We start from the raw sequence: 56,627 nt of genomic DNA, 5'->3' as shown, positions 1-56,627 counted from the left end.
GATTCCGGACCAGAAGGCGCCGGTGCAGACGGCGGTGAGCAGCAGCAGCGGGATCTGCAGGGCAGCCGGCAGGTTCGCGTGGGCGCCGACGATCGCGGCCATCATGGCGGCGAGCTGGTACTGGCCGTCGACGCCGATGTTGAACAGGTTCATCCGGAAGCCGATGGCGACCGCGAGGGCCGCGATGTAGTACATCGAGGCCTGGTTGATGATCAGGACCTGGATGTCCGAGAAGCCGAGCTGCTCGAACATCAGGGTGTACGGCTCGACCGGGCTCTTGCCGGAGGCGACCAGCACGATCGCGCTGAGCACGAAGGCCACGGCGAGCGCGATGACCGGGCCGGCCACCGCGAGGAGCACGCGCTCCTTGTCGAACTTCTTCATCAGCGGGCCTCGTCTTCGCCGGACTCGGGAGACTTGCGGATCTCGGGGGTGTCCGCCGGGGTCTCGGGGGTCTCGTCCTGTTCCAGATGACCGGTCGCGGCGCCGGTCATCGCCGAACCGAGCTGCTCAGGGGTGATGGTGGCCGGGTCGGCGTCGGCGACCAGCTTGCCGTTGTAGATCACGCGGAGGGTGTCGGACAGGCCGATGAGCTCGTCGAGGTCGGCCGAGATCAGCAGCACGGCCAGGCCCTCGCGGCGGGCCTCACGGATGTGGTCCCAGATCGCGGCCTGCGCGCCGACGTCCACACCACGGGTGGGGTGCGCGGCGATCAGGAAGCGCGGCTTGTGGCTCATCTCGCGGCCGACGATCAGCTTCTGCTGGTTGCCGCCGGACAGGGACGCGGCGGTGACGTCGATGCCGGGGGTACGGACGTCGTACTCCGTCACGATCCGCCGGGTGTCCTCCTGGGCCGCCTTCGGGTCCAGCCAGACACCCTTGGCGAGGGGCTTCTCGGTGACGTGGCCGAGGATGCGGTTCTCCCAGAGGGGGGCCTCCAGGAGCAGGCCGTGGCGGTGGCGGTCCTCGGGGATGTAGCCGATGCCCTGCTCGCGGCGCTTGCGGGTGGTCCAGCCGGTCATCTCCTCGTCGGCGAGGGTGATCGTGCCGGAGTCGGCGCCCTTGAGGCCGATGAGCGCGTCGACCAGTTCGGTCTGGCCGTTGCCCTCGACGCCTGCGATGCCCAGGATTTCGCCCGCGTGGATGGTGAACGTGATGTCGTCCAGCAGGGCCTTGCCGCCCGCCGCCTCCAGGCGCAGCTTGTCGACGGTGATGACCGGGCGGTCGGTGACCGTGGACTCGGCGGTCTCCGGCGTCGGCAGCTCGCTGCCGACCATCATCTCGGCCAGCTGCTTCGGAGTGGTCTCGGCGGGCACGGCCGTACCGACTGTCGTGCCGCGGCGGATGACGGTGATCTCGTCGGCGACGGAGAGGACCTCGCCGAGCTTGTGGGAGATGAAGATGACCGACAGGCCCTCGGACTTCAGCTCGCGCAGGTTGTCGAAGAGCGCGTCGACCTCCTGCGGCACCAGGACGGCAGTGGGCTCGTCGAGGATCAGCGTGGTGGCGCCGCGGTAGAGGACCTTGAGGATCTCCACGCGCTGGCGGGCGGCGACGCCGAGCTCCTCGACCAGGCGGTCGGGCTGCACGCCGAGGCCGTAGCGCTCGGAGATCTCCTTGATCTTGCGGCGGGCCTTGGCGCCGATGCCGTACAGCTTCTCGCTGCCCAGCACGACGTTCTCGAGGACGGTGAGGTTGTCGGCGAGCATGAAGTGCTGGTGCACCATGCCGATGCCGCGGACGATGGCGTCGGCCGGCGACGAGAAGGTGACCTGCCGGCCGTCGATGGCGATGGTGCCCTCGTCCGGCTTCTGCATGCCGTAGAGGATCTTCATCAGCGTCGACTTGCCGGCGCCGTTCTCGCCGACGAGGGCGTGGACGGTGCCCTTGCGGACGGTGAGGTGGATGTCGTGGTTGGCCACGACGCCCGGGAAACGCTTGGTGATCCCGGCGAGTTCGACGGCGGTCACCTGACCGTTGACCGCCGCTCCGGCCGGAGGGCTGCTGGACGCGTTGATGGCGCACTCTCCTGGGGACGGGGGTCGTCTACGCGCGTAGCGCCCCTATGGCCTGAAAGGGGCCGACGCACCGCGAACAACGGGGTACGGGGAACGCCCTTGGAAAGCCTCCCCGTACCCCGTCGAGCGGACGTAACCCCGGGGTTACCGCTGCTCAGGGTGTTGCTGCAATCAGCTGGACTTGACCTTGATCTCGCCGCTGATGATCTTCTCCTTGGCCGTCTTGATGGCGTCCTGCAGCTCGGTGTTGTCCGCGAACTTCGGGTTGGAGTTCGACAGGCTCACCTCGCCGGTCTTCAGATCGCCACGAACGATACCGGTCTCGGGCTTGCCGTCCTCGACCGACTTCGCCAGGTTGTACACCGCCTTGGCGACGTCCTTCATCGCCGAGGTCAGGATCGAGTCCTTGTACTTGGCGAGGGCTTCCTGCTTGTACTGGTCGGAGTCGACACCGATCGCCCACACCTTGTTGGCGGCGGCGGCCTCGATGACGCCCTGACCGGACAGACCGGCGGCCGCGTAGACGACGTCGGCCTTCTTCTCGATCTGGCCCTCGGCGGCCGACTTGCCCTTGTCGGGGCTGGAGAAGCCACCCTCCTCCGCGGTCTGCGTGAGGTACTGGGTCAGGACCTTGGCCTGCGGGTTGGTGTCCTTGACGCCCTGCTCGAAGCCGGCCTGGAACTTGTGGATGAGCGGGATGTCCACACCGCCCACGAAGCCGACCGTGTTCGTCTTGGTGCTCTTGGCCGCGGCGACGCCCGCCAGGTACGAAGCCTCCTCCTCCGAGAAGACCAGGTCGGCGACGTTCTTCGCCTCGACGGTGGAGTCGTCCACGATGCCGAAGGTGGTGTCGGGGAACTTCTCCGCGGCGCCCTTGACGGCGGCCGCGTAGGCGTAGCCGACACCGACGACCGGGTTGTAGCCCTGCTTGGCCAGGGAGGCCAGGCGCTGCTCCTTGTCGGCGTCCGTCTCACCCTCGGTGGGCTCGACGTCGGCCGTGTCGTACTGGAACTCCTTCTTCGCCTGCTCCAGGCCCGCGTACGCGGCGTCGTTGAAGGACTGGTCGCCCTTGCCGCCGACGTCGTACGCGATGGCGAGGCCCTTGCTGCCCTTGTCGTCCGACGAGGCGGACGTCGAGGTGCCGCCGCAGGCGGAGAGCGCGAGGGCCAGGGAGGCGGTCGCTGCGCCTGCGACCGTGATCCGGGAAATCCGGCGCATGTGTAGGTGCTCCTTAGTACAAGCGCCGGACGGTACAGCTCGGTACAGCTTCACAGCAACGGCGCTGGCTTCCGCCGCAGATTAACGCGCGTAGACCAGCCTGAAAACCCCTTCTGTCCACCTTGTTATGCGCCCGTGGCCAAGTCCACGCGTGACCTTGACCCGGGGCTTGCCGAAAGCAAAGCGGGAGGGGACGCGGAGGGCCGGGGACAGCGAAGGCCGGGGACAGCGAAGCGGGCGGGCACCCTCGGATGCCCGCCCGCTTCCAGCCGTACAGGTAGTACGACGCTGTACGACGTTGTAGAGCGTCGTACAGCGTCGTCGTCGACCGTGACTACTCGGTCTTGACCTTGATCGAGCCGTCGATGATGCCTTCCTTGGCCTTCGCCACGGCCTCCGTGAGACCCGGGATCTTCGCGAACTCCGGGTTGGACTCGGACAGGCCGACGCCGTTGACCTTCAGGTCGAAGGTCTGGGTGCCGGTCAGCGGCTTGCCGTCCTCGACGGACTTGGCCAGCGCGTAGACCGCGCCGCCGACGTCCTTGAGCGCGGAGGTCAGGATGTAGCCCTTGTACGAAGCCAGGGCGGCCTGCTCGAACTGGTCGGAGTCGACGCCGATCGCCCAGACCTTGGCCTTCGCGGCAGCCTCGATGACGCCCTGACCGGACAGACCCGCCGCCTGGTAGAGGACGTCGGCGTTCTTCTCGATCTGGCCCTCGGCGGCGGCCTTGCCCTTGTCGGGGCTGGAGAAGCCGCCCTCCTCCGCGGTCTGCGTCAGGTACTGCGAGAGGACCTTGACCTTGCCGCCGCTGGTGTCCTGGACGCCCTGCTTGTAGCCGGCCTCGAACTTGTGGATCAGCGGGATGTCCACACCGCCGATGAAGCCGACCGTGTTCGTCTTGGTGGCCTTGGCGGCGGCGACGCCCGCCAGGTAGGAGGCCTGCTCCTCGGCGAACACGAGCGAGGTGACGTTGTCGCCCTCGACCACCGAGTCGACGATGCCGAAGGTGGTGTCCGGGTACTTCTTGGCCACGGCCTCCATCGCGGGGCCGTAGGCGAAGCCGACGCCGATCACCGGGTTGTAGCCCTGCTTGGCCAGGGAGGCCAGGCGCTGCTCCTTGTCGGCGTCCGTCTCGCCCTCGGTGGGCTCGATGTCGGCCGTCTTGTACTTGAACTCCTTCTGGGCCTTCTGCAGACCGGCGTACGCGGCGTCGTTGAAGGACTGGTCGCCCTTGCCGCCGATGTCGTACGCGATGGCGAGACCCTTGGTGTCGCCGCTGCCGTCACTGTCGCCGCCGCTGTCGCTGCTGGTACCACCGCACGCCGTGGCAGCGAGCGCGATCGACGCGACCCCCACCGCGACACGGGTCAGTTTGGATGTCCGACGCATCGTGAAGTCCCCATTCTCCAAGCCCCGCAGTGGGTGCTGAGTTCGGCGCACATTAACGCGCGTAGACACTCCTGGGAACGGGGTTTCGCCCGGCCGTTATCCATTCGTGCCGATGGCCGGTTACGTCCTTGTGAACCACCGGATCGAAAGGCACGCATAGGGCGACAGCACCGGTGGTGCCTTCGCCACGATGGCGCTCAGGACCGCCCGCCATGGGGAAAGACTCCCCCCGCTCGGCGCGGCCCGCAAGCGGAGCGGAGCGTAGGGTGCAACGCCGCGCACGGCCGCGCCACAAAGGGGCGCGGGGCTGTGTCGACATGCGGGTCCGCCACGCGAGCGCGACCAGCCACGACGACGGACCCGCGGCCGCCATCCGGCTGCAAGCCTCTACGGCGACCGGCCCCCGCTTGACCCACGGCGTAGAGCGCGGCGGGTCGGGCAAAGCGCCGAGCACGGCAACGCCACAAAAGGGCACGGGCTGTGCCGAGATGCCGCTCCGCCACGCCGGCGCGACCAGCCACGACAGGCCCAGGCCCGTAGCCGCTATTCGGCTGCAAGCCCCAACGGCGACCGGCCCCGCTTGACCCACGGCGGCGAACGCGGCGGGTCGTGACCAACGCCGTGCACGCCACCCCGCGAAGGGTTACGGCGACTGGGTCACGCCTAACCCGCGGCGTCGAGCAGTGCTGCCGCCGTGAACAGCTCCACGCCCACCTTGATGGCGGACTCGTCCACGTCGAAGTCGCCTTGGTGCAGGTCGCGCCCGATCCGGTCACCGGGGACACGGACCCCCAGCCGGGCCATGGCGCCGGGAACGTGCTCCAGGTACCAGGAGAAGTCCTCCCCGCCGAGGCTCTGCTCGGTGCTCTCGACGGAGTCGGCGCCACGGCGGGCGGTCATGGCGGCGCGCAGCAGCTCGGTCGAGTCCTCGTCGTTGACGACGGGCGGGACGCCGCGGACGTAGTTGATCTCCGACTTGGCGCGGTGCAGATTGGCGACCTCGTCGATGGCGGCGACGACGAGATCGGGCGCCTGCCGCCAGGTGTCGAGGTCCAGGCAGCGCACGGTCCCGGAGAGCTCGGCGTGCTGCGGGATGACGTTGGGCGCGTGGCCGGACTCGATCCGGCCCCAGGTCACGGACAGGCCGCTGCGGGCGTCCGTGCGCCGGGTGACGACAGCGGGCACGTCGGTGACGACCCGGGCGGCGGCGGTGACGAGGTCGGTCGTCAGATGGGGGCGGGCCGTGTGCCCGCCGGGCCCGTCCAGGGCGATTTCCAGCCGGTCGCACGCGGAGGTGATGGGACCCACCCGCAGACCCAGCTTCCCGGCGTCCACCTTGGGGTCGCAGTGCAGGGCGAGGAACCGGCCGACCCCTTCGAGCACCCCGCACTTGATGGCGTCGAGGGCGCCGCCGGGGAGGACCTCCTCGGCGGGCTGGAAGAGGAGGCGGACGGGGCGGGGCAGCTGCCCGCGCCGGTGCAGCTCGGCCAGGACCAGGCCGGTACCCAGCACCACGGTGGTGTGCACGTCGTGCCCGCAGGCGTGCGCCCGGTCCGGCACGGTCGAGCGATACGAGCACTCACTCTTCGTGTCCGGGATGGGCAGGCCGTCGATGTCGGCGCGCAAAGCCAGCATGGGGCGCTCGCCGTCCCACTCCCCGATGTCACAGACGAGCCCGGTTCCGGAGTCGAGTACGCGGGGCCTCAGGCCGGCCTTCTCCAGGCGGCCCTTGATCGCGGCGGTCGTACGGAACTCCTGGTTGCCGAGCTCCGGGTGCATGTGCAAGTCGCGCCGGAACTCGATGAGTTCGGCACGGAGCGCCTCCGGCAAGGTGCCGGGGAGGGCGGCTTCCCCTGGGTGATCGGCCTCGGACTCTGGGGACATCTGTTGGTTCACCCTCTGAAGGGTAGGACGCCGAGGTGGCCAACTGACCCTCGATCAACAAAAGTTCAACCCGTTTGGGGAAGAAAATCTGGCCGCCCGACGCGTAGGTATCGATTTAGGTGGGTAAACTCGCCCAACTCCGTCGAGTCGATCATGAAATCGACGGAGAGTGAGGATCTCCCTCCCTCACGGATACCACGTTCAGCCGCGTCCCGTCGGTTCTGTTCATCTGTCGGAGCCCGGCGTCGGCGTTGCACCGGCCTCCCGGGAGATCGTCACGGCCTGCCCGTACGGCGGTACCGGCGAGGGCGGCCGCGGGCGACGGGGCGGATATTCGTGAACAACGGGGAGGTCAGCGACCCTCTATCGCCCGCCACACAGGACCCAGGTAATCGGAGAGTCCGGTTTCCTCCCGCCGCGCCAGTGCGACGAGGTCAAGTTTCCGGAGGTCACCTTCTCCGGAAGTCATGATCTCCCGCACCTCATCGGCCATCGGCAGCTGCTCCGGGGAGTGCGACGGCACGCCTGAGCCGTCCTCTTCTTCCGACGTGCGGAGGGCGTGGAGGATCAGCACGGCCAGCGCGATATTTCGCACTTCGAGCTGCACGGCATCTCGGAGCCTGGCGACCTCCTGAGCTGTGACCAGGGTGTCGCGTGCATCGGCCGTCATGTGTCTCATGGCGCTCCAGCGTGCCACTGCGACCAGAGCTGGCACGGGACCGGGGCTGCATGGCTTGTCGCGCGCGAATCCCAACGCGCTGATGATGTCGGCGAGTTCCTCACCGACCAGGTGGGCGGGGTCCGGCGCGTGTCACGCAGTTCGTTCCGGCGGACGTCCGCGACAACCGGCTCGCCCGTTCGGCTACGGCCGCGGCAGCCGGCTCGCCCGTTCGGCTACGGCCGCGGCAGCCGGCTCGCCCGTTCGGCTACGGCCGCGGCAGCCGGCTCGCCCGTTCGGCTGCGGTTGTCTCGCTCGCGCTGTCGTCCCGCGATGTCGTGGACACGGATGTGTCCGTGGAGCAGGGCGTTCCCGCCTCCGGGCACTCAGCCGACCAACTGAGTAGGACGGAGTGTGTCTATGCCTCGAATAGGTGGGCTCACGGCGAGCGGACGACGCCGTACCGCGGCCATCGCGGCCCTCGTAGCGGGCTCGACGGTGCTCAGCGGGCCGAACCCCGCCTGGGCAGGCGGCGCACCCACGCCTTCCGCGCCCGTCACACGGATCGACTGGAGCCGGTGCGTTCCCGGGAGCGAGTTCGACTGCGCGACCGTGAAGGTGCCCCTGGACTACAGCAAGCCAGGTGGCCGCACGATCGAACTGGCGGTCGTCAGACGTGCGGCGACCGACCCCGGTCGGCGCATCGGCACCCTCTTCTTCAACCCCGGAGGCCCCGGCGGCCCTGGATCCGTGCAGATGCCACAGAACTACGAGAGCTTCCCGCGCGAGGTGCGGGAGCGGTTCGACATCGTCAGCTGGGACCCCCGCGGTATCGGCAACAGCACCGCCATGAACTGCTTCGCGAGTCCTGAGGAAGCCGCCGAGTGGAACGCGAGCAAACCGGCCGGGTTCCCCGTCGGCGCGAAGGAACGGACGGCCACTTTCGCCGCGTACAGGGACCTGGCCAGGCGTTGCGAGAAGCGTGACCCCGATCTGATGCGGCACGTGTCGACCTCCGACACCGCCCGCGACCTCGACCGGCTCCGCCAGGCCGTGGGTGACGCGCAGCTCACGTACCTGGGGATCTCCTACGGCACGATACTGGCCGCCACGTACGCCAACCTGTTCCCCGACAAGGTCCGCGCCATGGTCCTCGACGGCAACTGGGACCCGCAGGCGTGGACGAACCACGGTTCCGACGACGACCCCCGCCTCCCGAGTTTCCACCGCCTGGGCTCGGACCGCAGCGGGGCGGCGACCCTGGACAAGTTCCTCAGCCTGTGCGGGGCCGCGACCACCGCCCGCTGCGCGTTCTCCGCCGGCAGCTCCGAGGCGACCCGGGCCAAGTACCACCAACTGATGCAGCGGCTGCGGAAGCATCCCGTGGGCACGTGGACCTATGCGGCCACGGTCGACAGCATTATGAACGGCCTCTACGTCGTCCACCCCGGGTGGACGGATCTCGCGGGCAGGTTGCAGGAACTGTGGCAGGGGCGCGTTCCCGAGCCGTCCCCGCTCCCGCCCCCGCCGGCGGTCCCGAATCCGAATCCGTACCTGGGCGAGGAGCAGGCGACCTCTGTGCTCTGCGGCGACAGCCCGAATCCGCGTGATCCCGGTGCCTTCGAGGCCCTGGAGCAGGCCGCGGCCGCCCGTGCGGGAGAAGCGGGACGCCACTGGACCTGGGCCACCGCGGGCTGTACCTACTGGCCGCTCTCCCCCGACCACTACCGCGGCCCGTGGAACACACCGACCGCGCATCCCCTTCTGGTCATCGGCAACGCCTACGACCCCTCCACCCCCGACTCTGCCGCGCGAGCCATGGCCCGGGAACTGGCGGACGCCCGCCTGCTCACCCTCACCGGGGTCGGGCACACCGCGCTGCTCAATCCCAGCAGCTGCATCCAGGCCCACGAAAGCCGCTACCTCATCGACGGCGTCCTCCCGCCGGCCGGGACGACGTGCCGGGAGCAGGACACGCCCCCCTTCACCACGTCCGAGCCGAGCGGCGGCATCGCCACCGGCGGAGGCGGGATGGCCACCGCGGCGTCCTGAACGCACCTGGACGGAAGCACACCGTTCCGCGGCCGCCGCCGGCTGCCGACGGGACCCTGGGCGGGAACCGGAAACCCGGTACGACTGCGGCGTTTCCGGCACACCCCTTCCACCGCTCAATCCGACAAGCTTTTCGTGGGGGCCGTCCCCTTCGCCGTCCGGAGTGCGGTGCAAAGGGCTCTGCCGTCGCCGAAGAACGGCAGGAGGAAAACCACATGCGCGAGGTGCCACCAGGCCAAGGGCCGGTCCAGGCCGGAGAGCCAGAGCAACGCGCCGACGCCCGCACACGACAACGGCCCGACAAGGGCCACACCGGCCATCTGGCGTGCCGTCATGGCCCCGATGGGGACGACCGACGTACGCCACGCACTACGATCGACCGCGATGTGCGTGATGGTCTGAAGGCGCTTGAGCGCGATGGCGTGGGCCGACTCATGCAGCACGAACGACGCCACCAGACCGAGTGTTGCCGTCTTGCAGAACCCCCAAGCAATTTCGGCGGGCACCTCGTCGCCTGAGCGTGCGAACCAGGCAAGTCCCGCGGCGAGAAGAAAGCCAAGGAATGCCAGAAGGGGCCACACCTGGGTGACTACTGCTGCGGCGACCGTACGTATTCTCAGGTCATTGCGGCTGTAGACCCTCGGTCTAGCTTCGGGACATCTCCTTGATGAGGTACTCACGACGGTTCTTCAGCCCCCGGTAGATGAACTGGGTGAATATCAGGACGACGGAGAAAACGAAGAAGAGGACGATCAGCGCTGTCGGATTCGCTACGCCCGCTTCAACGCCGAGTACTCCGCCGGCCTTTTCCTGCGTCTCGAAGAACAATGACCCGAAAAGGGTCTCTCGGCGGATCTCCTTGTCACCGTCCGTTGAGAACATCAGGATGAACAGCGCGGCCACCGCGGTCACCAGCGTGAGCAGGGCGGCTACGACGACGGGCTTCACGACCGACAGTGCCTTGTTCATTTCTTCTCCTCGACTCGCTTGCTTGGATTCCTTCTACCGCGTACCAGACGAAGAGACCGGTAGCGCCGACCAAGCATCCCATCACTGCCCACGGCGGAAGGCTGAGCATGCCCAGGCCGATCGCCGAAAGGGCGAGAATCACAGCCACAACGGAAAGGCCTAGGAACACGGAGAATGGATTGTCCTTCTCCGCCGGAAAGACGATGCTGATGCATGTGGTCAAGACCGCCCCACCCAGGCATCCCAAAAGCGCCTCTCCGCTCTGGGCTACAAGGTCGGGAGCGACGAAGCAGAGCACTCCCAGTCCGGGCACGGCGAACACAGCGAGCAGGACGACTTGCGCCTTGAGCAGGCGTCCGTAGACACGCCAGGCGGATTCGCCGGCGCCGGGCAGCAACCGCAGGGGCTGGGTGGCGGTGAACTGATAAAGGCCGCCGAGAGACAGGACCGTGAGGCCCCACAGCGGACTCACCGAGGGCCGAAGCAGCAGGTAGCCGAACAAGGCGACGGCCATCACCGCACCTGCCACGGTCTGCGAACTGCGCAGCAGACACCAGTCGTACGGACTCAGAAGGCGGTTCGGCGATCTGCTCGCCCACAGGGTCAGGTAGCGGGACTGTCGCACGTGCTGATTCGGGGCGAGCGCGAGGGCGATAGCCATGAGCACTGCCGTGAGGAGCACCGATACGGCGAACGTCGGCAGGGCCCCGTAGCGGTGCCAGGCCCATGAGACGGACGTGACCCACACGTGGTGGGGCCGCTTGGTGAGATAGGCAGTGCTCAGGGCCCCGAAGAACGTCTTCATCTGGACGGAGTAGACCGCGAGCAACGCGAACAGGGCCAGGACGGACAGGACGCTCGAGATACGCCTGAGTCCCACCAGGGCCCACAACCGTGTCAGCAACTGGTAGAGGACGCTCAGAGTCAGGTACGTCAGCGCGACAGGCAGGATCACCGATGCGGTGATGAAGGGAAGGGCGGACGGACCGAGCACCAGCAACGCGCTGACCGCGAGGGAGATGAGCCCGACGCCGGCCACGACTCCTGTCATCGCGGCCTCGTACATCAAGAACGCCGCCGAGCGTTCCCGGTTGGTGACCGGCAGCTGATAGCTCAGCTGGAGCATTCCCTCGGCGTTGATGAAGAGGACTTTCACGAGAAGGAATGCGATCTGCACCCACAGGACGAGGGAGACCGTCGAGGTGTCGAACAACAGGCGCCAGACAGCGCTGTCTCGGCCCACCGGCCTGAGGAACAGATAGGCGGAGACGCACATGACACCCAGGAGCAGGACGGCCGCCGAGACCGCGAACACCCGCACGGAAGCCGAACGCAGAACACCGACTCTGAGCACCCTGCGCCTGAAGAAGACGAGGAGCATGCGCGCCAGGACGGCTGAATGCCGCAGCCTCACGCTCACCGCTCGTCCGATCCGAGGTAGTCGAAGACCATGGCTGCCACCGAACCGTGCTCGGCGATCAGGTCTCGCGTGGGCAGGTCGTACACCACCTGCCCCAGGTCGAGGAACACGATCCGGTCGGCCAGTCGTTCCAGGACGGCGAAGTCATGCGTGCACAGCAGGATGGAGCGGCCCTCGTCGCGGACGTGCCTGAACTCCCTCTCACTGAGGTGGAGCGCTTCGAGATCGATCCCGTTGAGGGTCTCGTCGATCACCGTCAGGGGACGGCGCATGAGCAGCGCGGAGACGAGCTGGGTCTTCTTGCGCATGCCGTGCGAATAGTCCTCGATGAGGTGGTCGTACCGCCCCTCCATCGAGAACTTGCGGAACAGGTCGTGAGCCTCGGCATCGTCCGGTTCGACGCCGAACAGCGTCCCCATCAGGGCGATGTACTCACGGGCGGTGAGGAATTCCGGCAGATAGTCGTTGCTGGACAGATACATGCCCAGGGACTTCGCCTTCGCGGAGGTGTGCTCGTGTCCTCCGATACAGAGGGAACCCGACTGGAGATGCACGAGATCGAAGATGTTCCTGATCAACGTGGACTTGCCGGACCCGTTGGGGCCGACGAGACCGACGATCGTGCCTTCCTCGACCGACAGGGAAACATCGGCGAGAACGTTCACTGTGCCGTCGTAGGAATAGCTGAGATTCTTCACATCCAGCAGGGTCATTCTGCCTTGCTCTTTCACTGAGTCTGCCCAACGGGAGTGCCCAGGCAACCTTGAGCGTTCATGGATAGAGGCTGACTGGGCACTACCGAGAGAGATGCCAGCCGACTAAATGGCAGCAGGCGCTACACGCATTCGAAGCGAACCTTCAGGCCGAAGTTCTTGAATTCCCAGCGGCCGGAGAAGGACTTGTTCTGCTTGACCACGCACCAGACGGCCAGACCGGCAGCGACGGTGGCACCGAGGGCAAGAATTACCGCGACGACGACCAGGAACCAGGCGTCGTAACGGACAAGCGCCTTGTCGAGTTTCGACTGGGCGGATTCGACGGCGCGCGAGGTGATCTGCTGTGCGTAAACAGCGGTATGCGGTGCCAGATCGGTTACGGGCATGTACCTCATCCTTTCGGTTTGATTACACAGGAGAGGTTTTCATCGCCCTGCTGGACCGACCAGTGTCCGAAAGGACACTCTTGGCGAGCGAAGTTCGCGTTTCCTTAGCGCCGCTATGACGGCCGCTTCCGCACACGACGCGATGTCGAGCTTGACGAAAATACTGGCGACATGCTTCTTGGCCGTGCGCTCCGTTACATGGCACCGACGGGCTATGTCCGCGTTCGTCAGGCACTCGCCCAAGGCGACGAGCACGTCGGACTCACGCGGTGTCAGGCGTGTGAGATCTGCGTCGCGCACCCACCGAGGCGCGTCGGCCAGTCCGCAGCAGCCCTCTTCACCTACGTGCTGGGTGCGTCTATCTGATGGCAGGCTCAATGTGGCTCCCCCGTGCCTGTTCACGCTTCGGGGAGCTGGTCGGACCGCCGATAGGCGTCGCCCCCCTGGGCGAATGTGCCCCGGCCGCTCTGGTCAGAGGCTCCGGGGACGAAACCGCGTGAGCGTACCAACCATGATCGCCCGTATCAATTGGTTAGTACTCGGACGCTACGACTGAGTAGCTTGCCCTGGCGCGTGGAGCCCGGCCGTTCGCTCCCTCGACTGCGGCGCCCGGCAGCCCTGGGCGGCCCGTTGACCGGGAACGCCCTGCAACATGCCGGCGAACCCCCGGACTCCCACCCTGCACCCCTCGTAGGGTGCGTCCGTGACTGACGCGCAACCGGAGTTCCTCCGATCCACACGGGCCTCGTACGACGCGATAGCCCTCGCCTACACGGACCGCTTCCCCGACTGGCTGTCCGACAGCCATCCACTGGACCGCTCCCTGATCACCGCCTTCACCGAACTGGCCCGCGAGCACGTCCCGGCCCCCGTCGCCGACCTCGGCAGCGGCCCCGGATACGTCACCGCCCACCTCGACGGGCTCGGCATACCGGTCTTCGGAGTCGACCTCTCGCCGCGGATGGTCGCCCTGGCCCGTGGTGCACATCCCGAACTCCGGTTCCATGTGGGCTCGATGACGTCCCTCGACCTCCCTGCCGACACGTTGGGCGGGATCATCGCGCTGTACTCGGTCATCCACATCCCGACCGAGCATCTGGCGGCCACGTTCGCCGAGTTCCACCGCGTTCTGGTCCCCGGCGGGCACGTACTCCTCGGGTTCCAGTCCGGCAGCCCCGACGGCGACGAGGAGCACCTCCACCTCGCGGAGCGCTTCGGCCAGGAGATCGCGCTCGATTACTACTGGCGCACCCCGGAGGCGGTCGCCGCCCACCTGGCCAAGGCGGACCTGCCGGCCCAGGCCCGCGTGCTGCGGGAGCCGGTCGACGGGGAGGTACGCCCCCGCGCGTTCGTTCTGGCCCGCAAGCAGTCGTGACCTACCTGGCCAGTTCGCACCACACGTATTTGCCCCGGTTGCCGTGCCGGGACAGCGGCTGCCATCCCCACAGGTCGGAGCAGGCCCGGACGAGGGCGAGGCCGCGCCCGTCCTCCAGCTCGGCCGGGTCATCCAACGGCCCTGGCGGTTCCGGCGGTTCCGGATCGGCATCCCAGGCCCCGATCCGCAGCACGCCTGCCGCCCAGCGCACCCGCAGTGCGGCGGGGCCCTTCGTGTGGCGTACGGCGTTGGACACCAGCTCCGTGGCGAGCAGTTCGGCGACATCGACGAGGGTGATCAGGCCGTGCATGGTGAGGATCAGGCGGAGGGTGCGGCGGGAGACGGTGACGGCTCTGAGGTCGTTCGGGATGTAGAGGGAGTACTCCCAGGGCGCGGACTCGGACTCGGTTTCGGGCATGCGTCAGCTCCGGTTCGGTGGTGGGGGGTTGCGGTCGGCGGGCGGTGGCAGTGCCGCAGCCGTCGTGGCAGGACGGAGTGGTGCGCTTCCGGGGCCCCGGGTTCCGCAAAGTGTGCGTCGCGTCACCGACGGTAGGGGTAACTGTTTAGATCCCGCAAGCGGATCACGTAACCTGACCTTCGAACGAGTCGCGTTTGTAGGCGCGTTGAGAGGACCCGTCCGTGGCAAAGAGAACCGAACCGACGGCACGTCAGATGCGCCTGGCGGTCGAGTTGCGCAGACTCCGTGACGCGGCAAGTCTCACATCGCGGGAGGCGGCAGAACTACTGGGAGTGAGCGCTCCGCAGATCAGCCAGATCGAGTCCGGCCTTGCAGGGGTGAGCGAGAAGCGACTACGCCGCCTTGCCGCCAACTACTCATGCACAGATGACGAGCTGATCAACGCTCTGGTGGCCATGGCGACCGGCCGCACGCGGGGTTGGTGGGAGGACTACCGGGGGCTGCTGCCCACACCGTTCCTCGATCTCGCCGAGCTGGAACACCACGCCACGTTCGTACGGGAGGCCCAGTTCCAGTACATCCCCGGCCTGCTCCAAACGGAGGATTACACCCAGGCCGTCTTCGCCTACAGGATCCCGAAGCTGCCGGAAGAGGAGCTTGAGTTGCGCGTCCGGCACCGCATGCAACGCAAGGTGATTCTCGACGGCACATCGTACGAAGCTCTCATCCACGAGGCGGCGCTACGCATCATGGTCGGCGACCGTGCCGCCTCGCGGGCCCAGCTGGCGGAAGTCCTCGAAATCTCCGAAGCGGAACACGTCACCGTACGGGTCATCCCCTTCACCCTGGAGGGGTTCGCCGGCGCCGCGAGCGCCATGCTGCACGCAGGCGGCGCTGTACCCAAGCTGGACACTGTCGTGCGTGACGCCCCCAACGGCGCGGCCTACATCGATTCTGAAGCCCAACTCAGCACGCTTCGAACGCTTTTCCGTAACCTGGAAGCCGCGTCGCTCGATCCCGACAAGTCACGAGACTTGATCAACCGCGTGGCAAAGGAACTGTGATGTCCACTTCTGATGGCTGGCGGAAGTCGTCCTACTCAAGTTTTGGCGACGGAGACTCCTGCGTAGAGATCGCGCACTCCCCCGCACGCATAGCCATACGCGACTCCAAGGACCCGACAGCCGGCACCCTCACCTTCCCGGCCGAGGCCTTCGCCCCTTTCATCGAAGCCCTGAAGGCCCCCTCCACCCCGTGATCACACGGCCGTGACCGCCGACAACCGGTGCACATCCCGCGCCGTCCCCGTGACCCCCGACAAGAACCCCTGCGCCCGAGGCGACGCGTTCTCCGTCAGCCACGCCGGGTCGATGTCGCACACCGCCACCCGGACCTCGGTCCCGGACAGCGCCAGCGGCAAGGTGTGGACGACCGTCGACGGGAAGCTCAGGATCGTACGGCCGATGGGCCCGCGGCGGGCGATCAGCTCCAGCGGCAAATCAGGGCGCACGACCTCCAACCCCGTCTCCACCGCCAGCCGGTGCAGCTTCTCCGCGCTCTCGCGGCGGTGGGCGAAGTAACGCGTGGCGCCGTGCGCCTTGGCCAGGGAGCGGACGGCTTCGAGGTAGCGGTCGCCGTCGACCACGCCCGTTTCGACCAGCGACGTGCCCACCATGTCCGCGCCCTTGGTGATGCGCGGCGGGCCGAAGCGGTCGCGGGTCCACGCGAAGGTGTTGGCGGTGACCGTCACGCCGGCCAGGGTCTCTTCCATCGGCATGGAGGAGAAGATCTCGACCTTGCGGCGCTCGCTCGGCGTCAGACGCTTGCGGGCCGCGGACGACACCGGCGCGAAGACCAGGTCGCGGGGGCCGGGGCGGCCGCCCTTGCGGTGCCAGCGGACCAGGCGCTCGCCGCGGGCGAGTTGGGCGACGAACTCCATGGTCGCCGTGCCGTCGTCGACGACGACGATGTCACGGGCCTTGGTGATGGTCAGCAGGAGTTGTACGTAGCGGGAGAAGGGGTCGCCCAGGACGATCCGGTCGGCACGGCGCAGCAGGCCCGCCAGGCCGCCGATCGTCTGGAAGGGAGCCGCCGGGCCGCCCCGCGCCTCCTCCCAGCGGACCGTGTGCCCCTCCTCGCGCGCCAGTTCGGCCATCCGGCGCAGCTGGCCGCGGGTCATGGGGTCGATCGGGGACAGGACGACGAGGGTGAGTCCCGTGCCGACGGCATGCCGGCGGGCGTGCGCCCACTCCAGCACATTAAGGAGCTGTACCGGGCTCTCGACGAAGGCGAGAGTGTGGGGGCCGGTGTTCCCGGCGCGGGGGCTCATCGACGTACGACCGTCCCGTCGTAAGGCGCTCATGCGGCGCTCGTATTCAGCTCGTGCAGCTCGCGCTGCTCGTGTTCGGGAAGCTCGAAGGGCGCCGAGCCCGAGCGCCCCTGGTCGGGGCACTCGGACATCGGCGCACGTTCGAACTCGGGGCGTTCCGGGTCAGACCGAAACGGGCTCGCCCGCCGCCGCGGCGATCTCCGCCTCGGCGACCACACCGGCGACGCGGCGCAGCTTCTTCATCGGGCCGAGCTCGGAGTCGTAGACCTTCTTGACGCCGTCACCGAGGGAGGCCTCGATGGTGCGGATGTCGCGGACGAGGCGCACCAGGCCCTGCGGCTCGACCGAGGCGGCCTGGTCCGAACCCCACATCGCGCGGTCCAGGGTGATGTGACGCTCGACGAAGACGGCGCCGAGGGCGACCGCGGCCAGCGTGGTCTGCAGGCCCGTCTCGTGGCCGGAGTAGCCGATCGGGACGTTCGGGAACTCCTTCTCCAGCGTGTTGATCACGCGGAGGTTGAGCTCCTCGGCCTTCGCCGGGTACGTCGAGGTGGCGTGGCACATGACGATGTTCTCGGAGCCGAGGACCTCGACCGCGTGGCGGATCTGCTTCGGGGTCGACATGCCGGTGGAGAGGATGACGGCGCGGCCGGTGGCGCGCAGCGCCTTCAGCAGCTCGTCGTCCGTGAGGGACGCGGACGCGACCTTGTGGGCCGGGATGTCGAACTTCTCCAGGAAGGCGACGGCCTCGGTGTCCCACGGGGAGGCGAACCAGTCGATGTTCTTGGACTTGCAGTACTCGTCGATCTGGCGGTACTCGTCCTCACCGAACTCCACGCGGTGGCGGTAGTCGATGTAGGTCATCCGGCCCCAGGGGGTGTCGCGCTCGATGTCCCACTGGTCGCGCGGGGTGCAGATCTCCGGCGTGCGCTTCTGGAACTTCACGGCGTCACAGCCGGCCTCGGCGGCCACGTCGATGAGCTTGAAGGCGTTCTCCAGCTCACCGTTGTGGTTGATGCCGATCTCGCCGCAGATGTAGACGGGCTTGCCGGGGCCGACTTCACGCGAACCGAAGTTGCGCAGGCGGGAGTAGGTGCTCATGGCAGACATGTCCTTACTTGGTGAGGGAATCGAGAGAGGGGCCGAGGATCCAGCTGGCGATCTCTCGGATTGCGCCGTCGCCACCGGGGGTGGTGGTGACCGCGCGTGCGGCGCCGCGCACGACGTCGTGGGCGCTCGCGACCGCCACGGGCCAGCCCACGAGGGCGAAGCACGGGAGGTCGTTGACGTCGTTGCCGACGTAGAGCACGCGCTCAGGCGCGATGCCCTGCTCCTCGCACCACTGCTTGAGTGCGAGGTCCTTCCGGTCGATGCCGTGCATCACGGGAATCTGCAGCTTCCGTGCGCGGGCGGCGACGACCGGGTTCTGCTCCGTGGAGAGGATGAGCATCTTGAGCCCGCTCTTGCGCAGGGCTCCGATGCCGAGGCCGTCTCCGCGGTGCACGGAGACGAACTCCTTTCCATCGGCATCGATCAGCACCCTGTCGTCTGTCTGGGTGCCGTCGAAGTCCAGTACGACCGCGTCGATGTCGTCGGCGGTCGGGAGTGCGCCGGGCCGGTCCGCGTCGAACAGCGGGGCCAGCGCGCGGGCGCGGGCCAGGTCGTGGGGATCGTCGATCTCCAGGACCCGGGCGGGGTCGGTGCGCACGAGTTCGGTGCGGCCGAAGAAGCGGTGCTTGTGCTCGCGGAAGCCGGCGGCGTCCATCGCGTAGGCGGCGCCGGTCTCCAGGAAGTCCTGGGGGCGGTCCTGGCGGCGCGGGCGGAAGGACTTGTCGTGGTTGACGCCGTAGCCGCCGCTGGTGGTGGTGCGGGTGGTGACGGTGTCGGTGCCGCCCTCGGCGGCCTCGCGCTCGGTGCGCAGGGCGGCCGGCTCGTCGTCGCCGTGGCGCCATACGAAGCCGTGGAAGGGCGCGACGGTCAGGGCCGTGTCGGCGCCGTTGGCGACGATCGCCTTGACGACGCCGTCGAGGTCCTCGCGGATGATGAACGGGCTGGTGCACTGCACGAGCAGGACCACGTCCACCGGCGAGCCGTGCAGCGCCTCGTGGGCGTCCATGGCGTGCAGGACGGCGGCCTCGGAGGTGGCGGTGTCGCCGGCGATGGCGGCGGGGCGCAGCACGACCTCGGCGCCGGCCTGGCGGGCGGCGGCCGCGATGCCCTGGTCGTCGGTGGAGACGACGACGTCCGTGACCAGCCGCGAGGCCCGGCACTCACGCACGGCACGCGACACCAGCGGTACGCCGCCGACGGGCATGAGGTTCTTCGCGGGCACGCCCTTGGAGCCGCCGCGCGCGGGGATCACGGCGAGCACCCTGGGCACCGAGGTGCCTTGACCTGCTTCCGGGTTGGACATGGGCTCCACTCCTTGGGCTCCTTGCAAAGGCTTCGGGGCGCGTCCCGGCGCCCCCATCGGGTCGCTCACAGCTCCCCCATCCGCCGGATGACGGGGGCCACGCGCTGCACGCCGTGCCGGTAGGCGCCGCGCGCCGCCCGGCGCACGATCTGCCGGACGGGGCCGGGCTCCCTGTCGTGGGCGGGGGCGCCGGGCAGCGGGCTGCCGTCCGGGCCGAGGTGGTGGCGGGCGAGGATGCCGGGCAGATAGCCGGGCGCGGTGGCCGGTGTGTAGTACGGCGTGAGGGCGGGCAGACCGCCCGGACGTTCCAGCAGCTTGGTGATGCGCTCGCGGGCCGCGTCGAAGGCGGTGTCGTACGAGCCGTCGGCGCAGACGCCCTGCCGGGAGACCCATTCCTCGTCGGGCGTCGGGCTGTGCCCGTCGTCCAGCTGGTCCCAGGAGGCGAGGCAGCCGGAGCCCACGAAGTGGTGGTTGCCGAGCACCTCGCGCACGCCGAGGTCGCTGAGGACGACGGTGGGGATACGGCGGTGCAGCGATTCCAGCGCCGCCGTGGAGCTGATCGTGACCAGCAGGTCGGTGCGGTCGAGGACCTCGCCCATGTTCCCGTACACCAGTTTGAAGTTGGCCGGCGGGTCGAGCCGCTGGACCAGCTTCTGGTACGGCAACTCCTCGATGTGCGTGGTGTGTTCGCCCGGCTTGGAGCGCAGCTTGAGCAGCACCTCGCGCTCGGGGTGCCTGCGGGCGTGCTGGATGAGCCGGTTCAGCAGGTACGTACGGTCCTTGCGGCTGTCCGGCACGGAGGGCTGGGCGGCGAAGACGACCGTGTACGGGTCGTGCTCGCCGGGATAGGGCGCGCCGCCGAGGAACGGCAGGGCGACCTCGGTCACCGCGGAGGAGTCGGCGGCGACTCCGTCGTACACCGCGCGGAAACGCTCGGCGTCCTGGCGGGAGTTGGCGAGGACGAGGTCCGCGCCGTGCCGCAGCAGCAGGCCGTCGGCGAGCTTCTCGTAGACGACACCGACGTAGCCGGTGACGACCACGGGCCGCTCGGGCTGCTCTTCCCAGACCCGCTTGAGGCCGTGCAGCATGGCCTGTACGCCCCCGCCGACGAGGGCGAGGACCAGGACGTCGTACGACTCCTGCGCCATGGTGCGCAGGAACTCGACGGCGCTCACCTCACGGAGGGAGTCGGCGTGGACGCCCACCTCCTGGAGCTGGCGGGCGGTGGGGGTGGCCCGGCCACGCAGGAGGAATCCGTCCAGACGGATGTCCGAATCCTCCTGGGAGATACGGTTCGCGGTGAGCGCGCCCCATTTCCACCGGGTATCGGAATCTGCGAGGACGGCAACTCGTCGGGTCTTCGTCGCACTTGCTGGCACACCGAAGACGCTAGGAAGCCTTTTCGAGGTTCTGCCCAACCAGAATGCAACAGACGGTTAACAGCACATCGACGAACGGCGAATCGAGCCGGGAACGGGCTGTAAAAAAGCCCGGTTCACGGCTTCGCCACACGTCGTTCACCTCGATTCAAGGCGATCGTCAAGACGAATGACGGGCTTCGTCCTAACGTCCATTGCGTGGTCAAGCTCTCCGTCATCGTGCCGTTCTACAACGTGCAGCAATACGCGCCCGACACCCTGAGGAGCCTGCGTGCGAACGCACGCGAGGACTTCGAATTCATTCTCGTCGACGACTGCTCGCGCGACGGGACGCCAGAGATCCTCGCGCGCGCGGAACGCGAGTTGCCAGGCGCGGTACATGTCAGACACGAGAAGAACGGGGGACTGGCGACCGCGCGCAACACCGGTATCGACCGCGCGCGCGGCGAGTACCTGACGTTCCTGGACGGCGACGACTGGCTCGCCCCCGGCTACTACCCCCGGCTGGTCGCCGCGATCGAGGAGTTGGGCTGCGACTTCCTGCGCACCGACCACGTCCAGTGCACGGCACGGGCACGCGCTGTGCACCGGGTGCCGCACGGGCGCCGGAACGTCGTGATGACTCCGCGCGAGGCGATCCTGCCCGCCGACCGTTCCACCTCAGTCGACTATGCGTACGCCTGGGCGGGGATCTACCACCGCCGACTGGTCGACAAGGGGGTGCTGCACTTCACCGACGGGCTCCGCACGGCCGAGGACCGGCCGTGGATCTGGAAGCTGCACCGGGAGGCCGATTCCTTCGCCGCGGTGAGCCTGCTCGGGGTCTTCTACCGGCGTGGTGTCGCCTCGTCACTCACCCAGATCGGTGATGTGCGCCAACTCGATTTCATTCGTGCGTTCGACCAGGTCATCGAGGAAACCGCGCAGGACCGGGATGCGGACAAACTCCTGCCGAAGGCCGTGCGTACTTATTGCGCCATCATTTCCCATCATCTGGGATCCATCGAAAGGTTCGAGCCCGCGGTGGCGAAAAAGCTGAAATCCATGAGTGCCGCGGCCCTGCGCCGCATGCCGCAGAACGTCCTCGACGAGGCGCTGGACTCCATGGACATCCAGCGCGCCACGCGGCTGCGCCGGCTGCGTCGCCGTCCCGCCCCCGCGGGGGTCGCCGCGTGACCACCCAGATCTTCCAGGCGTCCACCCTCTACGGCGTGGCCACCCTCGCCACGGCCCTGGACTCCGGCTGCTTCCGCCCCGCCGACCGGCGCATCCTGCTGGTCTGCAACAACGCCGCCACGCCCGAGACGACGCCCGGCCTCGACGAGATGCCGGGTTTCGAGCGGCTGCGTGAGCGCTTCGACGACGTGCTGTCGTACAACGAGACGATCTTCCCCTTCCACCCCGGTGGCTGGGCGCCGCGGCAGGACGATCTGCCGCTGTGGGAGAGGTTCCTGCGCCACGAGTGGCAACTCGGCGAGGACGACGTCGAGTTGGCGGTGGAGTCGATCCAGGTCCACCCGTCCCTGGGCATCGCGCAGATCTTCACCGGTGCGCCGGTCACCGTCTACGCCGACGGCCTGATGAGCTACGGACCCACCCGTAACAAGATCGACCCGCTGGTCGGCACCCGCGTGGACCGGGTGCTCCACCTCGACCTGGTGCCCGGTCTGAAGCCGCTGCTGCTCACCGAGTTCGGTGTGCCGGCGGAGATCGTGCCGACTCCGGCCATCACCAAGGTGCTGGCGGAACTCGTCGCTTCCGGTGACGCGCTGCCGGAGATCGAGGAACCCGCGCTGCTGCTCGGCCAGTACCTCTCCGCGCTCGGCATCCTCAGCGATGACGAGGAGGAGGACCTGCATGTGCGGATGCTGAAGGGCGCAGTCGGGCTGGGCCACGACAAGGTGGTGTTCAAGCCGCACCCCTCGGCTCCGGCCCGTTTCACCCGCAGCATGGAGAAGGAGGCGGAGAAGCTCGGCGTCGAGCTCACCGTGCTCGACACGCCGGTTCTCGCCGAGGTGCTGTACCAGCGGATGCGGCCCGCGCTGGTGGTGGGCTGCTTCTCGACTGCCCTGCTCACCGCGTCCGCGCTGTACGGCCTGCCGGTCGCGCAGGTGGGCACCGAGCTGCTGCTGGAGCGGCTGACGCCGTACGAGAACAGCAACCGGGTGCCGGTCACGATCGTGCACGCGCTGCTTCCGGAGCTGGGCGACCGTAGCGCGGTCACCGAGCAGCGCCGGAGCATGGACGTCGATGCGCTGGGGGCGCTGGTGCGTGCGGTGGGCTTCGCGATGCAGCCGAAGATCCTGCCGGGGCTGCGCGAGGAGACGGAGCGCTACCTGTCCAAGAACCTGAGCGAGCGGACGCTCCGCTACTTCAAGCGCAAGCGCCTGACATCCCTGGCCTTGCCCGGCGGCCTCCCGGCCCAGCTGTCCTTCATCCCCCGCAACGCCACGGTCCGCCGCGTGGCCCGAAAGGCGCGCAACCTGCGGCGGGCGGTACGCCGCTAGGGCCTGGCCGGCGGCTCGGCGTGTCCCCACCCCCCGCCCTGGGCCCTCGGCCACGGGAGCGCCTTCGGCTGCCGGCCGCGGAAGGACGGCAACGCTGCGAGACGCCCCGCAAGGCGGCGCACGCCGGGCGGCGTCCAACTGATGGCCGGGCGTGGAGACTCTCCGGCTGCCGGTCGCCGAAGGACGACAGCGCTGCGAGACGCCTCGCGCAGGGCTGCGCACGCCGGGCGGCGTCCAACTGATGGCCGGGCGTGGAGACTCTCCGGCTACCCGGTCGCCGAAGGACGACAGCGCTGCGAGACGCCTCGCGCAGGGCTGCGCACGCCGGGCGGCGTCCAACTGATGGCCGGGCGTGGAGACTCTCCGGCTGCCGGCCACGGAAGGACGGCAACGCTGCGGGGCGCCCCGCGCAGGGCTGCGCACGCCGGGCGGCGTCCAACTGATGGCCGGGCGTGAGACTCTCCGGCTGCCGGTCGCGGCAGGGCAGCGGCGCGGAGGGGGGCCACCCGTGAGGCTCGCCGAGCACGAGCGGTGTCCAACTGGACGAGGGTGGCGGCGATGCACGCGGAGCCTCCGGCCGCCGGACGCAAGAGCGCCGTAGCGCGATGGGTGCCCCGTCCCCGCAGGGTGGCGCTACCCGGCGGGTCGGTGCGGGCTGTCCGCCAGCCCGGGCAGGGGTGGGCCGCACGGCCGACACCGTGGCCCGCCGGGGCCGACGCTCAAGCAGCGCGGGCTGCTTTCCGGTTCCCCCGGCCGGCGCAGTCATCCGCCCTGGGGCGGCCGCCGGCAGCGCCAACGGGGTCAGCAGCCCGTCCTTGACGGGGTTTGCGACGCGCTCCTCTTCGGGCAGATGTTCAACTCCCCTCACCCACCCTGGGCCGCCGAGACACGGCACCCCCGCGTCGCCGGAACGACACTCCGTCTATGCGGCGTTTTCACAATCGCGAGGCGTCGCGCGGGTGGGGCCGGTGGGGTCGGAGTTGGAAGCGACGCGTAGGTGAACTCGCGCGGACGGCGCGGCGAATCTTGCTCCGCTCGCCGAAGTGGGCGCTTGGATTCGGACTAGTGTGCTGTGGTCCGGCTGAATCCCAGCGAGGGGAATCCTGTGATCGACACGCCCGAGGACACCAAAGTGACCTCCACGGGCACCGTGGTACGCACCGTCCTCCCACCGGTCGCCTCGTCCCGCCCACCCAAGCCGGACAAGCCCCGCGAGCCCCGGTTGCGCGCACTGGACGGACTGCGCCTGATCGCCGCGCTGATGGTGGCGGCGTACCACTACGGCGGACGCGGCGGCGAGGTCACCGACGCCTGGGGAAGCTCGCCGCAGCAGCAGTTCCCCACGCTGCACGGCTACTTCGCGTACGGCTGCCTGGGCGTCCAGGTGTTCTTCGTGATCAGCGGGTTCGTGATCTGCATGAGCGGCTGGGGCAGGCCGCTGAAGTCGTTCTTCGCGTCCCGCGCCGCCCGGCTGCTGCCGGCCTACTGGGCGGCCATCATCATCGTGACGCTCGTCTTCGCACTGCCGGTCGTCACCTACAAGGCGGTGTCCCCCAGCGACGCCCTGGTGAACCTGACGATGCTTCAGCAGCCGCTGGGCGTCGACCGGGTGCTCGGCGTGTGCTGGACCCTGTGGGCGGAGATCCGTTTCTACGCCCTGTTCGCGCTGTGCGTCGTACTGCCCGGCGCGACCCGCCGCCGCGTGATCCTGTTCTGCGCCGTCTGGACCCTCGCCGCTGTCATCACGGAGGGCGCGCAACAGCCGCTCCTCGACATCGTCCTGATGCCCGAGTACGCCCCGTACTTCATCGGCGGCGTCGGCCTGTACCTGGTGCACCGCGACCGCAAGGACGCGTACGCCTGGGGCATCGTGATCGTGAGCTGGCTGATCGGCCAGCACTACGCGGTGTCGCGGCTGTGGCACGCCCCCGACGTCGACGCCTTCTCCTACCGCAGCTCCTTCGGCATCATGCTGGTGGTCACCCTGGGCTACGTCGCCGTGGCCGCGATCGCGCTGGGCTGGCTGCACTGGGCCAACTGGCGCTGGCTGACGGTCGCGGGCGCCCTGACGTACCCCTTCTACCTCGTGCACGAGCACCTGGGCTGGGTCGTCATCAAGGCACTCCACCAGGGGCTGAACATCCCGTCGTACGCCACCGTCCTGCTGACCGTCGGCGCGATGCTGCTGCTCGCCCGGCTGCTCAACCGGTACGTGGAGGACTGGGCCACTCCGCTGATTCGTCGCAAGCTGGCCTCGATTCCCAGGAAGAATTAAGGAAGCGGTAAGACACCTGGTCAGCGGGGATGTGCGCATGCACGTCCCCGCTTCGCTTCTCCTGCGCGCCATCTGCCGTTCAACTGCCGCCCCTGGGATGCGGAGGCACAGCGCGAGAGAAAGGTGTCACCGTGCGAGACCCTCGGATGACGGCGATCAGCAAGGGACTGAAGCGTCGGGGCAGGCTGATGATGCAGGCCGTGAGCCCGCCGCGCGGGAACCTCAACGCCGTCCCCTCGCCCCGCAGCGCGGATGACTCCGAAGCCGGCTACACCGCCCCGCCCGCTCCACGCCTGGTGGAGTCGCCGGTCTTCGTCCTGTCCTCGGTGCGTTCCGGCTCGACGCTGCTGCGGGTGCTGCTGAACAGCCACAGCCGGATCCGGGCCCCGCACGAGATGCATCTGCGCACGCTGCACGTGCACCTGTCCCGCGAGTTCACCGCGGCCGCCATGAGGGAGCTGGAGCTCGACAAGGACGAGCTGGAGCACCTGCTGTGGGACCGGGTCCTGCACCTGGAGCTCACCCGCAGCGGCAAGGACGTCATCGTCGACAAGACCCCGCCGAACACCCTCATCTGGCCCCGGCTGCACCGATGTTGGCCCCAGGCACGCCACATCCTCCTGCTGCGCCACCCCGCCGCCGTGATCGCGTCCCTGACCAGCCGCCGGGCGGACCCCGACCACGAGGCCGTCCGCGCCGAGGTCCTCGGCTACAGCGAGAAGCTGGAGGAGGCGCGGCAGAACCTCGACGCCCATGTGATCCGGTACGAGGAGCTGACCGCGGATCCGGAGCGGGTCACCCGCGGCATCTGCGCCCATCTCGGCCTTCCGTGGGAGCCCGGCATGCTCGACTACGGCGCACAGGACCACGGCACGCTCCGCCCCCAGCTCGGCGACTGGTCCAGCACCCTCAAGTCCGGCCGGATCCAGCCCGCCCGCACCGCCCACCCGGACGTCGAGCTTCCGCAACGGCTGGCAGAATTGGCCCGCGCATGGGGCTATCCGGACTGAAAACCCGCTGGTCGAGACCCCACTGAGCGCGGCCTGCCGGGGCCCGGCGATCCGGTACACCGCACGGAAACCGATGAGCCCCCCGTTGACCATGCGATGTTGTCCTGCCGTTCATCGCACAGCTGGTTTGGCGTATTCGCACGGGGCAGACACCGGAGTACCCCGTCCGACTCGCAGGATCACAACGGAGTGCTCGCGCCTATGGCAGCCACACAGTCCACGCCCGCCGTCCGACGCCCTCGCACCCTTGACGACGTCCCCGGCTGGTTTCCCCCGCTCGACCAGGTGCTCTTCGACTGGCTCCTCGACCGGCAGCAGTCCGCGGGGATGCGCGGCGATCTGCTGGAGGTCGGGGTGTTCATGGGCAAGAGCGCGATCTTCACCGGCCAGCGCCTCCAGCCGGGTGAGCGCTACACGGTGTGCGACCTCTTCGAGGGCGACGCGCCGGACGACGCCAACAAGGCGGAGTCGGCGAAGTCGTACAGCGCGCTGACCCGGCAGGCCTTCGAAGAAAACTACCTCTCCTTCCACGACGAACTGCCGCGCGTCCTGCAAGGCCCCAGCTCGATCGTGCCCGACGAGGTCCCGACGGACTCCTGCCGGTTCGTCCACGTCGACGGCTCGCACCTGTACGAGCACGTGTACGGCGACATCGGCGCGGCTCACGACCTGCTGCTGCCGGACGGGGTGGTCGTCCTGGACGACTTCCGCTCCGAGCACACGCCGGGAGTGGCGATAGCCACCTGGGAGGCCGTGATCAACCGCGGCCTGCGCCCGATCTGTCTGAGCACCCAGAAGCTGTACGCCACCTGGGGCGACCCCGAGCCGGTCCAGGAGGAGCTGCTGGCGATGGTGCGGGCGCGCACGGACTGCCACCTCAGCGTCCAGCAGGCTGCCGGACACCGCATCATCCGCCTCAAGGCCAAGGGCATGCAGGCCCCGCCGTTCCCGGCGTCCCGGCACGCGGACAGCATCCCCGCGGAGCCCTCCGCGCCCACCGCGCCCGCCGCCGCCTCCGCCGCTCGCCCCGCGCGTCCGAAGCCGCCCCGCAGCCGCGCCCGCAAGCTCGCCGCGGATGTGCTCCCGCCGGTCGTCACCCGCGCGATCCGCAACGCCCGCCGCCGGGCGAGGTGATCCGCCGCCTCGCTCAGCCGACCCCGTACCGCGCCTCGATACCGGCGATCACCACCGCCAGCCCCTCCTCGAAGTGCCGGTCGTAGTCGGTGAAGATCTCCGCGCCCGCCTGAGCCGACAGGGGAAAGTCGGCCATCAGGCGGGCGCGCTGCTCTATGTCGTACCCCTCACGGCGTTCACCCGCGAGCGGCTCGACGCCCTGTTCCTCGGTGACGAAGCCGAGGGTGTAGAAGTACGTCGTCGAGGTCGCGCGGACCGCGTCGGCGAGGGCGAAGCCGGCGGCCGTGAACAGGCGCAGGTTGTCCTCCATCTGCTCGGCGTGCTCGATGCCGGTGAAGCGTGAGCCGCTGAAGACCTTGGCCCCGTCGCGGTAGCCGAGCAGCGCCGCGCGCAGCCCGCGGTTGGACCTCAGGAGCCGCTCCCGCCAGCCCTCGTCCGGGTCGAGGGGCGTCGCGGCGACCATCCGCCGGTACATCTCGGTCGCCATCTCGTCGAGCAGCGCCTGTTTGTCCTTGAAGTGCCAGTACAGGGCCGGCGCCTTGACGTCCAGCTCCTTGGCGATGGCCCGGAGGGTCAGGCCGTCGAGGCCGACCTCGTTCAGGAGCTTGAGGGCGGTGTCCGCGACGCGTGTGCGATCGAGGGGCGCTCGGCGTTCCGTATTCACGCTTGACAGCTTAACGCCGTTAAGGGCACGCTCGTGACCAAGGGAACTTAACAGCGTTAAGGAGATGCACTCATGACCACACATGCGGATGTACCGGACACGGATGTACTGATCGTCGGCGCGGGTCCCACCGGCCTCGCCCTCGGCATCGATCTCGCCCGACGCGGCGTGGACGCGCTCGTGGTGGAGCGGGCCGACCGGCTCTTCCCCGGCTCGCGCGGCAAGGGGATCCAGCCGCGCACGATGGAGGTCTTCGACGACCTCGGCGTGCTCGACGCGATCCGCGCGGCGGGCGGCAGCTATCCGGTCGGGATGATCTGGCAGGACGGCAAGCGGGTCGGCGAGCACCAGATGTTCGACCCGGCGGAGGTCACGGAGGACTCGCCGTACACCGAGCCGTGGATGGTCCCGCAATGGCGGACCCAGGAGATCCTCTTCGCCCGGCTGACGGAGCTCGGCGGAGAGGTCGCCTTCGGCCGGGAGCTCGTCGGGATCACACAGGACGAGGACGGCGTGACGGCCGGCTTCGCGGCGGGCGAGAGCGTCCGCGCGCGGTACGTCGTCGCCGCCGACGGCGGGCGTTCGGCCGTACGGCGGGCCCTCGGCGTCGGCATGACCGGCGAGACCGTCGACCCGAACCCGACGCTGGTGGCGGACGTCAGGATCACGGGCCTGGACCGGGACAACTGGCACATCTTCCCGCCGCGCGGGGAGGGCCAGGACTTCCTCGCGATCTGCCCGCTCGCCGGCACGGAGGACTTCCAGGTCGCGGCCCGGTTCCCCGAGGGGTCCTCGGTGGACGTCTCGGCGGACGGCGTGCGCAAGGCGGTCGCCGCGCGTTCCCACCTCGCGCCGGAAGACGTGACGGAGGTCCGCTGGGCCTCCGACTTCCGGCCGCGCGCGGCGCTGGCGGACCGGTTCCGGGACGGGCGGGTGTTCCTCGCGGGGGACGCCGCGCACATCCACTCGCCGGCCGGCGGGCAGGGCCTCAACACCAGCGTCCAGGACGCCTACAACCTGGGCTGGAAACTGGGCGCGGTGCTGCGGGACGGGGCCGACGCGGCACTCCTCGAGACCTACGAGGAGGAACGGCGTCCCATCGCCGCGGACATGCTCGGCCTGTCGACGAGCGTGCACCGCGGCCAGGTGCGCCGCGGCGAGGCGACCCGCCAGCTCGGCCTGGGGTACCGGGAGTCGTCACTGACCCGGGAGACACGGCCGGCGCCGGGCCCGGTGCGGGCGGGCGATCGCGCGCCGGACGGGACGCTGGGCGGCGTGCGGCTGTTCGACGCGTTCCGGGGACCGCACTGGACGCTGATCGCGGTGGGCGCGCCGGCACCGGAACTGCCGGAGACGGTACGGGTGGTCGGCGGGCAGGAGCAGGCGTCGTACGGAAAGGGCCTGCTCCTGGTCCGGCCGGACGGGTATGTCGGGTGGGCGGGCGAGGCGGCCGACGGCCTGTCTGCCTACCTGGCACGCGTCGGCCTCTGATCAGCCACCGACGAGTGATCAGCTGCCTACGAGTGATCAGCTGCCGGCGAGCGAGAGCTTCACGGCGAACCCGAGGAACAACGCCCCCGCCGCCGAAGTGGCCCCGGCCGACAGCCGCTTGCGCCTGCGGAACGCGGCCGCCAGCTTCGTCCCGCCGAATATCAGCGCGCTGAGGTACAGGAAGCTCGCGAGCTGCGCGAAGACGCCGAGCACGACGAACGACAGCGCGGGGTAGGCGTACGCCGGGTCGACGAACTGTACGAAGAAGGCGACGAAGAAGAGGATCGCCTTGGGGTTGAGCAGGCTGACGACGAAGGCCCGCCGGAAGGGCCGCTCCTCGGCGGCCGGGGCCGGGCTCTCCTCGACGGCCGCCGCGCGCCGGTTCCGCCACATCCCCCAGGCCGCCCGCATCATCCCGATCGCCAGCCAGGTCAGATACCCGGCCCCCGCGTACTTCACGATCCCGAACAGCACGGCGTTCGTCTGCAGCAGGGAGGCGACTCCGGCGGCGGACAGGGTCATCAACACGGTGTCCCCGCACCAGACACCGGCAGCGGCGGTGTACCCGGGGCGGACGCCCCGGCGCGCGGCGACGGACAGCACGTACAGCGAGTTGGGACCGGGCAGCAGGACGATCAGGATCAGGCCCGCGAGGTAGGTGGGGAGGTCGATGACACCGAACATGGAAAGGAGTGTGGCACGGGGGTACGACAATCCGATCCCGGATTTCAGCGGGCGAGACGGCGCGGATCAGAAGGCGTCGCTGGGGACGTACGTCCCCCAGACCTCCCGCAGCGCGTTGCACACCTCCCCCACTGTCGCCCGGGCCCGGAGCGCGTCCTTCATCGGGTACAGGACGTTGTCCTCCCCCGCGGCGGCCTTCCTCAGCGCGGCCAGGGCCGAGTCCACCGCGCCCCGGTCGCGAACGGCGCGCAGCTTCGCGAGGCGCTCCGCCTGCCGGGCCTCGATCGCGGGGTCGACGCGGAGCGGCTCGTACGGCTCCTCCTCGTCGAGCTGGAAGCGGTTGACACCGACGACGACCCGCTCGGCGGCGTCCGTCTCCTGGGCGATCCGGTAGGCGCTGCGCTCGATCTCGCCCTTCTGGAAGCCGTCCTCGATGGCCGCCACCGCGCCGCCGAGGTCCTCGACGCGCTGCATCAGCTCCACCGCGGCCGCCTCGACGTCGTCGGTCATCCGCTCAATGGCGTACGAGCCCGCGAAGGGGTCCACGGTCGCCGTCACGTCCGTCTCGTACGCCAGCACCTGCTGGGTGCGCAGCGCGAGGCGGGCGCTCTTGTCCGTGGGCAGCGCGATCGCCTCGTCGAAGGAGTTGGTGTGCAGGGACTGGGTGCCGCCGAGGACGGCCGCGAGGCCCTGGACCGCCACGCGCACCAGGTTCACCTCCGGCTGCTGGGCCGTCAGCTGGACGCCCGCCGTCTGCGTGTGAAAGCGCAGCATCAGGGACTTGGGGTTCTCCGCGCCGAACTCGTCCCGCATCACCCGGGCCCAGATCCTGCGCGCCGCACGGAACTTGGCGACCTCCTCCAGGATCGTCGTACGGGCCACGAAGAAGAAGGACAGACGGGGCGCGAAGTCGTCCACGTCCATGCCCGCCGCCACCGCCGTGCGGACGTACTCGATGCCGTCCGCGAGCGTGAAGGCGATCTCCTGCGCGGGGGACGCGCCCGCCTCGGCCATGTGGTAGCCGGAGATCGAGATCGTGTTCCAGCGCGGGATCTCGGCCTGGCAGTACCGGAAGATGTCGGCGATCAGCCGGAGCGAGGGCTTCGGCGGGAAGATGTACGTCCCGCGGGCGATGTACTCCTTCAGCACGTCGTTCTGGATGGTGCCGGTGAGGCGGTCCGCCGGGACCCCCTGCTCCTCCGCCACCAGCTGGTAGAGCAGAAGCAGCAGCGCCGCCGGCGCGTTGATCGTCATCGACGTCGAGACCTTGTCCAGCGGGATCCCGTCGAACAGCACCCGCATGTCGTCGACCGAGTCGATGGCCACGCCCACCTTGCCGACCTCGCCGTGCGCGATCGGCGCGTCGGAGTCGTGGCCCATCTGGGTGGGCAGGTCGAAGGCGACCGACAGGCCGGTCGTGCCGTGGGCGATCAGCTGCCGGTAGCGGGCGTTGGACTCCGTCGCCGTGCCGAAGCCGGCGTACTGACGCATCGTCCAGGGGCGGCCGGTGTACATCGTGGGGTACACGCCGCGGGTGAAGGGGTACGAGCCCGGCTCACCCAGCTTCTCGGCCGGGTCCCAGCCGCTCAGCGCGTCCGGCCCGTACACCGGCTCGATGGGCATTTTGGACTCAGACTCTCGCGCCATGGTGTGGCCTCCGAGCTCGCCGTGGCTGTAGCCCGCCACCGCGGACGGTGGACGGTGTCCTTCACCTCTGTGTCCAACCATGCCGCGTAGTTCGCAACCGGTCACGTGCGGGGAACATCTCAGGTGACACCAGGGTGGTCGGGCGGTCGGGGGTGGCCGCGGTGAGACGACGGGGGCCGGGATGCGTAACAGGGGTATGGGGCGGACACGGGGCACGGGCACGGGACGAGGGACCGCCGTGCTGGCCTGCGGTGCCGCGCTGACCGTGCTGTGCGGCTGCACCGTGCAGGCCTCCGGCGAGGAGGATCGGCGTTCGCCCGTGCGCATAGAGCTCCCGAGCGGCACACCGTCCCCGAAGTCGGCGCCTCCCGACGACAAGCCGAGCACGAAACCCACGCCCGCGGCACCGGCCGCCGTGCTGTGGAAGCGGGGCGACGAGGGCCGTGACATCCGGGAGCTCCAGGCCCGTCTGCGTCAGATCGCCTGGCTCTTCGACGGGCCGACCGGGGCGTACGACGATCTGACGGAGCAGGCGGTCAGGGGCTTCCAGGGCAAGCGGGGGCTGCCGAGAACGGGGAAGACCGACGAGGTCACCTGGGAGCGGCTGCTGAGGATGACCCGGGAGCCCGGCAAGTGGGACCTGTACCTGATGGGCGGCCAGCCGGCCGACGCGCCGGACGCGCGGTGCCTGACCGGCCGGGTGCTGTGCATCAGCAAGTCGAGCCGGACCCTGCGCTGGATGATCGACGGGCGGTCGGTCCTGACGGTGCCGGTGCGGTTCGGGTCGCAGTACACACCGACCCGGGAAGGTGTGTTCAGCGTCTACTGGAAGTCACGGCACCATGTGTCGACGCTCTATGACTCACCGATGCCGTACGCGATGTTCTTCAGCGGGGGCCAGGCGGTGCACTACTCGTCCGACTTCGCTGCCACGGGCTATGCCGGTGCCTCGCACGGCTGTGTCAACGTCCGGGACGAGCGGGCGATCGCGGAGATGTTCGCGCAGGTGAGGACCGGCGACAAGGTCGTCGTCCACTGGTGAGGCGCGGGAGACGGGTGTGGGGCGCGGGCGGGACCGGGGGAACGTGTCCCGCCCGCGCCGATGCACGAACCGTAGGTACGGGGGGAACCCCGGCTCTGTGCGACGGCCGATGACCAGTCGGCTCACTTTCATCAGCGCCATGGCGGCCGAAAGTGTCACTCCAGCGGCGAAGAATATTCAACCAATCACAAAACTGCAGGTCAGCGACTTGTTGCGGAGGTGAGGGCACGGCCCGGCAGAAGGGCCGCCGCCCGCGCCACCACAGTGGACGTGGCCGCTACGGCGCCTTGCGTGCGGTGGCCGTCACGGCCGCCGTCACGGTCACGGCGCTCACCGTGGTGGTCACGGTCACGGTCGTCGTCGTGCCGGCCGCCCCAGCCGTCACCACGCGAATCGGCACGGTCGCCCTCGTCGTCGTCGCTGTCCCGGTCCCTGTCCCGTTCCCGTTCCCGGTCCCGGTCGCGGTCCCTGTCCTTGCCGCTGCCCGACTTGCCCCAGGTGCCGTCACCGACGGCGTTGAGGACACCCCTGCAGTACTTCCGCACGCGCTCGGAGCCACCCGCCGCGTTCTCCAGGGCACGCCGGCGGTCGTTCGACAGTTCCTTGCCGTCGCGCATGTCGCGGCAGTACGCCGTGACGACCTTCCACCAGCCGCGCGCGGCCTTGTCACGGTCGGGGGCGGATCCGCGGTCCGGGGCGGGGCCGCCGGGTTCGGCGCCCTCGGTGGTGCCCGGGTCGGTGGGGGCCCGCGAGTCGTCGTCGGGCTCGGGTCCGCCCCGCACACCGCCCTCCGGCGAGGGCGAGAAGAGCGGGCGTTCCGGCGGTGCCGGTGCCGAGACCGTGGCGGCCGGGCGGCCCCCTTCGTCTCCGACGAACGGCGATGTCAGGACTCCGGTTCCGGCCGCGACCGCGACCCCGCCGACCATGCCGACGGCCAGCGCGGCGGCGAGACCGAGCCGCACGGGGCGGGCCCAGCGAGGTCGGCGGGGGCGGCGGACACCGTTGTCGGAGCCACCGATACGGACCAGCCCGACGTCGACGAGCCCGGCGTCGGGGGCGTCGGAAACCTCGGAGGCACCGGATGCGGAGCCGTGGCCGACGGTCGCGGACTCGGTGACCCGGCCCGCGCGCGCCGCGCGGAACGCGGCCAGCGCTGCGGCCTCTCCAGGGAGTTCCGCGCTGCTCAGCGGGGGTTCGGCGGTCAGCGCCTCAAGCGTCTTGGCGAGGCGTTCGGCCTGGTCGCGGTCGGCCTGGTCGACAGCTTCGAGTGACTCTCCGCGCAGCAAACGCTCCGCCGTTTCGCGGTCCAGCCACCTGTACTGCTCGTCGGCCATCACACATCCTTCTGCGTACGCGCACGCATATGCGTCACACTCGCAGACGTCACCGCACGGGCGCGGGTTCCTCGCTGGGGAGGCAGGGCGTCGAGCACCCCGGCCGATTCCGGATCGTCGCCGAGCAGCTCGGCGAGCCGCTTCAGACCCCGGTGCGCGGCGGTTCGTACGGCACCCGGACGCTTGCCCAGCGTCTGAGCGGCCGTCTTGGCGTCGAGCCCCACGACCACGCGCAGGACGACGGCCTCGGCCTGGTCCTGCGGCAGCCGGGCGATGAGGGAGAGGGTGCCGTCGGTGGCCAGGGCCTCCATGGCCTCGCCCGCCGTGTCGGACTCGGCGGCCTTCCCGGTCAGCTCCGTCTCGTCGCCGCCGATCGCGGGGCGGCGGCCGCGCATGCGTATGTGGTCCAGCGCGCGGTTACGGGCTATCCGGGCGGCCCAGCCACGGAAGCGGTCCGCGTCTCCGCTGAAGCGCTCCAGGTCACGAGCTATCTGCAGCCACGCCTCCGACGCGACGTCCTCGGCGTCCGGGTCGCCGACCAGCGTCCGTACGTACCCGAGCAGCCGCGGGTGCACAGCGCGGTACACAGTCCGGAACGCGCTCTCGTCCCCGTCCTGTGCCGCAAGCACCGCGGCGGTCAGCTCCGCGTCGTCCCCCAGCACTGCGCCCCTTTTGCGCCTAAGCCGGTGCCGCTGTCGCGGACCGGTTCTCGCCGTCGTGGTTCCTCAGTTGATGGTTGCGGTTGTGGAACCGCAGGTGGTTGCGGTGGTCATACACCTTCCGCGTCCGGCGCGAAAGGCACGTTACGGCCTGAAAGCTCTGCTCGTCCATGTCCGTACAACGTGCAACTACCCCGGAATCCGCGATGTGTCCGCCCGGGTGTGACAGAAAACGCAGTCATGACGCTGTAGAAGGTACGGGCCGCCGCGCGGCCCGTACCGCGCGACGGCCGGGGCCTCTCCTGTGGGGGGTGGCGGCCCCGGTCGTCTCGCGCCCTCGCGTCTCAGCCGCGGGAGATGGCTCGCTGAAAGGTCCCTGAAAGGTCCGGCGGGCGGACTCAGTCCTTTGGCTCGGCCTTCTCGGACTTCTCGGCCTTCTCGGCCTTCTCGGCGCTCTTGCCGCCCTCGCCCTTGTCACTCGAAGCCGGGTCCTGGTCTTGCCCCGGGCCGGTGGTGCCGCCCCCGTCGGCCTTGTTCTTGGGCCCGCTCGTCGGCCCGGTCGTCGGCCCGTTCGTCGGCCGGCTCTTCGCCCCCGACAACTGCTCGGCGCAGTACACGGCCACCCTGTCCGCACCGCCCGCCGCCGCGATGAGCCGCTGCCAGGCCGTCGAGTCCAGGGCGTTGCCACGGTCCTCGACCTGGTCGTACGCGCGGCACTCGGCCTCGGTGTCCTGGGCGGTGGTCGGGTGGGCGGGCTTGGCGGAGGTGGCTCCGGGCGCCGCGGAGCGGTGCGCGGCGGGCGGCCCGTCGGAGGCGCCGGCCGCCGGGGTGGGCCTGGCCCTGTCCTCGCCGGGGGCCTCCGAGGAGCCGGACGAGCCGATCGCGGCGGCCGCCACGCCGCCCAGCGTGAGGCTCGCGACGAACAGGGAGAGCGTGGTCTTCACCGACAGCGCCAGCCGGCGCGGCTCGCACGGCCGCCAGTCGTCCCGGCGCCGGGTGCGTGCCCGGTGTGCCCCCGCGGCACGGGCGACGCGGAACGCGGCCACGGCACGCTGCTCGCCCTCGGTGTCCACGCGGTGCCCGCGCAGTACGGCGGCGGAGAGCAGCGCCTCCAGTTCGGCGTCGTCGAGGGCCACTGCCGGGCCGGAGCCGTGACCCCAGGCCCGGTCGTCAGGGTGCGCACGCCGACGGCCGGGTTCTCCGCCGCCGCTCTGCCGTTCACCCATGTCCGTCTTCCCGTCCCTGTCCGACTGCTGTTACAGCCGTGACGGTCGTGACCGCTGTGACTGTTGTGACCACCGTTGTGACCACCGTGAGTGTTGTGACCGCTGTGACCTACGAGCTCCTTAGAGCCTGTACGTCTGTCACGCCCCGTACGACTCACCGCGCCCGCCGCCTCGCCTCATCGAAGCGCCGCGGCGCCTGGCGCCGTACCTCATGTCGCCGTAGTACCGATGCGCGATGCGCCGCAGCGCCGCCCGTCAGCCGCCGGCACCCGCACTGTTCATTTCGATTCCCCCAGCGTCCGAGGGCCGTCATCCGTCACACCTGCGACACCCAGCTGCTCGGCCAGGCGCTTCAGCCCCCGGTAGGCGGCCGTCCGGACCGCGCCCGGGCGTTTGCCGAGGACGCGTGCGGCGGCGGGGGCGTCGAGGCCGACGACGACCCGGAGCAGTACGGCCTCGGCCTGGTCCTTCGGCAGCCCGCGGACCAGTCGCAGGGCATGCTCGGTGGAGATCGACTCCAGGGCCTGGTCGTGCGTGTTCTGCGGACCGGGCAGGTCCAGTACGTCGTGCTCCAGCGCCGACGACCGGGGCCGTACCTTCTGCCGGCGCAGATGATCCAGCGCCCGGTGCCGGCCGATGGTCGCGGTCCAGCCCCGGAACCCGGCGCCGTCGCCCCTGAACCGGCCGAGGTCCCGGGCGATCTCCAGCCAGGCGTCGGACGCCACGTCCTCAGCGTCGTCCCCGACCAGGCCGCGCAGGTACCCGAGCAGTCCCGGCTGCACCAACCGGTACGCGACCGCGAAGGCGGCCTCGTCACCTTCCTGAGCCCGCGCGACGGCCGCGCTCAACTCCCCGTCGTGCGCGTGTCCGCGGCGGGGTTCCCCTCCCTGGCCCAAGAACTGTCCTCGTCCGTACCGGTTCGCGGCGGATTCGCACCCCGCGGTGCGGCCACCCTTGCCCACGCCCCTCCACGGTCAACAGCGCCCGGCCTCACAGAAGTGTCACAGGGGCCGTCCACATGACTGGTCGCTACAACCATTGCCGCGCATCGGAGGTCAGAGTCGCCGCGACCTGCGCACAGCCCCGTCACAGGGATGGCATACGATGCGCGCGATCCACATAAAGTTCACATAAAGGGATGTAACGTCATGTCAGTTCGCAGTCCATTTCGCTCCCTTCGCGGCATATCCTCCGTCGTCGCCCTGCTCGCGATCGGCGCGGTGGGGTGCTCGGACGTCTCGGACGCCGTCGACAGCGCCAAGGACGGCGCGAAGAAGGTGGCCCGCCAGAGATCGGTGTACTCGCTGAACGTCGGGGACTGCTACAACCCGAACAACAAGGGCGGAGGCACGGAGATCCTCGTCGAGATCGTGCCCTGCGCCGAGGCGCACACGGGTCAGGTCGTCGGCGATTTCAAGATCGACGAAGGCTCGAAGTACCCCGGCGACGACACGATCGCCGCCATCGCCGACGAGCGATGCCCGGCCGAGGCCGGGAAGTTCGCCCCGGACACCTGGGCGCTCCCCAAGGGCGTCGCCCTCATGCACTACACCCCGACCAAGGAGAGCTGGGCGACCGGCGACCGCGCCGTGAGCTGCAGCTACACCAAGGAGTCGGGCACCTTCACCGGTGCGCTGAGCGCGAAGTCCCTCAAGCCCGAGCAGACCGCGTACCTGAACGGTTCGAACGGCGTATACGACGCGTTCTGGGCCAACCAGTCCGAGAAGGACTCCGCCGAGGCGGACTTCGCCGGGTACAAAGCGCAGGCCAAGGCCGTGGCGGCCGCTCTCGACTCGCATGTGAAGGGCATGAAGGACATCGACGGCGCGGAGGTCGGCAAGTTGCGCGCCGACCTGACCAAGACGGCCGAGCAGTGGAGGAAGGCCGCGAGCGCCGCCGACACGGACACGTTCTACATCGCCTACAGCTCGGCCTTCGCCGGCATCGACCCGAAGAAGACGGTCGCCGCCCGCAAGGAACTGGGCCTGGCCACCACCGTCCCGGCCGACGAGGCGGAGGTCTGGGCGAGCTGACGCCCCCTCGGGCCCGGCCGGGGCGCAGCCCGTTCACGGAGCCCCGGCCGGGCCACCGAACACTCCCTCGCCTACAGCTGTACGGCGTCCCGGCACAGCAACCGCAGCGACCCGTCGCCGGCGAAGCACCGCCGCGCCTCGTCGATCGGGTCCCACAGCCGCCCATCGGGCGTACGGATCCAGTGGTCGCCGCCCGTCGCCCACCACTCGGCTCCGGTCTGACGGGCGATCACCTCACCGGCGTACGCGCCGAGACCGCGCAGCGTGTTCTCCACGGCGGGATACGGCGTCCGCTCCCGGCGCAGCTCCTCGATCATCCGGTCGACCCGCCACAGGCTCTGCGCCGAGTAGTCGAGTCGCAGCCGCGCCCCCTCGCGCATCGTCGCCACCGCGTCCGCCGCCCACCGCACCGGCCTGGTAGCGGCTGCGGGCCTGGTTTCCTGCTGAGTCGTCACACCCTGGAAAGCGTGCCTGAACTGGGATTCGTCACCCGGATCCGGCGACTTCCCCGGACCGGTGCAGGACCGCCCCAGCTCGCTCCCACGACAGTCACACGACTCCCCCAGGAACGAGGTTTACCCGGGAGTGACGCTTCGCAGCTCCCGTGCGCTTCAGTCACTGATGAGCCTGTACTTCCATCTCCGAGCGGTGCCGCCTCCGGCACTGCGCAACAGCGCGACCTGGTTCCAGCGCCTGTTCGAGGACGACTGGGACACCGTGCGCCGACGGCTCGACCGGCACCTCGACGAGATGCTGGACCAGCGGTACGCCGACCAGCATGCCCTCTACGCGGGGCAGGTCCAGGACGGGCCGCAGGCCGAGGTGGTTTTGGGCGGCCGGCCGGTGACCCACCCGGTGCCGGAACACCCGCCGTTCCTGATCCTCACCGCGGCACAGGTCACCCGCGTGGCCGACTACCTCGCATCGACCGGCTTCGAGACACTGTGGCGCGCCCTACCTGCCACAGCCCCTCCCGAACCGGAAGTGCACTCCATCCTCGCGGCGGCCCACCGCGACCTGACGGCCTTCTACACCCGAACCGCAAAGTACGGCGACGCGGTGGTGAAGTGCCTCCTGCGATGAACGCAAGAGTCCTGCAACGCCCCCAAGGGACGCGGGGAACTGCGCGACAAGCCCCCACGCACCCACACCCGCCCGACAACCCCCCGCGGCACCCCCTCAGGCGCCCGGCACCACCCGCGGAGCTATCCGCGGAGCGTCCGCGCACGCCGGGAGACCACCGCCCGCAGCACCCGCCGCCCCTCCGTCGACACCTCCAGCGCCCGGCGCAACCCGTTCGCGCCATGCCCGGCCAGGATCTCCAGGACGCTGATCTGGCGGCGCAGTTCCGCGGCGACGAGCGGAGACATGCCCTGCGTACGGCCCTCGGCCGTGGTCCTTTCCGCGCGGGCCGAGCTGAGCGCCTCGGGAAGGGCGCCGGCCGAGGACGCGTCGTCCTCCGCGGGGTCGAGGAGCCGGTGGATCTGCAGTGAGGCGACGGAGCAGGCGTCGGCCCAGATGCGTGCCTCGGCGGCGGACCGTACGGCCGGGGCCGCGGCCAGCATCCGCCGGGCCAGCAGGGCGGCCTCGTCCTCGACGTCCGCGTCGTCCATGACGTCGGCGACGCCCAGCTTCCCGCGTACCTGCTCCAGCAGTTCACCCCACGCGGCGGAGTCCCCGCCGTCCGCGAGGTTCGCCCACAGCGGCCGCAGCACCTCGTCGTCACCGCCGAGCAGCGGAACGCACCGATCCAAACAAGCCAACCCGCTGGCGGCCAGTCCGCGTTCGTCGGCCTGAGCGATCAATTCCACCAGGCTCATCCACGCCTCCCTAAGCGGGTCATTCCTGAGGGTCGGGGTCCCCGCACAGAACCCTGGCGGGCACCGTCCTTTACGGAGCCCGCACTTCCCCTTACTGCGCGCAACGGCCCGGGAGTGTCACAGCGGCACGACGCCGAGCCGGTCGAGCAACCGGAAGAAGAGGTTTTCGGCCATTGGGTCCGCATCAGCGGTGAGTACGTCGACGACGGACTCGGCGTTCACCTCGTGCCCGGCCTCGGCGGCCCAGGCGACGGCCCGCTCGGCGGCGTCCGGGGGTTCGAGGAAGTAGTCCTCCAGCGTGAGCCCCTCGCTTCCGGCGCCGAGGTACCCGGCCATCGCGCCCCGCGCCAGACAGGTCGTCCACGCCCCGCTCTCCGGCGCCGCCGCCTCCACCACCACGCAGTCGCTGTCCATGACGTAGCCGAAGAGCGCGGGTGCCCCGGTCTCCAGGGCAAGGGCGTTCATGCTCCCGACGTCGGCGCCGCCGCTCGGGTACTCCCACACCTGCCACCCGCCGGGCGCCTGGGCCCGCAGGGTCATCCCCTCGGCGCCCGCCAGCGCGTCCAGCTCCGCCAGCGGCCGCTCGCCGCGGCCCACGACGAAGTACCCCCAGTACCCCATTTTCGGCTCCCCCTGGCTGTTCGGTACGGCTCGGGCCGAATACACCACAGTCGCACGGGGGTTCGCAGCCGTATCGGCCAAATCCGCGGCTCAGTCCAGCCGGTCGGCGAGCGCCCTGAACTCCGTCCAGGACAGTTCCGGCGCACTCGCGTCCCACAGCTTCTGCACCGTCGCCCGCAGCGGCATCCGGATTCCGGCCGCTACCTGGGCCTGCGTCTGCGAGTTCGCCAGATCGCACCACACGGCGAAGGACCCGCCGAGGATCTGGTCGTCGTACTTGGCCGGCACGGCCGTCGTGCCGCGCAGGACCCGCGGTGTCCACTGCTCGTAGATCCGCTGCCCCGTCGGATAGACGAAGGTCTGCGGCTCCCCGAGCACGTAGTAGAGGAACTCGTCGTTGTAGTTGATGACCTTCCGGCCCGTGCTCAGGTACTCGACCGGCGCCCGGGCGCCGATCTCCTTGCCCGTCCAGTACGCCACCTGGATGTCCTTGTCCGGTTGCACCGAGGTGTCCCGGAAGAAGCCGTCGTTCCACGCCCGCGGCGTGCGGTCGTCGGCGCGGACGGTGGCGGCGCGGCCGTTGAGCCACCCCGTGGCGAGGTCGGCGACGGTGGCGCCGGAGCCGTAGGCCTTGCGGGCGGCGGCGGCGAGCTGCGGGTAGGACGCCTCGGGGTTCGAGACGACCAGCGCCTGGTACTCGTCGCCGCCGAGGTGCCACTGGTTGCCGGGGAAGAGGCCGGCGTACTCGTCGAGCAGGTCGTCGACGATCTCGGCGGACTCGGGCTTGGAGATGTCGATGGCGCCCCGGGTCGCCACGCCGTTGACATTGCGCAGCTGAAGATCGGGGTGCGCGGCGATGACCGCGCCCAGATGCCCCGGCGAGTCGATCTCGGGCACGATCTGGATGTGCCGGCTCTGGGCCAGCTTGACGATCTTCTGGACCTGGGCCTTGGTCAGGTGCTGCTGGGACACGATCTCGGGATGCGACGTGGACTCGATGCGGAAACCCTGGTCGTCGGAGAAGTGCAGCCCCAGCTGGTTGTACTTCAGGTCGCCGAGCTCCCGCACCCGGTCCTCGATCCAGTCCGCGGTGAAGAACTTGCGGGCCATGTCGAGCATGAACCCGCGCACCGGCTTGGCGGGCTCGTCCCGTACGACGCCCTCCGGCGCCGTACCCCCGTCGTGGACCTCCTGCTTGAGCGTCCGGGTCCCGTAGAAGACCCCCGCCTCACCGGGCCCGCTGATGGTCACCCGCCCGCCGCGCACGGTCATGGCGTACGACTCAGGGTCCGCGCCCTCGTCGTCGTTCAGGGCCAGCCGCACGTCCCCGGCCTGCACGTCGTCCTTCTCGCCGGCGTACTTCAGTCCCAGCTCACCGGCGATGAGCCGGCCCTCGTCGGCCAGGTCCGCGTCGCTCACGACGACCCGCTCACCCTGCGCGGGACGCCAGCCGGGTCCACGTGCGGCGGTGTGGGAGGTCACGGACGGGATGGTGCTGGGAGCCTTCGAAAGCGGATACGACCGGGTCGGCGTAGGAGTCGGAGCCGCCCCTCTCGGGGTGGACGACGAGTCGGCCTCACCGGTGCCCGGCCCCGACCGCCGCTCCTCCGACCGGGCCGACGATCCGTCGTCGCCGGTGGCCAGGAGTCCGATGCCCACCCCGGCCCCGACCGTCACGAGGACCACCGCGACGATCAGCACCCACGTCTGCTTCAGCGCCCTCCTGGCCGGTGCCCGGCGCCTGTGCTTGTGCTGGCTCACATCGCCAACCTAGGCCCTTTGGGCTCGGCCCGCCGTCCGACGGGCCGTCCAGCGAGCGTTCCGAAACTCTCCCGTTCGACTGAAATTCGGGCATCCGTCGGACACCTCACGTCCACACTCGGTAACGTGGCGCCACTCCTCCCCCAAAATCTCCTGTCGAAACCACGTGACGCCCACACACCTTCCTGGCCGAGTCGCCATACCGTCGCTGCCCGAGCAGACCCGCACTCCACCGTCCGCGGACGCGCTGGTGGCGTTCAACGCTGCCCCCGCCGACGAGGTCCGGCACACCCTCCTGACCTGCCTGCACAGCCCCCGTTGGGCCGACCGCCTCGCCGACCACCGCCCGTACCCCGACGTCGACTCCCTGCTGGCCGCGTCCGATGAGGCGGCCTACGACCTGGCTCCGGGCGATCTGGCGGAGGCCCTGGCAGGAGAAACGTTGCCGGTGCTGCCGGAGGGTGTGTACGGAGCGGCCCATACGGCACTCAGCGCCGCGCATGCCGCATATGAGGCGAAATTCGGCCACGCGTTCGTGATCTGCGTGGACAACCTGCCGCCGAACGAGGCCCTGGACCAGGTCCTGGCAGGAATCCGGTCACGTTTGGCGAACGATCCGGAGGAGGAGCGGGTCGTCGCGGCAGAGGAACTGCGCCGCCTGGCGAAGGGGCGGCTGCTGCATTCCCTCAGGGGCGCGGGGCTGTAGTCGACGTGCCGCCAGGGCCGCGCGGGCGCGCGACCAGCGCCAACGGCCCCCACTCGGCCGATAACCGAATGTTCCATCCCATTGGCCGCCAATACCCCATCCGCGTGCCACTTTGATCACATACCCAGCCCCCCGCTCAGCCGCGCGGCGCCACGTGGATACGATGCTGAGGGCCGGTGGACCGTACCCGGCCGGGCCCGACCGACAGCACAAGCCGGCGCGGCCCCAATCCCCGCTCCCGGAGGAACTTCCGTGCCGGCTGGAACGCTGTACCGCGGCCGGGAAGGAATGTGGTCCTGGGTGGCTCATCGAGTCACCGGCGTCCTCATTTTCTTCTTCCTGTTCGTTCACGTGCTGGACACCGCTCTCGTCCGTGTCTCTCCCGAGGACTACGACAAGGTCGTAGCCACGTACAAGACCCCGATCGTCGCGCTGCTGGAGTACGGCCTCGTGGCCGCCATCCTCTTCCACGCGCTCAATGGCCTGCGCGTCATCGCCGTCGACTTCTGGTCGAAGGGCGCTCGCTACCAGAAGCAGATGCTCTGGTCCGTCGTCGGCCTGTGGGTCGTGCTGATGCTCGGGGCGATCTACCCCGTCCTCGGCCACGCCGCTCGTGAACTGTTCGGGAGCTGACGCGTATGTCCACCACTGAGAAGACCGCCACTGGTATCGGCCCGGTCGAGGGCGAGTCCCTCTACAACGTCGACAACCCGGCCCCCTACATCGAGGCCCCGCGCCAGCGCACCAAGAAGACCCCGAAGTCCACTCGGGGCAACTTCGAGATGGCGGCCTGGCTGTTCATGCGCCTGTCCGGCGTCGTGCTGGTCGTCCTGGTCATCGGCCACCTGCTGATCCAGCTCGTGCTGGACGGCGGCGTGTCCAAGATCGGCTTCGCGTTCGTCGCGGGCCGCTGGGCGTCCCCGTTCTGGCAGGTCTGGGACCTGCTGATGCTGTGGCTCGCCATGCTGCACGGCGCCAACGGCCTGCGCACGGTCATCAACGACTACGCGGAGCGCGCGAACACCCGGCTGTGGCTGAAGGGCCTGCTCTACACCGCCACGGTGTTCACCATCCTGCTGGGCACGCTGGTGATCTTCACCTTCGACCCGAACATCCGCTAGGCACGGGGCTGAGGCAACCACCATGAAGATCCACAAGTACGACACCGTCATCGTCGGCGCCGGTGGCGCCGGTATGCGCGCGGCCATCGAGTCGACGAAGCGCAGCCGTACCGCCGTGCTGACGAAGCTCTACCCGACCCGCTCCCACACGGGCGCAGCGCAGGGCGGCATGGCCGCAGCGCTCGCCAACGTGGAGGAGGACAACTGGGAGTGGCACACCTTCGACACGGTCAAGGGCGGTGACTACCTGGTCGACCAGGACGCCGCCGAGATCCTGGCGAAGGAGGCCATCGACTCGGTCCTCGACCTGGAGAAGATGGGCCTGCCGTTCAACCGCACCCCGAACGGCACCATCGACCAGCGCCGCTTCGGCGGTCACAGCCGTAACCACGGCGAGGCCCCGGTCCGCCGGTCCTGCTACGCGGCCGACCGCACCGGCCACATGATCCTCCAGACGCTGTACCAGAACTGCGTCAAGGAGGGCGTGGAGTTCTTCAACGAGTTCTACGTCCTCGACCAGCTGATCACCGAGGTGGACGGCGTCAAGCGGTCCGCCGGTGTGGTCGCCTACGAACTGGCGACCGGCGAGATCCACGTCTTCCAGGCGAAGGCCGTGATCTACGCGTCCGGCGGCACCGGCAAGTTCTTCAAGGTGACGTCGAACGCGCACACGCTGACCGGCGACGGCCAGGCGGCGGTCTACCGTCGCGGCCTCCCGCTGGAGGACATGGAGTTCTTCCAGTTCCACCCGACCGGCATCTGGCGCATGGGCATCCTGCTGACGGAGGGCGCCCGTGGTGAGGGCGGCATCCTCCGCAACAAGGACGGCGAGCGCTTCATGGAGAAGTACGCGCCGGTCATGAAGGACCTCGCGTCCCGAGACGTCGTCTCGCGCTCCATCTACACGGAGATCCGCGAGGGCCGTGGCTGTGGTCCCGAGGGCGACCACGTCTACCTGGACCTCACGCACCTCCCGCCGGAGCAGCTGGACGCGAAGCTGCCCGACATCACGGAGTTCGCGCGCACGTACCTCGGTATCGAGCCGTACACGGACCCGATCCCGATCCAGCCCACCGCGCACTACGCGATGGGCGGCATCCCGACGAACGTCGAGGGTGAGGTCCTGAGCGACAACACGACGGTGGTCCCGGGTCTGTACGCGGCCGGCGAGGTCGCCTGCGTGTCCGTCCACGGCGCGAACCGGCTGGGCACGAACAGCCTCCTGGACATCAACGTGTTCGGGCGCCGGGCCGGCATCGCCGCGGCGGAGTACAGCCAGAAGGCGGACTACGTCGAGCTGCCGGAGAACCCGGCGGAGCTGGTGGTCAGCCAGGTGGAGCGCCTGCGCACCTCGACCGGCACCGAGCGGGTGGCCACGCTCCGCAAGGAGCTGCAGGAGACCATGGACGCCAACGTCATGGTGTTCCGGACCGAGCAGACGATCAAGACGGCGGTCGAGAAGATCGCGGAGCTGCGCGAGCGCTACAAGAACGTCTCGATCCAGGACAAGGGCAAGCGGTTCAACACGGACCTGCTGGAGGCCATCGAGCTCGGCAACCTCCTGGACCTCGCCGAGGTCATGGCGGTTTCGGCCCTGGCCCGCAAGGAGTCCCGCGGCGGTCACTACCGCGAGGACTACCCGAACCGCGACGACGTCAACTTCATGCGCCACACCATGGCGTACCGCGAGGTCGGCGACGACGGCACGGAGTCCATTCGTCTCGACTACAAGCCGGTCGTCCAGACCCGCTACCAGCCGATGGAGCGTAAGTACTGATGGCAACCCCCGTTATGGACAAGGTCGAGGCGGAGTCCGCGGACTCCCCGTACATCACGGTCACGTTCCGGGTCCGCCGCTTCAACCCGGAAGTCTCCGCAGAGGCTGTGTGGGAAGACTTCGAGCTGGAGATCGACCCGAAGGAGCGCGTCCTCGACGGCCTCCACAAGATCAAGTGGGAAATCGACGGCACGCTGACCTTCCGCCGCTCGTGCGCCCACGGCATCTGCGGCTCGGACGCGATGCGGATCAACGGCAAGAACCGTCTCGCCTGCAAGACGCTGATCAAGGACATCAACCCCGAGAAGCCGATCACGGTCGAGCCCATCAAGGGCTTGACGGTGCTGAAGGACCTCGTGGTCGACATGGAGCCGTTCTTCCAGGCGTACCGCGACGTCATGCCCTTCCTCATCACGAAGGACACGAACGAGCCGACGCGCGAGCGCTTCCAGACGGCGGAGGACCGGGAACGCTTCGACGACACGACGAAGTGCATCCTCTGCGCCGCCTGCACGTCCTCGTGCCCGGTGTTCTGGAACGACGGCCAGTACTTCGGCCCCGCCGCCATCGTCAACGCGCACCGCTTCATCTTCGACTCGCGCGACGAGGCCGGCGAGCAGCGCCTGGAGATCCTCAACGACAAGGACGGCGTGTGGCGCTGCCGCACGACGTTCAACTGCACGGACGCGTGCCCGCGCGGCATTGAGGTCACGAAGGCGATCGCGGAGGTCAAGAAGGCGCTGATCACTCGGCGCTTCTGACCCTCCCAGGTCCACATCAGGGCCCCGTTTCCGTCACTTCGGGAACGGGGCCCTCTGGTGTTTTCGGCTGGGTCGCGCTGCTGCTGAAAGGAATGGCCTACAGCTGGCTCAGGATCGTCGGATCCGTGATGCTCCCGTCGTCCGCCAGCATGACCGCCTTGCTGAGGATGACGCCGAGCATGCGATCGCCCTCGTACGGCAGGTAACCCCCCTGCGGCGCCGAAGGGTTGGACTTCGGGACGATGCAGAGGTATTGGTCGTTCGGGCGGTCGCCCTTCACGTGCAGGAAGCGGCCCTCGATCGTGCAGCGGTCGGCGATGGCCAGTCTCGGGACCAGGCGTTCCAGCAGGGCCCGGCGGGTCTCGGCGCTCGCGCCCAGTTCGCCGAAGCCGTAAGACGTCCAGTACTCGCGGAAGCGGCCGCCGGGGCCGCCGTCCTGCCAGGTCGGGTCGTTACCGACGCTCGCCACGCCGACGAACAGGTCGACGTCGCGTAGGACTTCGGAGAGGACCAGGGGCGGGACGTCGGTCAGGGGCAGCGGGTCGACCGGGTCCGCGCCGTCGCGCAGCCACATGCGGTACTCGCCGCCGTCGCAGTGCGCCCAGTTCTGCGGGGCGTCGATCGGGTAGAAGCGGACCTGGTCGGTGCGCAGGCGCAGGAAGCTGCCGGAGTCGGTGATGTCCTCGTAGTGCTCGCCGCCGTCGCCCTCGATCCAGTACTCGGCGCGCAGCCCCCATTGGGGCAGCTGCCGGACGGCCGGCGGTGCCTCGTCGTCGACGGCCAGGCGCAGCTTGTTGTTCCAGCCACGGATCGCCGCCAGCGAGTGGAACTGGTGCTGGCGAAGGAAGTGCGCGGCGAAGCGGTTGGAGTACGTCCCCGTCGCGCGCTCGGCGTCCGTGAGCAGGTACACCTCGCGGTGGGCCTGCTTGAAGGGCTGGGTGGTGCCGTGCCGCTCCAGCCAGTCCCGCCAGGCGACTATCTCGGCGGGCTCGTGGCCGACCGGGTGCCACAGCTCGACGCGGCTGCCCTCGGTCACCGGTGCGTCGGCCAGGGTCCGCAGCTCGCCGTCGGCGTACCCGACGGTCGTGCCGTCGACCGTCCAGAGCAGGCGGCGGGCGAGTGTGCCGACCAGAGGGTGGTCGAGGTAGCGCTCGCGCCAGGCGGCGTACGACCAGGTGCGCCGCGACAGGAACTGGCGGTCCAGGCGCTCGCTCTGGGCCGACAGCATCTTGTCGATGTCCTTGACCGCGGCCTTCAGCTCCTTGAGCTCCTCGGCATGGTCACGGCGTACGGCGGCGGGGACGCTCTTGACGGCCTTGCCGCCCGCGTTGTGCCAGCTCAACACCGCCTTGGCACCGCGGACTTCGAGCAGCGCCGTGACCTCGCCGAGCCGGTGCTCCGCGCGGCCGACCTCTGTCAGGCCGTACCCCGGTACGGCCAGTTCCTCGATCTCCTCCCGGCTCAGGCCCATCGCCTCCGCGCGCGCGTCCAGAGCGGTGTTGAGGACCTTGAGCGTGCCCTTGAAGGTGACGCGGGCGGCCAGGCGGGCGAGTTCGGCGAGGGCCGGCTCGGCGTCGATGCGGCCCAGCGCGAGGACGGCGGCGTTGGCGGCCTTGGGGTTCACCGGTCCGAGGCCTGCGACCTTGCGCAGGGCGGTCTCGACGAGAGCGCCCAGGGTGCGGGCGGTCTCCGGGTGTGCGGGCAGGAGGGAGAGCAGCCAGGCGAGGCCGCGCAGGGCGTCGGCGTTGTACGGGTCGTAGGTGGCGTTGGGGTTCGGGCCATAGTGCGGTTCGAGCAGGAGGCCGGTGCGCGGCCTGCCCGCGAGCCGCAGCCAGGACAGCAGCCGCTCCCGCACCTCGTCGGCGTCGAGTGCCGCGATCAGGGCCCGGCCGGTCCGGTCCCACTTCGCGGACGGGCGGGCGCTGGTCGCCGTGGCCGCGTGGGCGAGCAGTCGCCGCCAGTCGTCGCCGAGCTCGGCCACCTCCTTGAGGGCCCGGTCGGACCAGGTCTCGCCCGGATTCACCGGCGGTCCGTCGAGCCGTGCGACCAGGTCCCCCAGGCGCTTCTTGCCGTTCCACACCGTCAGATACGAGCGGCGGATCACGGCGACGAACTCGCCGGACAGTTCCCGCCCGTCGGCGAGTTCCTGATCGGCGAGCCGGATCAGCCCGCTCGAGTCGTGATGCACGTCCTGGTCGGCGAACAGGCCGATCAGCGCGGCGCGTGTGGCGGGCGGCTGTCCCTCGGCGGCGGCCCGCAGCATCCGGAAGCTGTTGAGCAGGTCCACGATGTGGCGGCGCCCGGCCGCGCCGGGCTCCAGCTCGTGGTACCGGGCGGCCAGCCCGTGCAGGAGCCGCGCCTGGAAGGCGGTGTCCGCGGCATGGATCGCCTCGGCGACGTCGTGGCCGTCGCGGCGCCACTTGCCGTCGGTCATCTCGAACAGCCCGAGCAGTTCGGGGACGAGCCGCTCGGCGTCCTCGGCCTCGATCAGGTCGAGGGCCTCGCCGACCAGCGCCGCGTGTTCCGGCGTCGAAGCGGCCATCAGCCACCCACCAGCGCCACGAGCTTCAGGAACGTGATCTCGGTGCCGAGCCCGAGCTCGATCTCGTCGTCGAGCTCGGTGAGCTGACGGTCGCCGACCAGCACAAGGAATCCATTGCCGGCGAAGGCCTTGAGCGCCTGCTCGGTCTGCGCTTCGGGGTCCATCCGGCGGCGGGTGCGCACCGCATAGCCGTTCAGCACGCGCTCCGTGTCCTGCGGCTGCACCAGGCCCTGGAAGACCTCCGGCGTGCGCGCGTTGTACTCGGCGACCTCCTGGAACACCCGGCGCCGGATCAACTCGCGCACGGTGAGCCGCTCCTCGGCGATCTCGATCCCCCAGCCGTCGCTGCGGCCCCCGCTTGTCGTCTCGTCGACGAACGTCACGATTCCCATGACGCCGACAGTACGAGCCGGCACTGACAATCACCGGTTCCGGCCGATCATCGCCTTACCCTGACGGTATGTCAGATGACGAGTCGTACGAACTGCTCGGGTTCGACAACGTGCTGCTGCCGGTCGGCGACCTCGGCGAGGCCCTCGCGTTCTACGAGCGCGCCGGGTTCGCCGTCGGGTTCCGGCTCGACGAGGCCGGGATCGCAGGACTGAAGGTCGGAGGCGAGACGCCCGGGATCCTGCTCCGCACGGAGGAGGGGCTGGGATACCGGCAGCCGACCTGGCCCACCACGCGCGTGTGGCTGGAGGTGCCGGACGCGCGTGCGGCGGGGCGGGCGCTGACCGCGGCCGGCATGGTGCTGCTCGACGAGCCCGCCTCCGTGGCCACCGGCTGGACCGTCGAGATCGCCGACCCCTGGGGGAACGTCGTCGGGTTCACGGACTACACCAAGCGGCCGATGCTCGGGCGCAGGCCCTGACCGACGTCACGGCGGGCCGACGGACTCCCTGCCGGACGCCCGCCGTCGGCGTGACACAGGCGCGCGACACATGCGCGCGACGCAGGGCGTGACGCAGGCCTCACGCAATCGAGTTGAACACGTTCAAAGACAGCTCTAGAGTCTTCACTGTCAGCATTTTGAACGTGTTCAAGGAGGGGGAGGCGTCATGGACCGCACGGTCATCGCCTACGTCATCTACCTGGTCGTCAGCATCGCCCTGACCATCTGGGTGGCCCGCACGCTCAGCCGCAACGGACGGATCTTCCTCGCCGACGTGCTGCGCGGGAACGAGAAGCTCGCCGACGCCGTGAACCACCTGCTGGTGGTCGGCTTCTACCTCGTCAACCTCGGCTTCGTCGCCCTGTACCTGAGCGACGACGACACCGTCGTGAACATCCGCGGGGTCTTCGAGGCCCTGTCGACCAAGCTCGGCGTGGTGCTCCTGGTGCTCGGCGTGATGCACCTGGGCAACGTCTACGTGCTCAACAAGATCCGGCGGCGCGGGGTCATGGAGCGGGAGCAGACGCCGCCGGTCGCACCGCAGGACTGGGTCGCTCCGCCGGCCGGGGCGTGAGCGGATGCCCGGCGAGGCGACCGGCAGGACGGACGCGGTGGCGGACCGCGTCGCGACCGACATGCCCGGTACTCCGGTCCGCCGCCTGACCGTCCTCTACGACGCCCAGTGCTCCCTGTGCACCTTCCTGCACGACTGGCTCGTGCGGCAGCCCCAGCTGGTGCCGCTGGACTTCGTGGCCGCCGGGTCCGACGAGGCCCGGCGGCGCTACCCCGGGCTCGACCACAGCGCCACCCTCGCCGAGATCACCGTGGTCGGCGACGCGGGGCAGGTCTACCGGGGCGGCGCCGCCTGGATCGTCACCCTGTGGGCCCTGCGCGAGCACCGGCCGCTCGCGCATCGCCTCAGCACTCCGTCGGGGGCACGGCTCGCCAAGGGGGCCGTACTCGCCGCCGCCAAGTGGCGAGGGGCGCAGTGGGACGCGACACGCCAGGGCGGGCGTACCTATCGGCGCACGGACGGGTGGTCGTACGACACGAGCCGGGGCTGGACGTACGCGCCGCCGGGCTGCGAGAGCGGCACCTGCGCCACGGGATGAGGCGGGCACCGAGCGAGCCCAACTCGTCCTGAACGGCACGTTTTGGGTCACCGATTTGGCATGCACCCTTCCAAAACCGGCCCGGGGTTGGCACTCTGCGTCCCGGTTCACCACTGCGCACTCGCACCGACTGTCTGTCGTCCGCCGGGCGGCGCCCATCGGGCCGCCCGGTCCCCCCATCGCAGAAGGAGTACGCGTGAGAGGCATACCCCGCGTCACCCGCATACCCCGCCCCCTCCTCGGCGCCCTGGTCGGCGTCACCGCGCTGCTCACCGCCGGCGCCCTCGCCACACCCGCGGGCGCCGCGCCGAGGCCGGACACCCCGGCCGACGTCCGCTCGGTCTCGGCAGGCGCGCAGCAGCAGGCCCGTGAGTACTGGACATCGGAACGGATGCGCGCGGCCGCCCCGCTCGACCTGGTGACCGTGAACGGACACACAGACGGCGGCTCGGCGCCCCGCAAGGGCAGGGCGACGACCATCGCGCCCACCACCCCGGCCGACCGCACCGCCTCCGACATCGGCATCCTGGCCTTCCCGAACGGCGGCGGCCAGTGGACCGGCGGCGGAGCGGTCGTATCCACCGCGGGCCGCGTGTTCTTCACCTACCAGGGACGTACGGCGTCCTGCTCCGGCAACGCCGTCACCAGCGCCAACAAGAGCACCGTGATCACGGCGGGCCACTGCGTGAAGCTGGAGGGCGCCTGGCACACCAACTGGGTCTTCGTGCCCGGCTACCACGACGGCCAGGCCCCCCATGGCCGCTGGACCGCGTCGAAGACCCTGTCCACCCCGCAGTGGACGGCGAGCGAGGACATTAACTACGACGTCGGCGCGGCGGTCGTCGCACCGCTGGACGGCAAGCTGCTCACCGACGTCGTCGGCGGACAGGGACTGGCCTTCAACACCGGCTACAACCTGCGCATGTACGCGTTCGGCTTCCCGGCCGCCGCCCCGTACGACGGCGAGAAGTTCATCTACTGCAGCGGCAACACCAACCGGGACTTCCTGCTGTCCGACGACCACGGTATGAACTGCAACATGACCGGCGGCTCCAGCGGCGGCCCCTGGTTCACGCAGTTCAACGAGGCCACGGGCACCGGCCTGCTGTCCTCGGTGAACAGCTTCAAGTACAACTTCCTGCCGAACCGGATGTACGGCCCGCACTTCGGCGCCGACGCCCAGAACCTCTACCAGGCGGCACAGGCCTCCTGACCGGCGGCCGAAACGCCACTCGTTAGGCTCTCCTTCCGTGCCCTCGAAGAACGACAGCCCTGAACAGGGCGATGCGCCCAGCAAGTCCGAGCAGACCCGTGCGCTCATCCTGGAGACGGCCATGCGGCTGTTCCAGGAGCGCGGCTACGACAAGACGACGATGCGGGCGATCGCCCAGGAGGCCGGGGTCTCCGTCGGCAACGCGTACTACTACTTCGCGGGCAAGGAACACCTGATCCAGGGCTTCTACGACCGGATCGCCGCCGAGCACCGAGCGGCGGTCCGGGACGTCCTGGCCCGCGAGACCGACCTGGAGGCGCGGCTCGCGGGCGTGCTGAAGGTGTGGCTGGACATCGCCACGCCGTACCACGAGTTCGCGGTGCAGTTCTTCAAGAACGCCGCCGATCCCGACAGCCCGCTCAGCCCGTTCTCCGCCGAGTCGGAGCACGCGCGCGAGGAGGCCATCGGCCTCCACCGGCAGGTGCTTGCGGGCTCGGCGAAGACCAAGGTGGCCGAGGAGCTCCGGGACGTACTGCCCGAGATGATGTGGCTCGGCCAGATGGGGCTCGTCCTGTACTGGATCTTCGACCGGACCGAGGGGCGCGAGCGCAGTTATCGGCTGGCCGAGCGGTCCGCCCGGCTGACCGCCCGGGGTGTGGCGCTGGCGCGCTTCCGGGTGCTGCGGCCGCTGGTGCGCGACGTGCACGAGCTGTTCACGGACTTCCTGCCCGGCATGACGAACGCGCTGCCGGACCCGGCGAAGGACAGGACGAAGGACAGGACGAAGGGCAAGACGCAGGGCAGAACGCAGAGCAGGACGCAGGGCGAAGAGGCGCCCGCCGAGGACGAGCGCCCCTGAAGCCTTCTTCCGCGCCGGTCAGTTGACGCCGCCCCCGCGCGGCGCGGCGTCCACCTCGCCCTCCGCCAGCTCGACGTCGTGCACGAGCGGCCCGTCCGTCACGACGACCTGCCCCGCCCGCGACCCGTACGACGGGGCGGTCGTCGCCAGCAGATACGCCCCCGGCGCCGGCACGGACACGATGTACGAGCCGTCCGCAAGCGACGTCACCCGGTCCACCTGGCGCCCACCCTTCGTCAGCAGCGTCACCGCCGCCCCGTCGACCGGCTCACCGTCGGCGGTGCGGACGTAGCCGTGCACGACCGAGGTCCGGCCCGCCGCGGCCGGCTCCTCCTCGGCCGCAGGCGCCGCCGCCTCCTCCTTCGGCTCGACCGCCAGGTGCGGCAGCCGCTTCTCCAGCCAGTCCGGCAGCCACCAGTTGGACGTGCCGAGCAGGTGCATCGCGGCCGGCACCAGGGCCGTACGCAGGATGAACGCGTCCAGCGCGACGGCGGCGGCGAGGCCGATGCCCGCCATCGCGCCCTCCATGTCGCCGCTGAGCACGAACGCGCTGAACACGCAGATCATGATCAGGGCGGCCGAGTTGATGACCCGGCTGGTCTCCGCGAGGCCGACGCGGACCGCGCGCGCGTTGTCCTTCGTGTGCACCCACTCCTCGTGCATCCGGCTCACCAGGAACACCTGGTAGTCCATGGAGAGACCGAACAGCAGGGACAGCATGATGACCGGCAGGAACGACGTGATCGGGCCCTCCTTGCCGACGCCGATCAGCTCGGTGCCCCAGCCCCACTGGAAGATCGCCACCAGGACGCCGAAGGACGCCGCCGCGGCGATGAGGTTCATCAGGGCGGCTGTCAGCGGCACCACCAGCGATCGGAAGGCCACCATCAGCAGCAGGAAGCCGAGCGCGATGATCGTCGCGACGAAGTACGGCAGGCGATCACCGGTCACCGAGGCGAAGTCCTTGAAGACCGCGGTCACTCCGCCGACATGGGCCTCGGCCCCGGACTGCGGGATCACGTCGTCGCGCAGGCGGTCGATCAGCCGGTCCGTCTGCTCGGACTGGGGTGATGTGGTCGGTACGACCTGGATGACCGTGACGCCGTTCGCGGGCGGGACGGCGGCCACCTGGGCGACGCCCTCGGTCGCCCGGATGCCGTCGACCAGGCCGGCGGGCGCGTTGCCGTCGACGACCACCTGGAGCGGGCCGTTGACGCCGGGCCCGAAGCCCTCGGCGAGCAGGTCGTAGGCCTGCCGGGTGGTGGTCGACTCCTGGTGGTTGCCCTGGTCGGTGGCGCCGAGACGGAGCGACAGCACGGGGATCGCCAGGACCGCCATGACCACGACGGCCAGCGCCGCGAGCCGACGCGGGCGCCTTTGGACGTACGCCGACCAGCGCGCCGCGAGGCCGCTCGCCTCCTCCGGCTCCGGTCCCGCGGCGGCGAGCATGCGCCGCTGACGGCGGCTGAGGACGCGCATGCCGAGCAGGCCGAGAAGGGCGGGCAGCAGGGTGATCGCGGCCAGCACGCTCAGGACGACTGTCAGGGAGGTCGCGACGACCACGCCGTCCAGGAACCGCATGTTCATCACCAGCATGCCGGCGAGCGCGATGCACACCGTGCCGCCCGCGAACAGCACCGCACGGCCGGACGTGTTGAGGGCCGTCACCGCCGACTCCTCCGGCTTCATCCCGCGCAGGATGCCGCGCCGGTGCCGGGTGACGATGAACAGGGCGTAGTCGATGCCGACGCCGAGGCCGATCAACGAGCCGAGCAGCGGGGCCACTTCGGGCACATCCGTGACATGGCTGAGCAGCATCGTCCCGATCAGGCCGGTGCCGACGCCCGCGAGCGCCACGACGATCGGCAGCAGCATCGCGAAGAGCGAGCCGAACGCGAGGAACAGCACGACCGAGGCGGCGAGGATGCCGACCGCCTCCGCCGTGCCCTGCGGCGGTTCCTGAGTGCGAGCGATCGCCTGGCCGCCCAGCTCGACCTGGAGTCCGTCGCGTTCGGCGGCCTGCGCCGTGTCGACGACGTCCTCGATCAGCTCCTTCGGGATGGCGTTCGCCTGCTCGGTGAAGGTGATCTGTGCGTACGCGATCCGCCCGTCCCGGCTGATCTGCGCGGCCCCCTGCGCCGCGTACGGGTCGGTGACCTCACCGACCCCCTTCATCCGCCCGATCTCCTCCAGCGCGGGCTCGATCCGGGACCGTACGGACTCGTCCCGGACGCTCGCCCCGCCCTCCCCGTCGACCTTCCACACCACTGTGTCGGTGTCGCCCGCGCGCTCCGGGAAGGCCTTCTCCATCAGGTCGTACGCGGTGGTGGAGTCCGTGTTCGGGAGGGAGAAGACGTTCGCGTAGTTCGTGCCCGCGGCCGAACTCGCCGCTCCCAGGCCGAACAGTGCCCCCAACCACAGCAACAGGACCACCAGCCGGTGCCGATAGCACCACCGTGCCAATGCCGCCACGCTCAACGCTCCTTATTCGGTTCGGTCGGTCCCCCAGGTCCTGGGCAACAGGATTGGCGGCGCCGCGCGTGCGTGGCAGGCAATGGCCATGACTCTCAAGGAACTCCAAAGCGGCCGGCCCACCCGACTGTCAGTGGGGCCGCCGATACTGGGGGCATGACGACGGCTTCCGGCACCGTGCTGATCGTGGAGGACGAGGAGAGCATCGCGGACGTCCTCGCGATCGCCCTGCGCTACCACCGCTTCGAGGTCATGACCGCGGGCACGGTCCGCGAGGCGCTCACGCTGGTCGAGCGCACCTGCCCCGACGCGGCGCTGCTCGACGTCATGCTCCCGGACGGGGACGGCCGGGCACTCGGGCGTGAACTGCGCGAGCGGCGCCCCGACCTGGCGCTCGTCTTCCTCACCGCGCGCGACTCCCCCGCCGAGATCGTCGGCGCCCTCGGCTTCGGCGACGACTACATCACCAAGCCGTTCAACATCGACGAGGTCATCGCCCGCGTCACGGCGGTGCTGCGCCGCACCCGCCCGGCCGACGTCCTGCCGCAGCGCCCACCCCTGCGGTACGGCGACCTGGAGCTGGACGAGACGACCTACTCCGTGCGCCGCGCGGGCCGCACCGTCGAACTCACCCCGACC

55 protein-coding genes (2 of these 55 only partly in view) are annotated in these 56,627 nt (G+C 69.7%); 24 read left to right on the top strand and 31 right to left on the bottom strand.

Annotated elements, in window-relative coordinates:
- The 6 genes from ACZ7L5_RS39385 to ACZ7L5_RS39360 form a co-directional block, all read right to left on the bottom strand.
- On the bottom strand, positions 1-384 hold the 5' portion of the coding sequence (locus tag ACZ7L5_RS39385) for an ABC transporter permease (RefSeq protein WP_328879703.1). The gene continues 738 nt to the left of window position 1, outside the view; 384 of the gene's 1,122 nt are visible here — the first part of the coding sequence; its start codon is at positions 382-384; its stop codon lies beyond the left edge, outside the window.
- Entirely contained in the window at positions 384-1,970 is a 1,587-nt protein-coding gene (locus ACZ7L5_RS39380; RefSeq protein WP_471523233.1) for an ABC transporter ATP-binding protein, read from the bottom strand. The genes ACZ7L5_RS39385 and ACZ7L5_RS39380 overlap by 1 nt, the downstream gene beginning before the upstream one ends.
- 219 nt (positions 1,971-2,189) lie before the next feature.
- Positions 2,190-3,236, bottom strand: coding sequence for a BMP family lipoprotein (locus ACZ7L5_RS39375; protein WP_471523231.1), 1,047 nt, complete (start codon positions 3,234-3,236; stop codon positions 2,190-2,192).
- Between the two features lie 334 nt (positions 3,237-3,570).
- A complete protein-coding gene (locus tag ACZ7L5_RS39370; protein ID WP_363042511.1) occupies positions 3,571-4,626 on the bottom strand; it encodes a BMP family lipoprotein in 1,056 nt (351 codons plus the stop codon).
- Positions 4,627-5,289: 663 nt separating this feature from the next.
- On the bottom strand, positions 5,290-6,510 hold the full coding sequence (locus tag ACZ7L5_RS39365; RefSeq protein ID WP_471523228.1) for a M20 family metallopeptidase: 1,221 nt from the start codon (positions 6,508-6,510) through the stop codon (positions 5,290-5,292).
- Positions 6,511-6,862: 352 nt separating this feature from the next.
- The gene (locus tag ACZ7L5_RS39360; protein WP_471523226.1) at positions 6,863-7,180 is read right to left on the bottom strand and encodes a hypothetical protein; all 318 of its coding nucleotides are present in this window, start codon (positions 7,178-7,180) and stop codon (positions 6,863-6,865) included.
- 408 nt (positions 7,181-7,588) lie between these two features.
- Between ACZ7L5_RS39360 and ACZ7L5_RS39355 the strand changes: the two genes are divergently transcribed.
- Positions 7,589-9,220 carry an alpha/beta hydrolase gene (locus ACZ7L5_RS39355; protein ID WP_471523224.1) on the top strand — a complete coding sequence of 544 codons (1,632 nt, stop codon included), beginning with the start codon at positions 7,589-7,591 and terminating at the stop codon, positions 9,218-9,220.
- A gap of 116 nt (positions 9,221-9,336) precedes the next feature.
- Here ACZ7L5_RS39355 and ACZ7L5_RS39350 read toward each other — a convergent pair whose 3' ends face one another.
- The 6 genes from ACZ7L5_RS39350 to ACZ7L5_RS39325 form a co-directional block, all read right to left on the bottom strand.
- Positions 9,337-9,675 carry a hypothetical protein gene (locus tag ACZ7L5_RS39350; RefSeq protein WP_471523222.1) on the bottom strand — a complete coding sequence of 113 codons (339 nt, stop codon included), beginning with the start codon at positions 9,673-9,675 and terminating at the stop codon, positions 9,337-9,339.
- Positions 9,676-9,865: 190 nt separating this feature from the next.
- A complete protein-coding gene (locus ACZ7L5_RS39345) occupies positions 9,866-10,123 on the bottom strand; it encodes a hypothetical protein (protein WP_471523220.1) in 258 nt (85 codons plus the stop codon).
- Positions 10,083-11,570 (bottom strand): hypothetical protein, encoded by a 1,488-nt coding sequence (locus ACZ7L5_RS39340; protein WP_471523218.1) that lies wholly within the window; start codon positions 11,568-11,570, stop codon positions 10,083-10,085. The genes ACZ7L5_RS39345 and ACZ7L5_RS39340 overlap by 41 nt, the downstream gene beginning before the upstream one ends.
- A 35-nt stretch (positions 11,571-11,605) precedes the next feature.
- A complete protein-coding gene (locus ACZ7L5_RS39335; RefSeq protein WP_471523216.1) occupies positions 11,606-12,322 on the bottom strand; it encodes an ABC transporter ATP-binding protein in 717 nt (238 codons plus the stop codon).
- A gap of 122 nt (positions 12,323-12,444) precedes the next feature.
- The gene (locus tag ACZ7L5_RS39330) at positions 12,445-12,711 is read right to left on the bottom strand and encodes a hypothetical protein (RefSeq protein WP_471523214.1); all 267 of its coding nucleotides are present in this window, start codon (positions 12,709-12,711) and stop codon (positions 12,445-12,447) included.
- Between the two features lie 39 nt (positions 12,712-12,750).
- Positions 12,751-13,011: a helix-turn-helix domain-containing protein gene (locus ACZ7L5_RS39325; RefSeq protein WP_471523212.1), complete on the bottom strand. Its 261-nt coding sequence runs from the start codon at positions 13,009-13,011 to the stop codon at positions 12,751-12,753.
- Positions 13,012-13,414: 403 nt separating this feature from the next.
- On the opposite strand from ACZ7L5_RS39325, the gene ACZ7L5_RS39320 reads away from it, so the two are divergent.
- Positions 13,415-14,086, top strand: coding sequence for a class I SAM-dependent methyltransferase (locus tag ACZ7L5_RS39320; protein WP_471523210.1), 672 nt, complete (start codon positions 13,415-13,417; stop codon positions 14,084-14,086).
- 1 nt (position 14,087) lies between these two features.
- Here ACZ7L5_RS39320 and ACZ7L5_RS39315 read toward each other — a convergent pair whose 3' ends face one another.
- Positions 14,088-14,504: an ATP-binding protein gene (locus ACZ7L5_RS39315; protein WP_471523208.1), complete on the bottom strand. Its 417-nt coding sequence runs from the start codon at positions 14,502-14,504 to the stop codon at positions 14,088-14,090.
- A 221-nt stretch (positions 14,505-14,725) separates the two neighbouring features.
- On the opposite strand from ACZ7L5_RS39315, the gene ACZ7L5_RS39310 reads away from it, so the two are divergent.
- Together ACZ7L5_RS39310 and ACZ7L5_RS39305 are read left to right on the top strand one after the other, a co-directional pair.
- On the top strand, positions 14,726-15,568 hold the full coding sequence (locus tag ACZ7L5_RS39310) for a helix-turn-helix domain-containing protein (RefSeq protein ID WP_471523206.1): 843 nt from the start codon (positions 14,726-14,728) through the stop codon (positions 15,566-15,568).
- Positions 15,568-15,762, top strand: a complete 195-nt coding sequence (locus ACZ7L5_RS39305; protein WP_471523204.1) for a DUF397 domain-containing protein — start codon at positions 15,568-15,570, stop codon at positions 15,760-15,762. Before ACZ7L5_RS39310 ends, ACZ7L5_RS39305 begins: the two co-directional genes overlap by 1 nt.
- Here the strand turns inward: ACZ7L5_RS39305 and ACZ7L5_RS39300 are convergent, their stop codons facing one another.
- From ACZ7L5_RS39300 to ACZ7L5_RS39285, 4 genes are all read right to left on the bottom strand, one after another.
- Positions 15,763-16,833, bottom strand: coding sequence for a hypothetical protein (locus ACZ7L5_RS39300; RefSeq protein ID WP_471523301.1), 1,071 nt, complete (start codon positions 16,831-16,833; stop codon positions 15,763-15,765).
- 162 nt (positions 16,834-16,995) lie between these two features.
- Positions 16,996-17,934: an N-acetylneuraminate synthase family protein gene (locus tag ACZ7L5_RS39295; protein WP_471523202.1), complete on the bottom strand. Its 939-nt coding sequence runs from the start codon at positions 17,932-17,934 to the stop codon at positions 16,996-16,998.
- 13 nt (positions 17,935-17,947) lie between these two features.
- On the bottom strand, positions 17,948-19,246 hold the full coding sequence (locus ACZ7L5_RS39290; protein WP_471523200.1) for a cytidylyltransferase domain-containing protein: 1,299 nt from the start codon (positions 19,244-19,246) through the stop codon (positions 17,948-17,950).
- 65 nt (positions 19,247-19,311) lie between these two features.
- On the bottom strand, positions 19,312-20,625 hold the full coding sequence (locus ACZ7L5_RS39285) for a DUF6716 putative glycosyltransferase (RefSeq protein WP_471523198.1): 1,314 nt from the start codon (positions 20,623-20,625) through the stop codon (positions 19,312-19,314).
- A gap of 198 nt (positions 20,626-20,823) precedes the next feature.
- Between ACZ7L5_RS39285 and ACZ7L5_RS39280 the strand changes: the two genes are divergently transcribed.
- From ACZ7L5_RS39280 to ACZ7L5_RS39260, 5 genes are all read left to right on the top strand, one after another.
- On the top strand, positions 20,824-21,801 hold the full coding sequence (locus tag ACZ7L5_RS39280) for a glycosyltransferase family 2 protein (RefSeq protein WP_471523196.1): 978 nt from the start codon (positions 20,824-20,826) through the stop codon (positions 21,799-21,801).
- Positions 21,798-23,132: a polysialyltransferase family glycosyltransferase gene (locus ACZ7L5_RS39275; RefSeq protein ID WP_471523194.1), complete on the top strand. Its 1,335-nt coding sequence runs from the start codon at positions 21,798-21,800 to the stop codon at positions 23,130-23,132. The genes ACZ7L5_RS39280 and ACZ7L5_RS39275 overlap by 4 nt, the downstream gene beginning before the upstream one ends.
- A 1,105-nt stretch (positions 23,133-24,237) precedes the next feature.
- Positions 24,238-25,407 carry an acyltransferase family protein gene (locus ACZ7L5_RS39270; protein WP_363042497.1) on the top strand — a complete coding sequence of 390 codons (1,170 nt, stop codon included), beginning with the start codon at positions 24,238-24,240 and terminating at the stop codon, positions 25,405-25,407.
- A 146-nt stretch (positions 25,408-25,553) separates the two neighbouring features.
- Positions 25,554-26,417, top strand: a complete 864-nt coding sequence (locus tag ACZ7L5_RS39265; RefSeq protein ID WP_471523299.1) for a sulfotransferase family protein — start codon at positions 25,554-25,556, stop codon at positions 26,415-26,417.
- 201 nt (positions 26,418-26,618) lie between these two features.
- Positions 26,619-27,551 (top strand): class I SAM-dependent methyltransferase, encoded by a 933-nt coding sequence (locus ACZ7L5_RS39260; protein WP_471523191.1) that lies wholly within the window; start codon positions 26,619-26,621, stop codon positions 27,549-27,551.
- Between the two features lie 13 nt (positions 27,552-27,564).
- Here the strand turns inward: ACZ7L5_RS39260 and ACZ7L5_RS39255 are convergent, their stop codons facing one another.
- On the bottom strand, positions 27,565-28,215 hold the full coding sequence (locus tag ACZ7L5_RS39255) for a TetR/AcrR family transcriptional regulator (protein WP_328424254.1): 651 nt from the start codon (positions 28,213-28,215) through the stop codon (positions 27,565-27,567).
- 72 nt (positions 28,216-28,287) lie between these two features.
- Between ACZ7L5_RS39255 and ACZ7L5_RS39250 the strand changes: the two genes are divergently transcribed.
- On the top strand, positions 28,288-29,706 hold the full coding sequence (locus ACZ7L5_RS39250) for an FAD-dependent oxidoreductase (protein WP_471523189.1): 1,419 nt from the start codon (positions 28,288-28,290) through the stop codon (positions 29,704-29,706).
- Positions 29,707-29,742: 36 nt separating this feature from the next.
- Here the strand turns inward: ACZ7L5_RS39250 and leuE are convergent, their stop codons facing one another.
- A complete protein-coding gene (leuE, locus tag ACZ7L5_RS39245) occupies positions 29,743-30,390 on the bottom strand; it encodes a leucine efflux protein LeuE (protein WP_365061199.1) in 648 nt (215 codons plus the stop codon).
- Between the two features lie 66 nt (positions 30,391-30,456).
- Positions 30,457-32,037, bottom strand: a complete 1,581-nt coding sequence (locus tag ACZ7L5_RS39240; protein WP_471523187.1) for an acyl-CoA mutase large subunit family protein — start codon at positions 32,035-32,037, stop codon at positions 30,457-30,459.
- A 181-nt stretch (positions 32,038-32,218) separates the two neighbouring features.
- On the opposite strand from ACZ7L5_RS39240, the gene ACZ7L5_RS39235 reads away from it, so the two are divergent.
- Positions 32,219-33,079 carry a L,D-transpeptidase family protein gene (locus tag ACZ7L5_RS39235; RefSeq protein ID WP_471523185.1) on the top strand — a complete coding sequence of 287 codons (861 nt, stop codon included), beginning with the start codon at positions 32,219-32,221 and terminating at the stop codon, positions 33,077-33,079.
- A 200-nt stretch (positions 33,080-33,279) separates the two neighbouring features.
- On the opposite strand, the gene ACZ7L5_RS39230 is transcribed toward ACZ7L5_RS39235, so the two are convergent.
- The 4 genes from ACZ7L5_RS39230 to ACZ7L5_RS39215 all read right to left on the bottom strand — a co-directional run bounded on the left by ACZ7L5_RS39230 (position 33,280) and on the right by ACZ7L5_RS39215 (position 37,194).
- Positions 33,280-34,413 (bottom strand): hypothetical protein, encoded by a 1,134-nt coding sequence (locus ACZ7L5_RS39230; protein ID WP_471523183.1) that lies wholly within the window; start codon positions 34,411-34,413, stop codon positions 33,280-33,282.
- A complete protein-coding gene (locus ACZ7L5_RS39225) occupies positions 34,413-35,075 on the bottom strand; it encodes an RNA polymerase sigma factor (protein ID WP_471523181.1) in 663 nt (220 codons plus the stop codon). The genes ACZ7L5_RS39230 and ACZ7L5_RS39225 overlap by 1 nt, the downstream gene beginning before the upstream one ends.
- Before the next feature lie 395 nt (positions 35,076-35,470).
- On the bottom strand, positions 35,471-36,298 hold the full coding sequence (locus ACZ7L5_RS39220) for a hypothetical protein (protein ID WP_471523178.1): 828 nt from the start codon (positions 36,296-36,298) through the stop codon (positions 35,471-35,473).
- A gap of 278 nt (positions 36,299-36,576) precedes the next feature.
- Positions 36,577-37,194, bottom strand: a complete 618-nt coding sequence (locus tag ACZ7L5_RS39215) for an RNA polymerase sigma factor (RefSeq protein ID WP_362385090.1) — start codon at positions 37,192-37,194, stop codon at positions 36,577-36,579.
- Positions 37,195-37,446: 252 nt separating this feature from the next.
- Here ACZ7L5_RS39215 and ACZ7L5_RS39210 point away from each other — a divergent pair, with 252 nt between their 5' ends.
- Positions 37,447-38,331: a septum formation family protein gene (locus tag ACZ7L5_RS39210; protein WP_471523176.1), complete on the top strand. Its 885-nt coding sequence runs from the start codon at positions 37,447-37,449 to the stop codon at positions 38,329-38,331.
- Positions 38,332-38,402: 71 nt separating this feature from the next.
- On the opposite strand, the gene ACZ7L5_RS39205 is transcribed toward ACZ7L5_RS39210, so the two are convergent.
- The gene (locus tag ACZ7L5_RS39205) at positions 38,403-38,786 is read right to left on the bottom strand and encodes a hypothetical protein (protein ID WP_328879751.1); all 384 of its coding nucleotides are present in this window, start codon (positions 38,784-38,786) and stop codon (positions 38,403-38,405) included.
- 130 nt (positions 38,787-38,916) lie between these two features.
- Here ACZ7L5_RS39205 and ACZ7L5_RS39200 point away from each other — a divergent pair, with 130 nt between their 5' ends.
- Positions 38,917-39,414 (top strand): DUF1877 family protein, encoded by a 498-nt coding sequence (locus tag ACZ7L5_RS39200; protein WP_471523174.1) that lies wholly within the window; start codon positions 38,917-38,919, stop codon positions 39,412-39,414.
- A gap of 122 nt (positions 39,415-39,536) precedes the next feature.
- Here the strand turns inward: ACZ7L5_RS39200 and ACZ7L5_RS39195 are convergent, their stop codons facing one another.
- From ACZ7L5_RS39195 to ACZ7L5_RS39185, 3 genes are all read right to left on the bottom strand, one after another.
- On the bottom strand, positions 39,537-40,151 hold the full coding sequence (locus ACZ7L5_RS39195; RefSeq protein WP_471523172.1) for a hypothetical protein: 615 nt from the start codon (positions 40,149-40,151) through the stop codon (positions 39,537-39,539).
- A gap of 117 nt (positions 40,152-40,268) precedes the next feature.
- Entirely contained in the window at positions 40,269-40,772 is a 504-nt protein-coding gene (locus tag ACZ7L5_RS39190) for a hypothetical protein (RefSeq protein WP_365061210.1), read from the bottom strand.
- Positions 40,773-40,862: 90 nt separating this feature from the next.
- Positions 40,863-42,473: a beta-N-acetylhexosaminidase gene (locus ACZ7L5_RS39185; protein WP_471523297.1), complete on the bottom strand. Its 1,611-nt coding sequence runs from the start codon at positions 42,471-42,473 to the stop codon at positions 40,863-40,865.
- A gap of 226 nt (positions 42,474-42,699) precedes the next feature.
- On the opposite strand from ACZ7L5_RS39185, the gene ACZ7L5_RS39180 reads away from it, so the two are divergent.
- The 5 genes from ACZ7L5_RS39180 (at position 42,700) to ACZ7L5_RS39160 (ending at position 46,898) form a co-directional block, all read left to right on the top strand.
- Complete coding sequence (locus ACZ7L5_RS39180) at positions 42,700-43,239, top strand: 2-oxo-4-hydroxy-4-carboxy-5-ureidoimidazoline decarboxylase (RefSeq protein WP_467481506.1); 540 nt, start codon at positions 42,700-42,702, stop codon at positions 43,237-43,239.
- Positions 43,240-43,491: 252 nt separating this feature from the next.
- On the top strand, positions 43,492-43,872 hold the full coding sequence (gene sdhC / locus ACZ7L5_RS39175; protein ID WP_328879756.1) for a succinate dehydrogenase, cytochrome b556 subunit: 381 nt from the start codon (positions 43,492-43,494) through the stop codon (positions 43,870-43,872).
- Between the two features lie 5 nt (positions 43,873-43,877).
- Positions 43,878-44,360 carry a succinate dehydrogenase hydrophobic membrane anchor subunit gene (locus ACZ7L5_RS39170; RefSeq protein WP_328879757.1) on the top strand — a complete coding sequence of 161 codons (483 nt, stop codon included), beginning with the start codon at positions 43,878-43,880 and terminating at the stop codon, positions 44,358-44,360.
- Between the two features lie 22 nt (positions 44,361-44,382).
- Positions 44,383-46,137, top strand: coding sequence for a succinate dehydrogenase flavoprotein subunit (gene sdhA, locus ACZ7L5_RS39165; RefSeq protein ID WP_362385077.1), 1,755 nt, complete (start codon positions 44,383-44,385; stop codon positions 46,135-46,137).
- Entirely contained in the window at positions 46,137-46,898 is a 762-nt protein-coding gene (locus ACZ7L5_RS39160; protein WP_328879759.1) for a succinate dehydrogenase iron-sulfur subunit, read from the top strand. The genes sdhA and ACZ7L5_RS39160 overlap by 1 nt, the downstream gene beginning before the upstream one ends.
- 97 nt (positions 46,899-46,995) lie before the next feature.
- On the opposite strand, the gene ACZ7L5_RS39155 is transcribed toward ACZ7L5_RS39160, so the two are convergent.
- On the bottom strand, positions 46,996-49,440 hold the full coding sequence (locus ACZ7L5_RS39155) for a DUF4132 domain-containing protein (RefSeq protein WP_471523168.1): 2,445 nt from the start codon (positions 49,438-49,440) through the stop codon (positions 46,996-46,998).
- Positions 49,440-49,832, bottom strand: a complete 393-nt coding sequence (locus tag ACZ7L5_RS39150) for a hypothetical protein (RefSeq protein WP_471523166.1) — start codon at positions 49,830-49,832, stop codon at positions 49,440-49,442. The genes ACZ7L5_RS39155 and ACZ7L5_RS39150 overlap by 1 nt, the downstream gene beginning before the upstream one ends.
- A 68-nt stretch (positions 49,833-49,900) precedes the next feature.
- Here ACZ7L5_RS39150 and ACZ7L5_RS39145 point away from each other — a divergent pair, with 68 nt between their 5' ends.
- The 5 genes from ACZ7L5_RS39145 to ACZ7L5_RS39125 all read left to right on the top strand — a co-directional run bounded on the left by ACZ7L5_RS39145 (position 49,901) and on the right by ACZ7L5_RS39125 (position 53,516).
- Positions 49,901-50,311 (top strand): VOC family protein, encoded by a 411-nt coding sequence (locus ACZ7L5_RS39145; RefSeq protein ID WP_363043205.1) that lies wholly within the window; start codon positions 49,901-49,903, stop codon positions 50,309-50,311.
- Between the two features lie 187 nt (positions 50,312-50,498).
- Positions 50,499-50,906: a hypothetical protein gene (locus ACZ7L5_RS39140; protein WP_328879763.1), complete on the top strand. Its 408-nt coding sequence runs from the start codon at positions 50,499-50,501 to the stop codon at positions 50,904-50,906.
- Between the two features lie 61 nt (positions 50,907-50,967).
- A complete protein-coding gene (locus tag ACZ7L5_RS39135; RefSeq protein WP_471523296.1) occupies positions 50,968-51,444 on the top strand; it encodes a thiol-disulfide oxidoreductase DCC family protein in 477 nt (158 codons plus the stop codon).
- A 196-nt stretch (positions 51,445-51,640) separates the two neighbouring features.
- Entirely contained in the window at positions 51,641-52,657 is a 1,017-nt protein-coding gene (locus ACZ7L5_RS39130) for a trypsin-like serine peptidase (RefSeq protein ID WP_471523163.1), read from the top strand.
- A gap of 37 nt (positions 52,658-52,694) precedes the next feature.
- Entirely contained in the window at positions 52,695-53,516 is an 822-nt protein-coding gene (locus ACZ7L5_RS39125; protein WP_471523161.1) for a TetR/AcrR family transcriptional regulator, read from the top strand.
- Positions 53,517-53,534: 18 nt separating this feature from the next.
- On the opposite strand, the gene ACZ7L5_RS39120 is transcribed toward ACZ7L5_RS39125, so the two are convergent.
- Positions 53,535-55,979: an MMPL family transporter gene (locus ACZ7L5_RS39120; protein ID WP_471523294.1), complete on the bottom strand. Its 2,445-nt coding sequence runs from the start codon at positions 55,977-55,979 to the stop codon at positions 53,535-53,537.
- A 165-nt stretch (positions 55,980-56,144) separates the two neighbouring features.
- Between ACZ7L5_RS39120 and ACZ7L5_RS39115 the strand changes: the two genes are divergently transcribed.
- Positions 56,145-56,627, top strand: the 5' portion of a protein-coding gene (locus tag ACZ7L5_RS39115) for a response regulator transcription factor (RefSeq protein WP_383237288.1). The gene runs 207 nt beyond the window's last position; 483 of the gene's 690 nt are visible here — the first part of the coding sequence; it begins with the start codon at positions 56,145-56,147; the stop codon falls past the right edge of the window.

Source organism: Streptomyces sp. NPDC107528, assembly GCF_055639295.1.
The sequence above is the reverse complement of the archived record's forward strand: the minus strand, read 5'-3'. Positions and strand labels throughout refer to the sequence as shown.

Coding starts and splice junctions, on each gene's coding strand:
- ACZ7L5_RS39375 (WP_471523231.1), bottom strand. CDS start 3,236: ATGCGCCGGATTTCCCGGATCACGGTCGCAGGCGCAGCGACCGCCTCC.
- ACZ7L5_RS39370 (WP_363042511.1), bottom strand. CDS start 4,626: ATGCGTCGGACATCCAAACTGACCCGTGTCGCGGTGGGGGTCGCGTCG.
- ACZ7L5_RS39365 (WP_471523228.1), bottom strand. CDS start 6,510: ATGTCCCCAGAGTCCGAGGCCGATCACCCAGGGGAAGCCGCCCTCCCC.
- ACZ7L5_RS39360 (WP_471523226.1), bottom strand. CDS start 7,180: ATGACGGCCGATGCACGCGACACCCTGGTCACAGCTCAGGAGGTCGCC.
- ACZ7L5_RS39355 (WP_471523224.1), top strand. CDS start 7,589: ATGCCTCGAATAGGTGGGCTCACGGCGAGCGGACGACGCCGTACCGCG.
- ACZ7L5_RS39340 (WP_471523218.1), bottom strand. CDS start 11,570: ATGCTCCTCGTCTTCTTCAGGCGCAGGGTGCTCAGAGTCGGTGTTCTG.
- ACZ7L5_RS39335 (WP_471523216.1), bottom strand. CDS start 12,322: ATGACCCTGCTGGATGTGAAGAATCTCAGCTATTCCTACGACGGCACA.
- ACZ7L5_RS39330 (WP_471523214.1), bottom strand. CDS start 12,711: ATGCCCGTAACCGATCTGGCACCGCATACCGCTGTTTACGCACAGCAG.
- ACZ7L5_RS39315 (WP_471523208.1), bottom strand. CDS start 14,504: ATGCCCGAAACCGAGTCCGAGTCCGCGCCCTGGGAGTACTCCCTCTAC.
- ACZ7L5_RS39305 (WP_471523204.1), top strand. CDS start 15,568: ATGTCCACTTCTGATGGCTGGCGGAAGTCGTCCTACTCAAGTTTTGGC.
- ACZ7L5_RS39300 (WP_471523301.1), bottom strand. CDS start 16,833: ATGAGCCCCCGCGCCGGGAACACCGGCCCCCACACTCTCGCCTTCGTC.
- ACZ7L5_RS39295 (WP_471523202.1), bottom strand. CDS start 17,934: ATGAGCACCTACTCCCGCCTGCGCAACTTCGGTTCGCGTGAAGTCGGC.
- ACZ7L5_RS39290 (WP_471523200.1), bottom strand. CDS start 19,246: ATGTCCAACCCGGAAGCAGGTCAAGGCACCTCGGTGCCCAGGGTGCTC.
- ACZ7L5_RS39265 (WP_471523299.1), top strand. CDS start 25,554: ATGACGGCGATCAGCAAGGGACTGAAGCGTCGGGGCAGGCTGATGATG.
- ACZ7L5_RS39260 (WP_471523191.1), top strand. CDS start 26,619: ATGGCAGCCACACAGTCCACGCCCGCCGTCCGACGCCCTCGCACCCTT.
- ACZ7L5_RS39250 (WP_471523189.1), top strand. CDS start 28,288: ATGACCACACATGCGGATGTACCGGACACGGATGTACTGATCGTCGGC.
- leuE (WP_365061199.1), bottom strand. CDS start 30,390: ATGTTCGGTGTCATCGACCTCCCCACCTACCTCGCGGGCCTGATCCTG.
- ACZ7L5_RS39240 (WP_471523187.1), bottom strand. CDS start 32,037: ATGGCGCGAGAGTCTGAGTCCAAAATGCCCATCGAGCCGGTGTACGGG.
- ACZ7L5_RS39235 (WP_471523185.1), top strand. CDS start 32,219: ATGCGTAACAGGGGTATGGGGCGGACACGGGGCACGGGCACGGGACGA.
- ACZ7L5_RS39230 (WP_471523183.1), bottom strand. CDS start 34,413: ATGGCCGACGAGCAGTACAGGTGGCTGGACCGCGAAACGGCGGAGCGT.
- ACZ7L5_RS39220 (WP_471523178.1), bottom strand. CDS start 36,298: ATGGGTGAACGGCAGAGCGGCGGCGGAGAACCCGGCCGTCGGCGTGCG.
- ACZ7L5_RS39210 (WP_471523176.1), top strand. CDS start 37,447: ATGTCAGTTCGCAGTCCATTTCGCTCCCTTCGCGGCATATCCTCCGTC.
- ACZ7L5_RS39195 (WP_471523172.1), bottom strand. CDS start 40,151: ATGAGCCTGGTGGAATTGATCGCTCAGGCCGACGAACGCGGACTGGCC.
- ACZ7L5_RS39190 (WP_365061210.1), bottom strand. CDS start 40,772: ATGGGGTACTGGGGGTACTTCGTCGTGGGCCGCGGCGAGCGGCCGCTG.
- ACZ7L5_RS39170 (WP_328879757.1), top strand. CDS start 43,878: ATGTCCACCACTGAGAAGACCGCCACTGGTATCGGCCCGGTCGAGGGC.
- sdhA (WP_362385077.1), top strand. CDS start 44,383: ATGAAGATCCACAAGTACGACACCGTCATCGTCGGCGCCGGTGGCGCC.
- ACZ7L5_RS39160 (WP_328879759.1), top strand. CDS start 46,137: ATGGCAACCCCCGTTATGGACAAGGTCGAGGCGGAGTCCGCGGACTCC.
- ACZ7L5_RS39155 (WP_471523168.1), bottom strand. CDS start 49,440: ATGGCCGCTTCGACGCCGGAACACGCGGCGCTGGTCGGCGAGGCCCTC.
- ACZ7L5_RS39150 (WP_471523166.1), bottom strand. CDS start 49,832: ATGGGAATCGTGACGTTCGTCGACGAGACGACAAGCGGGGGCCGCAGC.
- ACZ7L5_RS39145 (WP_363043205.1), top strand. CDS start 49,901: ATGTCAGATGACGAGTCGTACGAACTGCTCGGGTTCGACAACGTGCTG.
- ACZ7L5_RS39140 (WP_328879763.1), top strand. CDS start 50,499: ATGGACCGCACGGTCATCGCCTACGTCATCTACCTGGTCGTCAGCATC.
- ACZ7L5_RS39135 (WP_471523296.1), top strand. CDS start 50,968: ATGCCCGGTACTCCGGTCCGCCGCCTGACCGTCCTCTACGACGCCCAG.